Source organism: Paenibacillus oryzae (assembly GCF_001675045.1).
GTDB lineage: Bacteria > Bacillota > Bacilli > Paenibacillales > Paenibacillaceae > Pristimantibacillus > Pristimantibacillus oryzae.
The window spans coordinates 15,709-67,124 of sequence record NZ_LYPA01000072.1 but is presented as its reverse complement, the minus strand read 5'-3'; the positions used below and the strand labels follow the sequence as shown (position 1 = coordinate 67,124).

Here is a 51,416-nt window from a genome sequence, read left to right as displayed (position 1 = left end):
CACGTTTTTCGAAGCAATTCGCAAGCCGCGTCAACTAAGGGTTTCTTCATGTACTGTCTACTTTCTTGACATAAGTCCATTGCTCGTACAAAACGCTTCGACCAGAGCGCCGCTGCTGTTATTTTGTACGATTGTTCGTACAAAACGCTGATATAGAGGGCAGGAGATTCTGCGTTGGCGATATGATAGGTGACTTGTTTCGGATTTTTAGGTTATCCAGTGGTTGTATGTACTGGGTAGCCTTTTTCTGTAGCAATTGTTAAACTTCGTTTAACCTATTCTTTTAACCTATTCGTTTAACCTAATAGACAGTTTTCAATAACGTTAGGGAATGTATTTACATCAAATACATCAGTTGAGCGGTAATAAGGAGGCTGTTATGAAGGTTAGATTAAGTGAATACAGCGAGGCTTGGGCCAGACTTTTTCTCGAGGAAGCTAATTTCCTGAAGACCATTTATGGCTATGAGATCGTACGATTTGAGCATTTTGGAAGCACATCGGTTCCTGGCATGAAAGCTAAGCCTGTTATTGATATGATGTGTATAGTAACTAACATCACGACAATTGACGGCTTTAATGACCAAATGCGTTCTCTTGGGTACGATGTTGCAGGAGAATGGGGTATTCCCGGAAGAAGGTTATTACGCAAAGGCGGAGAAAACAGAACTCATCACATTCACTTCTACGAAATGAATAACCCCCAAATCGAACGGCATCTCATATTCAGAGACTATTTAAAAGCGCATCCCGAAGAGGTTTTAAGATACAGTCGCTTTAAGGAGGAATTAACCCGACAGTTTGAACATACATCGCAATATAGCCCAGCCAAAAAGACGTTTGTGACGGAAATGGAGCAGCTTGCTCTTGCCTGGTTTGCAAAGGAATGATGAATTTTGTGATATGCCCCCCCTTTAGCCAGAAGTCATAGCTCCAGATGGGCAGTGCGAATAGTAGCAACGAAATACCAGGCTCAAGTAGAAGAAAAGTCTAAGAATGTTGATATCCAAGCATTCTTAGGCTTTTTCTTTGCGTGTAGCGTATTCGGGGACCAGATTTGCTGGACAGCCCTTCCAATAGGTATAGACCTTCGGCGTGGGTTAACACAGCCCAAATTTGAGAGATGTGAAAAGGCCATTGACAAATTCAACTTTTGATAATAACATAATGATATTAACAAATTGATAATATTAATCATCATCCACTTTTGAAAGAGAGGTCATGTCTATGTTCGGCCTGCGATTTGTAAAGTTTCAGCCAAGCCAATATGTAATGAAGGTGAAAGGCGGCAAAGTTGTGCAGGAAGGGATCGGCTTGTCATTCCTCTATTACGCGCCCGTTACCTCGGTCATGGTGCTCCCTGTTTCCTCCATTGACGCACCGTTTATGTTTGATGAGATGACAGCCGATTACCAGACGGTTACCCTTCAGGGGCAATTGACATACCGGATTGCGGATTATCACAAAACGTCGCAGCATCTGGATTACACCTATCATTTGAACAAAAAAACCTATCTTTCGGATGATCCCGCCAAGCTGTCGCTGCGGGTTATGAATGCCGCCAAGGTGCTGGTCAAAAAACAATTGTCGCAGCTTCAGTTAAGAGAGGCGCTGCAAGCGGGGGAACCGCTGGCGGCAGCAATCAAGCAAGGGCTTCAAAACAATGAAGAGCTTGCCCGTCTTGGCATTGAGGTGCTTGGCGTTTCCATTCTCGCTCTTTTGCCAACCAAGGAGACGCTGCGAGCGCTGGAAGCGGAAGCGCGGGAGGCGATTCTCCGGAACGCCGACGATGCGTTATATGAGCGCCGCAATTCCTCCATTCAGCAGGAGCGGAAAATTAAGGAAAATGAGCTTAGCACGGAAATTGCCATCGAATTAAAAAGAAAGCAAATTCGCGAAACCCAGCTGGATGCCGAACGGCTGGTTATGAAAAAACGAAATGAAATGCAGGAGGAGCAGCTTCAATTTGATACGCTGCTGGAGAAGGAAAAAGGCGCATTAATTGAGCTTTCCGTTGCCAACAAGCAAGCCGAAGCGGATGCCAAGGCGTATGAAATGTCGGCTATCGTCAAAGCGATGCAAGGCATGGAGCCGCATATGCTTCAATCGCTTGCCAACATCGGCATGGAGCCCGGCAAGCTAATCGCCATTGCATTCCAGGAGCTGGCGGAGAAAGCGGACAAAATCGGGCAGCTTACCATTACACCGGATTTGTTGCAGGGATTAATGAACGAAACCGGGGGCAAAATTGCGCATAGATAAGAAGGTTTGTGTATGAACAGAGCGATAAGGGCGGCTGAGAGAGGAAGAACGCTGCAGCAGAGAGCAGCCATGATTCGGAAAAGGTCAGGCAAGCTGCTTGTGAGGAGGGTTGGATATGAACGGAGCATTTTGGGGAAGCGCCTCTGGTGCCAGAGTAGAACAGCAGCGCCAACAAAGTGGTCAACAAAGCCGTCAAGCGATCCGTCAACTTGGCCATCAATTTGACAGCCAGCATGGCCCGCATACAACACCGAGGCATGACGAGCACCGCGAGGAGGCCGATCAGAGGGACAGCAAGCTGGTGCTGATCAAACGCCGCACCCGGCTTGAGGAGCTTGTGGTGCGCTACAATACGGTTTCCCAGGCGCAATTTTACATTACGCAGATGGGTGCGGATTTTAACGATTATTTAAATGAGCACAACACGTACCAGCTTGCGCTTCGGGAAACCATTGCTATTTTGGAGAGACAAGGGAGACTGCAAATCGTGAACAGGGAACACGTGCCCAATTATCTGTTCGGGAAGCGGGATACGGTTATCGCGTTAGGGCAGGACGGCCTGGTAGCGAATACGCTCAAATATTTGCAAGGTCAACGCCTCATTGGAGTCAATCCCGATCCGAGCCGCTGGGACGGGGTGCTGCTTCCGTTTGAGGTGCGGGATCTGCATAAAATAGTGCCGGATACGCTGTGCGGAAAACGAGGCGTCAAGGAGATATCGCTAGCCAAGGCAACGCTGAATGACGGACAAACGCTGTATGCGGTCAATGATTTGTTCATCGGCCGAAAAACGCATGTATCCGCGAGATACCGGATTTATTCGGGCGATCGGGCAGAGCAGCAATCCTCTAGCGGTATTATCGTATCCACGGGAATGGGAGCTACAGGCTGGCTAAAAAGCGTTTTAGCCGGAGCGGAAGGAATAAGCCGTTATGCCTGTGGACACTATGTCTCTGACCTCGATACCTTCCTTAACTCCGCCTCCGGTCAGCATCGGCAGGAGGCGGTGGGGGAGCAGGAGGGTAAGACGGAAGGGGTGGTCATCCCTGCAGAAAATGTGTTGGACAATTTTGGCTGGGATGCAAGCCATCTTTACTTTTCCGTGCGGGAGCCGTTCCCCAGCCGCTCCAGCGGGGCATCGCTTGTATTTGGCGCTATAAATGACCGCAGCCCGCTGCAGGTAGAGTCGCAGATGCCGGAGGACGGCGTTATTTTCAGCGATGGGGTGGAAAGCGATTATTTAGCGTTTAATTCCGGCTTGAAGGCGACGATTGGCCTGGCTGAGAAACATGGAGTGTTGGTGGTTTGACAAGACATGCTACAATAATGGGGATATTTCCAATGCAGGAGAGGAGCAATAGAGCATGTCTGTGGACTCGTCAAAATATCCATCGTTATCCGCCCCGATTTGGTGGGAGCCCGTTGAGTCGGTTTTTTCGCCGGGGATGTGCGGAGATGAACGTCTCGTAAGCAACATAAGCCTGATTCCAACCGTTGGCGAACGCTACGTCATGATGCAATTGGAGGATGGCAAGTGGGAGCTGATCGGTGGCACGCTGGAGCCTGGAGAAGCCTATATGAACGGACTGAAAAGAGAGCTGATGGAGGAAATCGGAGCCGAGCTTGCGGACTTTGAGATTGTTGGCCATTTTAGCTGCCATTCCCGAGCGGAGCAGCCTTATCGGTCCCATATTCCGCATCCCCGCTTTTTCCGGCTAATCGGAACAGGAGAGGTCAAGCTGGTCGCCGCCCCTCTCAATCCGCCCGACGGCGAAAAGGTCGCCCGGGTTGAACTGATGGATATTGACGAAGCGACGGCTCTGTTCCGGTCGCAAGGGCGGCATGATATTGCCGAGCTTTATCAATTTGCCCATGACTGGCGCGTTGTCCAAAATAGATAGCTGATCTAATAGCCATGCTTCCGGCATACATATGCCTAAAAGGGAGCGTGATGAGAAATGGATCAGCACATCAGGCAATATTACCGGCTCAAGCAGAAGCAGAAGGAGCTGGAGGAGCAGCTTGCCGAGCTGCGCGGCCTTATTTTGGAGGAAATGCGGCAGCAGGATGTTCTGGAAATGGAGGAAGGCGGCTACCGGGCCAAAATCGTCGTTCAGGAGCGAAAGGAATACGATAGCGAAAAGCTGTTTGCCGCCTTGCCCGATCTGGAGCTGTGGAGGCTTCTGTCAAAGCCGGATGCCGGCAAAATCGCCGGGCTGCTCAAGTTAAACGTCATTGCAAGCCAGCAGCTGGAAGGCACCTACGAGGCCAAAGAAGTGCGGCTGCTTCAGGTGGAAAGGCAATAAGGCAGACCGGAACGCCGTGTCCTGATATGAAGCCTGCTTCAGACAGAGCAGTAAAAAGCCGTTGCGGCTGCATATAGAGAGGAATGAAAGCAAGCAAGGATGGAACGAAACAACGAATGGATTAGCGAGGACAATCATGCCTGGGATGAGTTAAAGGAGCTGCTGGATGGAGGCAGCAATGCTTGCGTCTGTCTTCCGGCACAGCGTAATGAAGCAGATTTCACTTTGCGCCGTCTTGGTGTAAGCACGGCTTCGTATTTGGGGGCCATAGCTTATGAAACGGGCGGCATTCTTGTGGACTCCGGCTGGGTTTGCCTGCTGGGGGCGGGCGGCGAAGGCATTCAAGGCGGCTTGTTATCCTGGAACGGTCTGAATAACGAGGACGCTGCTGAGCCTGTCCCCGGCATGCTTGTTGTGGCTTATGACGCAGCAGGCGGTTTTTTTGCCATGGATACAGGGAGGTTTGGCGGAAGCGGTCAGATTTACTATTTTGCACCCGATACGATGGAATGGGAAAATACCGAGCTAGCTTATTCAGGCTTTGTCAATTGGCTGGCAAACGGCGACCTCGCCCGATTCTATGAAACCTTCCGCTGGGAAGGCTGGCAGGAGGAAATGACAAAGCTTCAGAGCGGACAAGTTTTCTCTTATTTTCCTCCGCTTTGGTCAAAGGAAGGGGGAGGCGAAAGCAGCAGCAAATCGCCTGTTTCCGTTTTCGATGCCTGGGGCATAGTCTTGAAAGCCTAATACAATACCGGCCCGACAATTAGCAATTAGTTCAACTGAAAGGCTCCCTCAGGGGGCCTTTTTTGCGTTCGCCCAATACAGTGCTATGACAGCACAATAGCGTTCATTACGGCTGGACCGGGTGTTTGCTACACTTAGTTTGCTATAAGGGCGCATGTGCAAGCCTGCTTGACAGCTTGACAGCTTGTGTACATCATTCACTACCTTTTCGCCCTAGAGAAATAAGGAGGAGATAGATAGTATGAGCCGATTAAAAAAAGGGTTTTCGGGCAATAACCCCATCGGTTATTTGTTTGTTGCTCCCAGCATGATCGGGATTGGCCTGTTTTACCTGGTGCCCGCAGTGATGTCCTTTGTCATGATGTTTACCGATTATTCGTTTATGGACAAGGGCGGCCTTCACTTTACGGGTCTCGACAATTTCAACAGATTGATGGAGGATGCTTCGTTTCATAACGCGGTTGGCAAAACGTTTATTTTTTTGATGACCGTTCCAGTGTCCATTTTATTGTCTTTTCCTATCGCTTATGCGCTGAATCAAAGCGTGTATTGGAGCAAGCTGCTTCGGACCTTGTACTTTTTGCCGTATATTATGAACGGCGTTGCTATCGCATTTGTCTGGATGCTGCTGTTTCATCCCGGTCAAGGGCCGATTAACGCGACGCTGCGGCTTATCGGCATAAGCAATCCTCCGGGCTGGATGGCTCAGACGGATACCGCCATTTTTGCCGTCGCCATCATCCATATCTGGATTATGGTGGGGTACAACATGATTATTTATTTGGCGGGGCTGCAGGATGTGCCCAAGGAGCTGGTGGAGGCTTCGCGCATGGATGGAGCAAGGTTCTGGCATACCATCCGGTATGTAACCGTACCGCTGGTTTCGCCGACAACCTTTCTGCTGCTGATTACCGGCTTTATATCCGCGATCAAAACCTTCGGCATCATCCAGGCGACAACAGGCGGAGGACCGGGGGAAAGCACGTCTGTATTGTCTATCTACATTTACAAAACGGCGTTCCGCTATTATGAGATGGGCTACGCCTCGGCGATATCATGGGTGCTGTTTGCTATCGTTATGCTGGTTATGCTGCTGAACTGGATCGGTCAAAAGCGCTGGGTTCATTATTAAACCGGCGGAAACTATAACATTTCTTCAGGAGGTCGCGATGAACACAATAACTGCTGCCGGCGGGACCGGAAGAAGGGAAAAACGGGGCCCTGTTTTGAGAAAATGGGTGCTTACTTTAGTCATGACGGCTTTTGGGCTCATTATGCTGCTCCCGTTCGCCTGGATGATTTCGACATCCTTCAAAACGCCGCTTGAGGTGTTCCGTTTTCCCATTCAATGGATTCCTGACGAAATCGTCTGGAAGCATCATGAGAAGGTGTGGACGGGTCCGGGCAATTTTGTTTCCTATTATGTTAACTCGTTAAAGGTATCCGTTATTTCCACCGTTGGCGCCGTTGCATTTGCCGCGCTGGCGGCTTACGGCTTTTCCCGGGTCAAATTTCGCGGACGCGACGCCATGTTTTTTATTTACCTGTCCATGATGATGGTGCCGCCGCAAATTTTGTTTGTTCCCAAGTTTGTGCTGTTTGACTGGATGGGGATTTACAACAGTCATCTGGCGCTTATTCTTCCCGGCATGTTTACTATTTTTGGCGTGTTCCTGCTAAGACAGTTTTTTATAACCGTTCCGCATGAAATTAGCGAAGCGGCATTTATTGACGGGGCCGGTCATCCCAAAATTTTCTGGCACATTATTTTGCCGTTAGCCAAAGGACCGCTTGCTACGCTCACTATTCTGGATTTCTCCTGGCATTGGAATGACTATGAAAATGCGCTTATTTTTCTAATCGACAAAAATCTCTATACCGTGCCGCTTGGCCTGCAAAACTTCGTGCTGGAAAACTCCGTTGATTACAATGGCATGATGGCAGCCGCCACGGCTGCGATGATTCCGATGATCCTTGTTTTTCTGCTTGGCCAGCGCTTTATTATTGAAGGCATTGCAAACGGTGCGGTCAAAGGATAAAAGCTGACCGGATTAGGGGCTGTCCGAAAAGTCGCATGAAACGAATAGCTATTCAGCAGAGATGACCGGAGGGGAAGGGGTGTCTTGAGGGCGAGTTTTTTTGTCGGCTTTCCCTTGCCGTTTTTCCGGGAGACGTTTTTTAGACTCTTTTCGACAAGAGCCGCGTTTGATATACTGGGCAAAATTGCAGGTGCGGGCAGAGGGGACTGACAGTATACATGTGGAAAAAATGGTGGCCTGGCAGCTTGAAAAACCGGATGGTTGCCGCCTATGTGCTGCTGGTGCTGATTCCGTTTTCAGGCCTTTGCCTGATCGGGTTTAACCAGATCGAGCAGGTGCTTAAGCAAAACCAGATTGCGCAAAACTCGCGGGAGGTTGAAGGCTTTCGCAGCGACTTGCTGGATTTGACGGGTTTGATGACCCGCTCCCTTATTTTGATTAATCAGAATCCCGCATTCGAGCAATATTTGAGCGGCAAGGGCAATGAATCCTACCATGCCGCGCGTAAAGAAATTATCCGCAATCTGGACTCGCTTGCCAATTCGTTTTTTCTGTCTACCCCTTCCGTTTATTTTACGGTAACCGATAAGTCCGGCAATGCCTATTTCAACTATACGCCCCGCCAGGCGATGGATGGCGGTAAGCTGTACCGGGAGATCCTGGAGCTAACCGGCGGCGGAGCGGGAGCCACCTATCGTTGGCAGGAAGCTCCCACTTATGTAGCCAAGGATATTGTTCCCGGCGATACGATGCTGACGATTGATTCCTTGCTTCTTAATGAGCAGAGGGAGCCGTTTGGTTCTGTGCGTATCAGCATGGATCATCAGCGCTGGCTGGCGGCATGGGCGCGCGGAGGAAGCAGGCAGGGCAGCTATCTGGTCGCAAGGACGGACGGGGGTATTGTGTTTCGCAGCGCCGAAGGAACGAATATGCCGGAGCCATTGATCCAGCAGCTGGCAGCGGAATTGAAAGCGCATCCCGACAAAACGGTTCATTATATAAGCGATCAGGAGCAGGTTCTGTATATGGCGAGTTATTTGTCCTCCATGGATTGGATGCTGGTCAAAAAAATATCGCTCCAGCAGGTGTTTGCCGACACGAACAAAATAAAACGAAATGTATTTTTGGGCGTGCTGCTGCTGACCGCCGTTTTTATCGCCGCCACTTTGCTGATCGCCTCCGCCATAACGAAACCGCTGCACAAGCTGCGCAACGTGATGTCCAAGGCGGCGGATAACGAGCTTAAAGTAACGCTTCCCACCGATTCCTACAGCGGTGAGATTTTGCACCTGGTGGATAGCTTTAATGTGATGATCGCAGATATCCAAAGCCTCATTTACCGGCTGAAGGTAGAGGAACGGCAGAAGGAGTCCAGCCGGTTTCAAATTCTCGTTTCCCAGATGGACCCTCATTTTCTGCTGAATACGCTAAATATGATCAAAAGCCAGGCGCTGCGGAACAAGGATGAGGTGACGTTTGAAATTTGCGTCTCGCTGGGGCTGCTGCTGGAGACCAGCCTTAATACGGAGGTGGACCTGGTGCCGCTGGGGCAGGAGCTCAGCTTTACGGAAGCCTACATGCATATTCAGAATACCCGCTTCAGCAACCGCTTCAAGCTGGATATCCGCTATGACGAATCGCTATATTATACGCTGGTGCCCAAGTTCACACTTCAGCCGCTCGTCGAAAATGCGATTATTCACGGCTTCGCCAAGCCCAAGCCGAACGAAACGATAACCATTGCCATCCAGCGCAATGAAAGTCAGCTTTTACTGTCCGTTGCCGATAATGGGCAGGGCGTAGAGGGAGCCCGAAAGGAGTCGCCCTCTATCGCAAGGAAACGCAAAGGCATCGGGCTTGCCAATATCCGGGAGCGGCTGGAGCTGCTGTACAGGGGAGGCGCGTCTCTGGAGCTGCTCGAGCCGCAGGATCATACCGGAACGGTAGTGAAAATAGCTCTGCCCCTTCTCATTTCGGAACCATACCAAAAGGAGGAAAACACTCATGTATAGCGTCTATTTGGTAGAGGATGAGCCGTTTTCGCTGGATATGCTAAAGCATATGGTGCTATGGGAAAAATACGGCTTTGCGCTAAAGGGAGAGTTTGCAAGCGGCGATGAAGCGTACGAAGCGATGGAGCAGGAGCAGGCGGATCTGGTCATTACGGATATTGTGATGCCCGGAATGGACGGCGTGGAGCTGCTGCGCAGAAGCCGGGAGGCCGGCTGGAGCTGCCCGTTTATTATGCTGACCTGCATGTCGGAGTTCCATTACGCCCAGCAGGCGCTGGAGCTAGGTGCGATTGGTTATGTGCTGAAGCTGTCGCTCCGGCCCGAACGTCTGGCTTCCCTGCTGGACAAGGCAAGGGGAGAGTTGGAGCAGCGCGACAAGTGGCGAAGGCTTAACGGCATTGGAGGGGGGGAGGCGCTTGGCGCACCCTCCGCAGCGGAGCGGCTGACAGATCATCCCCAGGTGGACCGGCTTGTGGCCTACATTTCGCAGCATTACGGCGAGGAGCTGTCGCTTGGAAGCCTGGCTAAGCTCGTCAATATGGAGCAGACCTATGTGAGCAATATTTTCAAGAAAAAAACGGGACATACCATTACTAACTTTACGCAAAAGGTGAGGGTGGAGGCGGCGGTGCGGGAGCTGCTTGGAACAACGCTCCCGATTTCGGCTATTTCCCAGCGCTGCGGCTTTGCCAACGATAACTATTTCATTAAAGTATTCAAGCGGTGGACGGGCAAAACGCCAAGCGATTTCCGGAAGTCATAGGCCGGCTTTTCCGAAGATCATAGGCCGGTTTCCGAAAACCATAAGCCAGTTTCCGGAAGTCATAGGCCTTGAATCAAGCAAGCTTAATCCCCAGGCCTAATCCCCAAAAAATGTCCCATTACAACACAAAAGCGTTCATGGGACGATGAATGGCCTGATGGTACGATAGTTACAGGCCGAAGAGAGAAGCGCCTGGCTGGCGAGGCTTGAAGGCTGAAACTGCTAAGAGATGAAGGGGAGGTTTGTCATAATGAAAGCGAAATTAAAATGGGCTCTGCCTGGATTGCTTGCATTAATGGTTTTTGCAAGCGGTTGCGGAAATAGCGGCGGCGGTGCGGAAAGCGGCAATGGCAACGGTAATAGCAACGGAGGGGCAACTGCAACTGCTACAGATGGCGGCGGAGAGGCCGCGGGCAAAACGATTACGCTGAAGTTTTGGGGCGGCGTTCCGGAAGAAGCGGGGCCGCTGGACATGGTCAAGGCATGGAATGATGCCAACGACGATGTAAAGGTGGAATATGTCCGTTTCGTCAATGACGACAGCGGCAATCTGAAGCTGGATACGGCGCTGGTGGCCGGTGAAAATATCGACCTGTACGTTAGCTATGCGAAGTTTATGGTAGAAAAAAGAGTACAGGCGGGCAGCGCTTTAAACCTGAGTCAGCTGGAAGGTTATGACATCGAAGGCAAATTGGGCGAAGCCGTTAAAGCCTGGAAATTCGAGGACGGCTATTACGGCTTGCCGACGGTATCCTCGCAAAGCTTTATTTGGCTGAACAAGGATGCATTGGATGCAGCGGGTCTGCCGCTGCCGGCGCTGGACTGGACGCAAAGCGATCTGGCGGCATACGCCAAACGGCTTAGCCGGGACACAACCTATGGTTACGTGCAGGGGACTAACATGTTCTCCTTCAATATGGACGGCGAGCTGCAAAATGACTTTGTTAAGGACGGCAAGTCCAATCTGGATACGCCGGTAACGCGCGCTTCGCTTGAGGCTTGGCACAAGATGATGCACGAGGACAAAAGCATGCCGACCTACGGCGAGCAGGTTGCGACCAAAATGCCGGTCGACGCCTCCTTCCTGAAGGGCGAAGCGGCGATGTTTGGCGCCGGAAACTGGATTTTCCGCAACGCCAACAATTTGACCGATTATCCGCGTGAATTCAAAATTGCGTTTGCAACCGTTCCGCGTCCGGACGGCGCTCGCAGCGATTTCCGCATGGAAGGCGGCCTCAGCGATGTTGTTTCCATCAATCCCAAATCCGCTTATAAGGACGAGGCATGGAAGTTTCTGCAATGGTATGCCGACGAAGGCGTCACATACCTTAGCAAAGGCGGCAGAATTCCTGCATCCGGCCAGGTGGACAATAGCGTAACAATGGTGAAGCTGGTGGAAGGCAATGAACAATTGTATGATCTGGATTCCCTCAAAAACGTCCTGTTCGGAAATCAGGAAACCTACATTAACACCGTTCCGGTTCAATTAAACGATCTGCGCGCGGAGGAAATGGAAAACTACTTCCTTAACTCCCGCAGTCTGGATCAAACGATGGAAAACATCGTTAAGCGCCATAATGATCTGATCAAGCGGAACGGCTAAACGATAGGATTACGGAGACATAGGGTTCAACAGAAATAAGTCAAACCGACCGCCTCAAGGGTGTTAGAAACAAATCAAATCGGGATTAATTAAACCGCAAGCGCATCGGCGCTTGCGGTTTTTTTCGTTAACGCTTTGTGCGGCTGTGACAAATCATGAAAGCATTATGACTTTAATAATTTGGATTATTTACTTTTGGGTGTGCGGAATATCACTTAAAAAGACTCGCCAGATTTCTATAATGAAAACATCGAAAGGAGATGTTGAGATGGAAGCAGTTGATCTGGCCAGGCTGCAATTCGGCGTTACGACCATTTATCACTTTTTGTTCGTGCCGCTCTCGATTGGACTGGCGTATTTAATCGCGTTTATGCAAACGATGTATGTCATCCGGGACGACGAGAAGTACAAGCAAATGGCGAAGTTCTGGGGCAAAATCTTTTTGCTCAATTTTGCCGTAGGGGTTGTAACCGGTATTATGCAGGAGTTCCAGTTCGGCATGAACTGGGCGGATTATTCCCGCTTTGTAGGCGCTGTGTTCGGAGGGCCGCTTGCGGTCGAAGCGCTTGTATCCTTTTTTCTGGAGTCCACCTTCCTCGGCATCTGGATTTTTGGCTGGGACCGCTTGTCCAAGAAGGTGCATTTGGCGTGCATCTGGCTTGTCGCCATTGCGGCTACGCTGTCCGCGCTCTGGATTTTGAGCGCCAACGCCTTTATGCAGGAGCCTGTGGGCTTTGAAATTGTTAACGGCCGGGCCGAAATGACCGACTTTTTTGCGCTGTTGGGCAACAAGCAGCTATGGGTGGAGTTCCCGCATGTCATTTTCGGGGCGCTTGCGACCGGAGCTTTTTTTATGACAGGCATCAGCGCGTACAAAATCGTGCGCAAGCAGCAGCTGAACATTTTTCGCCCTTCCTTTAACATCGCTATTGCGGTGGCATTGGTATCCAGCTTGCTCACAGCCTTTGCAGGTCATGATCAGGCGCAGCATCTGATGACCTCGCAGCCCATGAAAATGGCCGCATCCGAAGGCTTGTGGCATACAAGCGGGGAAAGCGCCCCATGGACGGTTATTGCTTCAATTGACCCCGAAAAGCAGGAAAACTCCTTCCAGCTTGAAGTGCCTTACCTGCTCAGCGTATTGTCCTACAACAAGCTGACCGGAAGCGTACCGGGCATGCTGGAGCTGCAGGACCAATATGTTCAGCAATACGGAGAAGGAAACTACATTCCGCCCGTTCGCACGACCTTCTGGAGCTTCAGAATTATGGTTGGAGCGGGAATGCTGATGATTTTGCTTGGCATCCTGGGCGTCTATAAGGCGATTCGGGGCCGGGTGGAAGGCTCAACCCGTTATCTGAGGTGGATGCTGCCTGCTATTGCGCTGCCGTTTATCGCCAACACGTCGGGCTGGATTATGACCGAGGTTGGACGTCAGCCATGGATTGTATTTGGTCTTCAGCATACGGAAGAAGGCGTTTCGCCGCTTGTGTCCAGCGGGATGGTAGCTACAACGCTGATTGGCTTTACCGTCGTTTACGGCCTGGTTGCCGCCGCCTTTATTTATCTGGTCGTGCGGACGGTCCGCGAAGGCGCCGATGTCGATGCGAAGCATCATGTCGGGGGCAAGGCAGCGAACAATGCCCCGCCTGCCGCTCTGCTGTAGGGCTGCAAGCTTGGCTTGCAATGAATTATTTAAGAAAGCGAGGCGGATGAAGGGATGCTGGAAACCGTTTGGTTTATTTTGATTACCGTATTGTTTATCGGATTTTTTTTCCTGGAGGGCTTTGACTTCGGGGTTGGCATGCTGACGCCCATTCTGGGCAAAAGCGACACCGAACGCCGGGTGCTGATTAACACGATTGGCCCTTTCTGGGACGGCAACGAGGTATGGCTGATTACGGCGGGAGGAGCTATGTTTGCGGCTTTTCCAAACTGGTACGCCACCTTGTTCAGCGGCTTCTACATGGCGCTTTTTCTAATGCTGCTGGCGCTGATCGGGCGCGGAGTCGCCTTTGAATTCCGCAGCAAGCTGGAAAATCCGAAGTGGCGCTCCATGTGGGACTGGATTATTAGCATCGGAAGCTTTCTCCCCGCGCTGCTGTGGGGCGTGGCGCTAGCCAATCTGATGCGGGGCGTGCCCATTGATGAAAACATGAACTATGTCGGCTCGTTCTGGGATTTGCTGTCGCCGTATTCTGTTGTGGGGGGAGCCAGCATGGTTATGCTGTTCCTGCTGCATGGCGCATTGTTCCTGTCGCTCAAGACGGAGGGCGACCTGCGTCTGAAGGCGCGCGGCGTTGCGCAAAAAATCGGCGCCTGGACGAGCGCTGTTTTGCTGCTGTTTGTTGTGCTCAGTTATTTTGAAACGGATATGTTTGCGTCCAGAGGCATTAGTCCCGGCATGGTTCCGATATTGGCGGGAATGGCTTTGCTGTCCGTTCATTTCTTTATTAAGGCCAATCGCGACGGCTGGGCGTTTATTATGACGGGAGCTACCATAGTTCTGTCCACCATTACCGTGTTTTCGCTCATGTTCCCGAATGTGATGATTTCCACGCTTAACCCTGACTGGTCGCTAACCATCTACAATGCGGCATCCAACACGTATACGCTGAAGGTGATGACGATTGTGGCCGTTTCGACGATTCCGCTGGTGCTGGCGTATCAGATTTGGACCTACTGGGTTTTCCGCAAACGAGTAAGCGCAAGCGATCATCTGGATTATTAAGGTCCGTATAAGGCGTTTTGATTACGTATATTAAGGGGTTGGGCACATGTTCAAGGGATTGTTCAAGCGGATACAAGGCGCGCGCAAGCTGTTTGCGGCTAGCGTGCTGCTGGGCTCGGCGGGCGGCTTGCTGCTGATTGCGCAAGCCATCTATATGGCCCGGGCCGTTGACGGGGCCTTTCTTGGCGGGCTTGATCTGGCGGCGCTGCTGCCGGTCCTTTATGTGCTGCTGGGCGTCATTGCGCTGCGCTCGCTCCTGCATTCCGCGGCAGATTACACCTCTGCCCGGATGGCTCAACGGATCAAAGGAGAGCTCAGGCTGCGCTTGATCGCCAAGCTTGCGGAGCTTGGGCCGGAATACGCCAAAGGCGAACGAAGCGGCGAATTGATCGGCACCGCCTACGAAGGCGTGGAGCATCTGGAGAACTATCTGGCCAAATATTTGCCCCAGGTGGCGATTTCCGCCTTTATTCCCGCTGCCGTGCTGGTTGTGACGGCGGGCACGGACTTGTTGTCCGCGGCCGTATTTGCAGCGACGATGCCGCTGCTTGTTCTGTTCATGATTTTGATCGGCAAAGCCGCCAAGTCCAAAACCGACAAGCAATTCCAGCTGCTGGGCAGGCTTGGCGGCCATTTTCACGAAATATTGCGCGGTTTGCCTACGCTGGCAATCTTTAACCGCAGCAAGGCGCAAATCGGCATTATTGCGCGCATCGGCGAGGAGCACCGCCGTTCCACGATGGCAACGCTGCGGCTGGCCTTTATGTCGGCGTTTGTTATGGAGCTGTTTGCTTCGCTCAGCACGGCGGTGGTTGCCGTTTTCCTGGGCTTGCGGCTCGTTGATGGCGAAATCGGCTTTCAGCATGCCTTTTTGGTGCTGCTGCTGGCGCCTGAGTTTTATACGCCGATCCGAACGTTGGGCACCCAGTTTCATTCCGGTCAAAATGGAATGAGCGCTATCTCCCGCATTTTCGATATTCTGGAGGCTGAGCCGCCGGGGTGGGCCGAGCGGGAGGGGGCGTTGAAGCCGCAGGCTTCCGTAAACGGATTTCACATTGTTTTTGAGAATGTGACGGTGCAACGGCAAGGAGAGGAGCATCCTGCGCTTGACGGCATTTCGTTTGAGCTGGAGCCCGGCAAAAGGGTGGCGCTGGCAGGGCCTAGCGGAGCGGGCAAAAGCACGATCCTTCAATTGCTGCAAGGCTTTCTCAAGCCAACCTCGGGCCGGATTTTAATTGATGGCATTGATATGGCGGAGCTGTCCATGGAGAGCTGGCGAAGCCGGCTTTCCGTCCTGCCCCAAAAGCCGCATCTGTTTCACGGCACAGTGGGAGACAATATCCGGCTTGGCCAACCCGGCGCCCGAGATGAGGAGGTCCGCGCAGCGGCAAAAGCGGCGCAGGCGGACGGATTTATCGGGGCATTGCCGCAGGGGTACGATACCGTGCTGGGTGAAAGCGCCCCTCTGTCCGGCGGGCAGGTCCAGCGGCTCGCGCTGGCTCGCGCGCTCCTGCGGGAAATGCCGCTTGTGCTGCTTGACGAGCCGACGGCTGCCATTGACATAGGCAATGAAGCCGCGTTAATGAAGGGTTTGAAGGGCGCGCTGCAGGGACGCATGTCCATAACGGCCGCTCATCGCCTTCATACGATTCACGACGCCGACCGGATTATAGTTGTTGCGGGCGGCCAGGTGGTTGAGGATGGCTCTCCAGAGGCTCTGATGGAGGCGGGAGGCTTGTACGCCAGCATGTATAAGGCATCCGGAAGTATGGGTCATGCTCTGGAGACGGGGGCAGGCAGTCAGGCCGACGCGGAGCAGGACAGTCATGCTCAGCCAGAGCGGTATAAAGACGCGCTGATCCAGCAGCAAAGGCTTGTTGAGCAGGGCGTAACTGAGGCGCAGCAGCTATATGAGCGGGGCGTTTCTGATATTGCCGTCGAACGAGGTATCGCAGCAGAAGCCCTCTCTGCACACAAGGGTGGAGGCTCCAGCCATAAAGCAACGGGACAAACAGAGCGCCACGGCGGCCGCTTTGCCGTCCTGCTCAGGCTGCTCCGGTTTGTCGCTCCATACAAATGGAGGATGCTGATTGCCGTATTGATCGGGTTTGCAACAGTTGCGGCAAATGCCGGCTTAATGGGCGTTTCGGGTTATTTGATTGCAAAAGCAGCCCTCCGGCCGGAAAATATATTGCTTCTGTACGTGCCGATCGTTGGCGTTCGTTTCTTCGGCATTGCCCGCGGCGTTTTTCGCTATTCGGAGCGGCTTGTTGCCCATGATCTCACGTTTCGGATATTGAAGGAATTGCGGACCTGGCTTTACAAAAGGCTGGAGCCGCAAGGGGTAAGACTGCTGGAGCGCAAACGCAGCGGCGATCTGTTAAGCTCTGTGATCAGCGACGTGGAGCAAATGCAAAACCTGTATTTACGCGTCATTGCGCCTCCTGTCGTGGCAGTGCTTGCGACTGTGCTTGGCTATTTCATTATGGTGCGAGAGCATGCTTCCCTTGCTTTTGCGCTGGTGGGTATGCTGCTTCTGTCGGGGCTGGCTGTGCCGTGGCTAGGCCATATCCTTGGCAAGAGGGGGGCGAGCAGCTTTGTAAAAGACCGCTCTGCACTATATGACGAAACCTCCGATATGCTGGGCGGGCTGGAGGCCTTGTCCTTGTTTGGCAGAACGGCCGACAGCCAGGAGCGTATCAGCCATATTCAAGGAAAGCTGGATCGTTATCAAAAGACACAACATATGATTACGGCTTTGACAGGCGGCGTTATGTCCGGCCTTGCCAATCTGACGATGTGGCTGCTGCTTCTGATGCTTATTCCTCTGACGGCCTCCGGCCAAATTCAGGGTTATATGATTCCTGCGCTGATGCTGGCGGGTTTCGCCTGCTTCGAGTCGCTCCTGCCGCTGCCGCAAGCTTTCCAGCATTATTCGCAAACGATGGCTGCGGGCGGCAGGTTGCTGAAGCTGGCAGATGAGTCGGGCCAGCGGGAACAGGAAGAGAAGGAGATGGCGCGAGGGGAAATGGAGGCTGGGAAGGAGACGAAAAAGGCAGATATGCAGCAGCAGGAGCATTCATCCCACATGACGGAGATGCACTGGAAGCTGGAAATCAGCCGGCTTTCTTTCCGTTACAGCGCTGCCGGGTCCGATGCGCTTCATGAACTATCCTTGACGCTGGAAAAAGGAAAACGGCTCGCCATCGTGGGCGAAAGCGGCGCGGGGAAAAGCACGTTGCTGCAGCTTTTGCTCAAGCTAAGACCGCTTGAGCAGGGCAGCGTCAATATAAATGGAAAATCGCTTCAAGCGATGACCGAAGCCGAGGCTCGCTCACAATTTGCGGTCGTATCGCAAAACGTGCAATTGTTTAATGCTTCGGTCGCTGATAATTTGCGGCTGGGGCGGTCTGGCGCTACGGATGCGGAGCTGATGGAAGCGGCGCGCAGCGCGTTAATCGACGAAACGATACAGAAGCTGCCGCAGGGCTATAACACGGTAATCGGAGAGTGGGGAGCCAAGCTTTCCGGCGGCGAGCGCCAGCGGCTTGCTTTGGCCCGCGCGCTTGTCTGCAATGCGCCGGCGCTGCTGTTTGACGAGCCGGGAACGGGTCTGGACGCATTAACGGAGCAGGCGTTTGCAAGCCAGATGAGCAGCCTGTATGCCGACAAGGCTATTTTATGGATTACGCATAAGCTGGCAGGTCTTGAGTCTATGGATGAAATCCTGGTACTGCATGAAGGAATCATTTGCGAGCGGGGAACCCATGATCAGCTGCTCGCCCAAAAGGGCAGATATTGGCGGATGTGGGTTTTGCAGCAGCAGGAGGCCTGGGACCGATATTTGGCATAGCGGCGAAATGAGGCGGCCTTGCAAGAGGGAGCAGGATATCCTTTGTTGCAAATACGGAGCAAGGAAGCTACAATGAGAATGCAACAAAAATGATTAAACATGAAACCCAGTAAAAGTGAAAGGTGGTATCCCAATCGACATGGAGCATTTGCTTGCAATCCAATCCCTATAATAATAGGAATAAGGAATGCAGACGCTGCCTCGCGGGCAGCGGCAACGGGAGGAGTCTGTCCGCCTGGTTGTATAGCAAGCTCATGTTGGAAAGCTTGACGGGATATCGCCATTAGTGCGTCTATATCCGTTTTTTCCGCTGCGAGTGCGTCTGCATTCGCAGCTTTTTTGTGTATAAGCGAAAGTTGAAAATGCCTTTTATAGGGATGCCGCACTGTCGTTTCGATAAACGAAGGAGGTAATCTCATGACTATGATATCTTTTCAGCAAATGACAAAAATGTATGGTGACCATATAATCTTGAAGCAAGCGTCCTTTGAGCTGGCAAAAGGCAAAAGAGCTGCTCTTGTCGGCGCTAACGGCTCGGGGAAATCGACGATTTTGAAGCTTATTATGGGTCTTGAAGAAGCGGATCACGGAGATATTGAGCTCGCTAGCGGCATAAGGGTTGGGTATTTACCGCAAACCTTGTCCATTGAAGGAACGGTGACGATAGCCCGTTACATTGGGGATGCGCAGCGTAAACTGGTGGAGCTGCAGCATCGTTTGGAGGAGTTGACGGCTGGGCTAGCAAAGGCGGAAGGACGTGAATTGGATGCGCTCATGGCTGAATATGGCATAGCGGAGAGCCGGTTTCAGCAGCGCGGGGGCTATGATCTGGACTATAGGACCCGGCTTGTCATGGAGGGGCTGGGCCTCGGCCATCTGGATGAGAACCGCCCTCTGGCTACGTTATCCGGAGGACAGCAAACCCGGGTTGGGCTCGCGGCGCTGCTGATCGAAACGCCGGACTTGCTGCTTCTGGACGAGCCAACCAATCATTTGGACGAAGGCGCGTTGACCTGGCTGGAGTCTTATTTGTTGGACTACCCCGGCACTGTGCTGATGTCTTCCCATGACCGGCAATTTATGAACCGCTGTGTTAACGTCATTATTGAGGTGGATGAGTATAGGGCAGCTTGCCGAACGTACCCCGGAGATTATGATCATTACAAGCGCTGCAAGGCCAAGGAGCTCCTTCAATGGGAGGAGAGCTATCGTCAGCAGCAGGAGGAGATTGCAAGGCTGAAGGAACGGATGAACGAATCGGGGCGACAGGTTGGTCATAACCGGCCGGCCAGAGACAGGGATAAGTTTATTCCCCATTTTTTCAAGGGACGCGTACAAAACGCAATTTCCAGAAATGTGCGGAATGCCGAGGTCAAGCTGGAGCAGCTTATGGCCCGGGAGGTTGAGAAGCCGCCGCAGCCGCTGGTTTTTCAGCTCGATTTTGAACCTGACGATCAGGACGGGGAGATCGCGCTGTCGGTTGTGGGGGCAGGCAAAGGTTATTCTGAACAGCCGGATTTGCTTCAGGAGATAGAGCTGACGGTAAAAGCGGGCTCAAGATTGCTTATTACAGGCCCCAACGGCTCCGGCAAATCGACGCTGCTTGATCTTCTGGCTGGTGTTACGAAGCCGGATACCGGAGTTGTATCGGTTGGCGAGGGCGTCTCCATCGGTTATTTGGAGCAGGGAGCAAGGGCTATTTCGTTACCGGGAATAGCTGGAGCTGATTTTGCCAAAAAGCTGACACTGCTTGACGCCTACCGGCTGGACCGCATCGGCTACGAGGAGGACTTCCGCTCGGAGCTGCTTGCAACAAGACTGTTTCAGGCCCAAGAGCTGGAGAAAAAGCTTGCCATTCTAAGTCCGGGCCAGCTCCGAAAGCTGCAGCTGGCCCGTTTAATTGTCTCGCGAGCCAATCTTCTGCTGCTTGACGAGCCAACTAATCATTTAAGTCCTGATCTGATGGAGCAGCTGGAGAGGGCGTTAGAGCTTTTTCCCGGAACCGTCATCGCCGTGTCGCATGACCGCAGGTTCCAGGAGGCGTTTAAGGGCGAGACATTTCGTCTGCATCGAGGGAGGCTGATCAAGTCCGTTTAGCGGTTATTTTGAAAATCATTAAGCGAAATAGAAAAATAAGACTTTTTTCCTAAAACTCTCTTTATGCGTCAATACAAGCAAAAGACCGGGAAAATGACTGTAAGATCGGGCCTCCCGGTGTTTTGGGAATAATTATAAATGAACTTTTTTATAATGCTTTATTCCCATGATTTAAGGGAATATATGGGATGTAAATCATGGATTTAGGCCATGTGATGCTGGAGCAATGCGGAAAATTATGCTATATTCTTCGTTGTTGCTTGAAAATAAAGAGGAGTGTGGAAAAATTGATCATCAAAAAGATGAAGCAATCAGGGGCAGCTACTATGCTGCTGCTTGCCTTGACGATTGTATTGGCGGCATGCGGCGGAGGAACAAAGGAAGCGGCGCCTAGCGCTTCACCAACTGAAGAGGTTTCCGGAGGCGCGGCAAGCCCAAGCCCTGAGAGCGAGCCGGCAACAAACGAAGAGACGCAAGAGAAAGAGGAAGGCAGCGTTTCGGAAGCCGACAAGGAGCTGTTTAAAAAGATTCTCAGCAGCGCCTCCAGCCTGGACAGCTTTGCCGCAACCATCGTTGCGGATCAAAAAATGGATATGGCCGGACAAGCCGTCAATACCGTAACGTCGATGACTATGGAAGCGGTAATGAAGCCGGAATTGTCCTTCTATCAGACTACAGAGGTTGAAATGGGCGGCCAAAAGCAAAGCTTTGAATCTTATATGACGCCTGAAGGTTTTTATATGCAAGACCCGACAACTGGCGGCTGGTTTAAATTCCCGCAGGAATTGGCCGGCGAAATGATGAAAGGCGCAACTAGCGAATCCATGGACCCTTCCCATCAATTGGAGCAGCTTGCTGACTATCTCGACAAGCTGAAGATTGAAGAAAAGGATGACAAATATGTCATTCAATTGAAAGCAAGCGGCGAAGGCTTTAACGACTTGATCTCGGGCAATCTGGAGGCTGCTGGAATGTCTGGCGCCGACATTCAAATCAAGGATATGGAGTATTATTTTGAAATTGATAAAGCCAATTATTATCCGACAATAGTAAAGGTATATACGGATATGGTCATTGGCGCTGGAGACCAGAAGACGGCAATGATTCAAAATTTGACGACTACTTATTCAAAGCATAATGAAATTAAAGGAATCAAGGTTCCGGAAGAAGCGCTTAACGCGTCTTCCATGGACGGTCTATAAGACCTGCCCTGATCTGCTCGGCAATGCAATCGCCCTCGTCTGTTGCAAGACGTTGGCGATTGTTTTTTGTATTTATCAGAAGAAAAAGCATTCCGTTCTTCAGCAGAATGGATTATCATAATACAAGAGCAGTGAAAATAAAAATGTAATCGGTTTCATCGATTATGTTCAAGTCCGATGGATGAAGGGATGACAGAGATGACGGAATGGAAGCAGGAGGCATGGGACGCCGTTGTGCGCAAGGTGTCTCGCATCAGCAAAGAAATTGGTAACCGCTTTCCTCACGCTAGCTTAAATGGCACATATACACTTGAAGCTCCACATTGGTGGACTGCCGGCTTCTGGCCGGGGCTGTTATGGCTGGTTTACCGGGATACATGCGACGAGTCGTTAAAGCATATAGCCGAAAGCTGCGAAAGCCAGCTCGATGAGGTGTTGACCGGATTTGACCGGCTGGACCATGATCTGGGCTTTATGTGGCAGTTGACCAGCGTTGCGCGGTTCAAGCTGACTGGAGAATCAGCCTCAAGGAGGCGCGCTTTACTGGCTGCAAGCGTCCTTGCGGGCCGATTTAACGTCCAGGGGCGCTACATCAGAGCCTGGAACCCATGGAAGCCGGGAGAAAACAATGCGGGCTGGGCGATTATCGACTGCATGATGAATCTTCCATTGCTTTATTGGGCGTCCAGAGAAACGGGCGACCCCCGATTCCGGCATGTTGCCGCACAGCATGCGGATACCGTGCTGAAGCATTTCATTGACCCGGACGGCTCGGTTCGTCATATCGTTATTTTTGATCCCGAAAGCGGGGAGAAAATTGGCGTCAACGGCGGACAGGGCTATTCGGAGACTTCCGCCTGGTCCAGAGGCGCAGCCTGGGGCATTTATGGCATGTCGCTGAGCTATCAGTATACAGGTGATAAACGCTTCCTCTATGCAGCGCAGCAAATTGCTAACTATTTTATCGCTAATTTGCCTGCTGACAAGGTACCGGTCTGGGATTTCCGCTTACCGGCCGGCGTGCCGCGCCATCTCGATTCATCGGCAGGAGCTTGCGCCGCTTGCGGGCTGCTGCTGCTGGCAGACCTGGTGGCGGAGGAGCAAGGCGTTCTTTACCGCGATGCGGCAGAAGGCATATTGTATGGTCTGTATACTACCTGCGGAGCTTGGGATAACGAAAACGAGCAAGGGTTGATTTTGCACGGGACAAGCCATTATCCCGAGGGCAGAAATATCGATGTGCCGCTTATTTATGGCGATTACTTTTTTGCGGAGGGCATTTCGCGGCTGCAGGGCCATAACGAATTGTTCTGGTAGGGAGGAAACGATATGGAAACGGCATTCAAGCGACAACCCATTTCTTATAATCCGCTGGAAACAAAACAGGATCTGCAGCTTGCGCTGGAGCAGCTGTGCCAGCCGCTTGCGGAATTTTATAGCGAGGGCAAAGCAAGGCTTCAGCTTGGCGTGACCGGTACGGGGTATTCGGAAGCCAAAGCAGGCGTGGAGGGCTTCTCCCGCGTGTTGTGGGGCTTGATTCCTCTTGCAGCGGGCGGCGGCGACAGCCCGCATTGGGACATTGTACGTGAGGGCGTCATTAACGGAACAAACCCGGATCACCCGGAATATTGGGGAGAGGTCGGCAACTATGACCAGCTGCTGGTGGAAATGGCGGCTTTTGGCCTGGGACTGGCACTTGTGCCGGAGAAGCTGTGGGAGCCGTTAAACGAAGCAGAGCGGGAAAGGCTCTACAACTGGCTTAATCAGATAAGCAGCAGGGAGCTGTACGACTGCAACTGGCTGTTCTTTCATGTGCTGGTATGCCTCGGTTTCCGTCGAATAGGCAAGCCTTATGACAAAGAGCGGATGGAAAAGCAGCTGACCCGGATTGAGGAATTTTATTTGGGCGAAGGCTGGTACGCAGACGGCGTCGGGGCCCATTGCGACTATTACGGCCCTTTTGCTATTCATTACTATAGTTTGCTTTATGCGAAGCTGATGGAGGATGAGGATCCCCGGCGCGCTGCTTTGTTCAAGGAGCGTGCATCGCTGTTCGCCAAATCCTTTATTTATTGGTTTGCGGAGGATGGCGACGCCTTGCCTTATGGCCGAAGCCTTGCCTACCGCTTTTCCCAAGCGGCGTTTTGGGGGGCTCTTGCCTACTCCGGGGTAGAGACATTTTCGCCTGGCGTCCTTAAAGGCATCATGCTTCGCCATTTGCGCTGGTGGTTCAAGCAGCCGATCTTTTTGTCCGACGGCACGTTAAGCATCGGTTATGCCTATCCCAATCTGATTATGAGCGAAAACTACAATTCGCCGGGTTCGCCTTATTGGGCGCTTAAAGCCTTCCTGCCGCTTGCCTTTGGGGAGGATCATCCTTTCTGGAGCGCGGAGGAACTTCCGCTGCCTCCGCTGGAGCGGCATTTTGTTCAGGCAGAACCAAGAATAGTGATAACGAGACAGCCGGAGCGCAGTCATCTTTTGGCCTTTAACGCCGGGTGTACAGCAACAAATTTCCATACGCATACGTCGGCCAAATATGAAAAGTTCGTTTATTCCAACCGCTTTGGCTTTAGCGTGCCGCGCGCGGAATGGGGACTTGGACAATCCGCCCCTGACTCTATGCTGGCGCTGAGCGAAGGGGACAATCTGTACCGTGTAAAACGGACTATCGAGGAATACAGCATAAACGGTACTATCATTTTTATGAAATGGAAGCTTTGGCAGGATGTCGAGGTGTCCACCTGGCTGCTGGCAGGAGCGCCTTGGCATGTCCGCGTGCATCGCATTGAATCGGCTCGAAGGCTGGATGCCGCGGATGGCGGATTTGCACTTGGCATCGGGGATGCGTCATTGCAGGAGAAACGCGGGGACAAGGAGGTTTTTGCCGGCTCGGAGCATGGGGTAGTTGGCGCAAAGGCATTGCTTGGATGGGGAGCGGGCGAAATCAATTATGTAAGCGCCAATACAAATGTGCTGCATCCTCGCACCGTTATTCCATTTTTGACGGCCAGCCTTGAGCCGGGCGTAAGCTGGCTGGTCTCGGCTTTCTATGGGCAACCATCTATAGCAACGAAGCAGATAGCGCTTGAGCAGGGCGCTGGAGCTTTTGGGGGAAACATCTCCGAGTTATGGGATAAGGCGCCTGACGCAACCGTGGATAGTGGAACCATAACGATTTTGGTGCCAGGCGAATCTGAAAATCAAGGATTTGAGATTAAAATGTAGGGTTTCTTAAGTGCACTGCGAACGATAAAAAGCAAAGATGCTGCTGGAAGGAGACATTACCGTGTCCGCACCAGCAGCATCTTTGCATTCTATTCCAAAACAACAACCTCGCCGGGCTTCAGCCCTTCCAAAACCTCGGTTTTATCGTCTACCTCAAGCCCGGTTTTAATGTCCTGACGGATGGTCTCGCCATTGCCTTTATCCAGCGTTACATAGGCGTTGCTGCCGTCGCGCAAAATGGCGAGCGTAGGAACGACGGTTGCATTTTCTTTGCGCTGAGTTTCGATCTGGCCCTCCAGCGTTAACCCGCCAATCAGCAGCTTGTCGGCTTGCAGGCTGACAACAATATCGAATTGGGAAGGCTGCGAGGCATCGCTGCTGGAGGTCGCGCTTGGAAAACGGGAAACGATTGTAATTTTCCCTGTGAACTTCTGCTCCTTATTACTCTGCAATTGAACCTGGACAGGCATGCCCGGTTTGATTTGATTAATAAATTGCTCGGAGACGACGCTTTTGAATTGAATCAGCTCGGTGTTGATAATTTTGCCGATCAGCTGCCCCTCTGACAGCATTTGAGATTTGGTCTCCTGATCCCCGTAGACGAATACTCCTGAAACTGGAGCTTTAACGGCTGCTGCTGCAAGAGCTGATTTTTTTTGAGCCAGCTCGGATTCCTTGATGGATAACGATTCCTTGCCCAGTTCATAGGCCAGCCGTTTGTTTTCCCGATCCAGAGCTGCCGTTTTCCGCGCATCCTCCGTATCCCCGATCGATTCACTATTTGGCAGCTGCCGGGCCAATTCCTGCTGCTTAATTTCCAGCCTTGACTTTCGAATATCGGACTCCATACTTTTGATTTCTGATTGCAGCGTTTTGGTTTCCAGAGACAGCAGCAGCTCTCCCTTTTTGACGGCGTCGCCGTTTTTTTTGCTCCAGTTGGAAACTTTGCCTCCTATAGGGGCATAAACCTCCGTTTGCTCAGTATAAGCCGATTTTCCTTTTACCTGGATGGTTTGGCTTATTGTTTCCTGTGTCACCTCAAAGGTGATGGGAGGCTGGGGCTCCACAACCGGAGCGGGCTCGGGCTTGAGCTTGGCGTAGGCCCAATAGCCGCCACCCGCCAGCAGAAGTAGTGCAATTATTATTTTTATCCATTTTGCCATATGTAGTTGCCCCTTTATTTTTCTGTTGCTAGGGCGTTTTCAGACACGCCCTAATGAACTAGCCATTTTTAATTACCTCAAGCGCATTTGTCCGGGAAGCGCTGATTGCAGGGTAAATACCTGATACAACACCTGTAATTAAGGCAAAAATAACTCCGGCAAGAAGCGCCAGCGGCGGTATTTCAATGCTCTGCGGCCCAATAGTAAGCAGTCCCTTTGCTATCGCATTGTTGGCGCCCCACAGTATGAGCGTAGAAACAAGCAGCCCGGTTGCGCCACCCATTAAGCCGAGTACTGCGGCTTCCGTCATAAACAGCTGTCGGATTTGCCATAGATTGGCCCCCAATATTTTCATAACGCCGATTTGTCTGCGCCGTTGATGGGTAGACATGGTCATGGCGACAAAAATGGAGAGTGACGCCAGCATGAGAATAAAGGTGCCGATGCCAAGCGCTATTTTTCGGTATTGGTCAAATTTCTGCTTAATCATTTCCTCCTGATACAAATTGCTTTGCGTTGTCAAAAACAGCTTTTTTACCTGTTCCTCGACCTGCGGCACATATTTCTTGTCATCGACGCGCACCGTGACGGAGTCGAATTTGACAAGAGAGCCGGATTGGCCAAGTCCAAGCTGGCTTTGCAGCATGCGCGCGGTGTCCATGGAAACGTATATTGTTTTTTCGTAGATGGCATATTCCTCGCTGGAGCCGCTTTTGACCTTCAACTGGCCGCTGATGCGCAGCGGCGTACTCACCTTGTAGGTTGATGGGCTTGTCCCTGTAGCCGCATTGCCCGTACGAAAGTTTACTTGCTTCTGAAACAAGTCGGCAGGCTCCTTGTTTAACTGATCGTATTCCAGAAAGAGTTCGTCGTTATAGGGCTCCTTCTCCAGCTTTTCAAATAAATTCTTCATAACCTGGGCGTCTATCATGCCGAAGGTGGCGCCGTAGTTGGCAACAACTGCCCCCAGCACCGTGGACGCGCCCCCCTGAGCGAATCGAAAACCAAACTCTGGCAGCGCGGAGAGGTCAGTGCCGATTACTTCGACATTGGATATTCTTCCGTCTGTTCCAATCATCTCTACATTACCAAGACGCAGGGTTGGAAACACGGCTTTAACATGGGCTAGGCGTTTGATCACATCGAGCTTTTGCATCGTAAGGGCTCCGCGATCAAAGCCCTTGCCGTTTTGCGATGCTTGTTGACCGCTGCCCCCAATGCTATTGGGTTGAATGGTGATTTCATCCATTTTGTATTCGTTGTTTAATTGCTGCTGGCTGTAATCTTGCGCCGAGGTTGAAATGCTGATTGCCATAATAATGGCGGCACAGCCGACCGACAGGCCGATCATACATAGCAGCGTTACTATTTTTCTCCTGATGATTTGGCCCCAGGACATCTTTAACAAATCAAATATTCTCAAGCTGAAGCCCTCCTCGATCTTTCCACCCAACTCTGTTTTCTCTGTATCAAATTAAAACCCCGTCCTTCAGCGTAATAATTCGTCCCATTTGTTCGGCCACCTCGGCTTCATGCGTGACTATAACGAAGGTTGTATCCAGCTCGGCGTTTAAGCGCTGAAGGATAGACAGGATTTCCTCCTCTGTCCGGGTATCCAGATTCCCCGTAGGCTCGTCGGCAAAAATAACGTATGGCTCCGATATGAGCGAGCGGGCGATGCTGACCCGCTGCTGCTGACCGCCGGAAAGCTGAGATGGAAACAAATCGGTTTTGTCGGATAAACCAACCTGTTCCAGCAAGGACAGCGCCTTTTTTTTGCGCTTTGAAGGAGACAGAGTATGAAAGACGAGCGGAAGCTCTACATTTTCCACAACCGTCAAGCTTGGTATAAGCTCGTAGGATTGAAAAATAAAGCCGATATGCTTGCGGCGGTATTCGGCAAGCCTGTTTTCATTAAGCAACACGATATCCTTGTCTCCGATAAAGATGCGCCCCGAGCTAGGCTTCATAAAACCGGCCATCAAATTAAGCAGCGTTGATTTGCCGGAGCCCGAGCTTCCTAGCAGTGCTACCATTTCGCCTTTTTCGATAAATAGATTAATATCATGCAGCACCTTGACGCTTTCGCTGGCATTGTGAAACGAATGGGATAATTGTTCGACCCGAAGCATAGATGGTTTTCCCCTTTCCTGTTGGATCAACTACCGCTATTGTACGGAAAACTTGTATACATGCTAATCACACTTGTATCCAATTTGTAACAAGTTGAAAAAAGAGGGCTGTAAGCTTCCTCGGAGAGGATATTTTTTTGCGCTATATACATTTCATATGCTTGTTTGTCGATATTTTATATGTTACTAAAAGTTCAGGCATAGGCTGAGGAGATGGATTATGAAAAGTGTGTGGGCGAAAACAGTTGGAAAAATGAAGTTGTCGATTCGCAGTAAATTATTGATTGGATTTTTAGCGGTTGTGGCGTTGCTGGCGATCGTCAGCCTTTATGCACTAAACCAGATTCAAGGCATGTCCTCAAAATCGAAAGAAATTGATTCGGCATGGATGCCTTCAGTTACGCTGCTTGGAATTATGAATGGGGATGTATCGGACGTTGAACGTCTTGCTTTAACCATTATCGTAGAGGAAAATGCTCAAGAACTGGAAAAGATGAAGGGTGCTTTGGATCAGTTGCTTGCCAAGATCGAAACAGAGCGAGAGCAATTGATAAAGCTTGTTCAAGATAATAATGAGGAAGGAAGTGAAATTTCCTTATTACTTGAGGAATTCAATGACAACTACGATAAATATCTGGACAAAATACCAAACTTCATCCAGGAGGGGTTGAATAATAATTATGCCGAAGCGAGCAGGCTGCATGCCGAGGCTTACCCGCTGTGGTACACAGCAAATGATAATATTACCAAAATGATTATGATTTCCAATGAAGGTGCCGGAATGGCAAGCAGCAGCTCACTTGATCTGGCTCAGCAATCATATACCATCATTTTGACGCTAACGATTATTGCGGCTGTCATTGCGCTCCTGATTGCCATCGGCATATCCATTATGATTTCCAGACCGGTTCAAAAAGTCAATCAGGCAGCGATTCGCATTGCCGAAGGCGATCTGACCGGGGAACCGATCGTATTGTTAAACAAGGATGAATTGGGATCGCTGGCGGCCTCCTTCAATACGATGGCTGCAAATCTTCGCGGAATGATTGAATCGGTTGGAGCGACCTCCGAGCTGGTGGCAGCTTCTTCTGAGGAGCTGCAGGCAAGCGCGGAACAAAATACAAAGGCGGCCGAGCAAATATCCGTGACGGTGGATGAACTGGAGACAGGGACCACTGAACAGTTGAATATAGTGAAGCGCTCTTCCCAGGCGATGGGCGAGATGGCTATTGGCACGGAGCAGATCGCGGAGCTGGCACAGAGTGTATCGGTAACCGCTATTGATGCAGCGAATCAATCCGCGGAAGGAAACAAAATCATTCAGGGAGCGGTAGAGCAAATGGGCTCTGTTCGCCAGTCCATGATATCGTTGTCGGAATTGATGACTGCTTTGGGGGAACGTTCCTCCGAGATCGGCGCCTTCACGGCGGTCATTAACAACATCGCCGGGCAAACTAATCTGCTGGCTTTGAATGCGGCGATTGAAGCAGCCAGGGCGGGGGAGCATGGCAGAGGATTTTCCGTCGTTGCCGGAGAAGTCCGGAAGCTGGCAGAGGAATCGTCGGCTTCAGCGCAGCAAATTGCAAGCCTGGTGCAGCTGATCCAGCAGGATACCCGGCATGCGGTTAAAGCGGTTCAAGTCAATAGTGAAGAAACGCAAAGCGGCATGGAAATTGTGACAGAAGCCGGCCGGGCATTTGAAAAAATCTCGAATGCGATTAACAAGGTGGCTGGAGAGATTCAGGAAGTATCTGCGGGCGCGGAGCAGATGGCGGCAAGCAGCGATGAGGTTGTTAAATTTATGAAGGAAGTTTCGGATATAGCTGAAAAAGCTTCCGGCGGCGCGCAAAACGTATCGGCTGCAACCGAGCAGCAGCTTGCCTCGATGGAAGAAATTGCTGCATCCGCCGCTTCTCTCTCCCAGATGGCCGAGCAGCTGCAGGGGCAGGTCAATAAGTTTAAAATCTAGGTTCATGATATAGAATAATGCTGTTTCCATCCGCTAGAAGTTCTTGTTATGAAATTGCCGCACAGCAAAAAGACCGCCTTACAGGCGGTCTTTTTGCTGTCTGGAAGCTGCCGAATGAAAGTAAACATTTAACGGATTAAGAAGCAGCTCTCATTACCAGGCATTCAGCGTAAACCGATACAATTCACTTTTTTCCATGTCCCCACCGGTCAGGAACAAATCGTTGCCAAGCCATTTCATTAGCTGCAAGTTATCAATGTTGCGGTAAATGACGGTATCTGAGAGCAGCTTTCCGTTTTCTAATAGAGCAACATGAAGCTCGTTGTTTTGGTTATCCTGAACGGAGAAGTAGGCGAGACGCGTCAAATCATCATCCAATACCATATTCCAGATGGGACCTTCAGCTAGCAAGGTAAAGCTTTTTGCTGGTGAATCGTACATGTAAATGCCGGCTTTTCCATCCACTGTTCCCTGAATGATAAACTTTCCATTGCTTATCTCTACAAATTGCTGAATATCCTCAGCGGTGACTATCTCAACAATATCCTCCCGCTTTTGTAGCCCAAAGCGGTAAAGACCGTACCCCTCTTTAATTTGAGCTAGAAAATAGATGCTCTGCTTATCTGAGCTGAGCTGATAAAAGCTGAAAAAAATAACGTCGCTGGTTTGCTCGGCCCCGCTTGCTTTAGCAATCAGCTCCGTCATTTCGTCGTAGCTGTACAGAGTTTGTTGACTGCCATCATGGGATACGATCAGATTCAAATGCTCGCTGTCCAATCCGACGAAGGAGTGATCATCGATAAAGGATACCAAGATGAGGGTGCTTCCATTGAAAGGGGCTTCTTCCCCTGTATCCAGCTGGTAGGCGTGCATTGTCATCTCATTCCAGCTGCTTCCGAATTTCCCGTAAATCAATTGCTGCTTGTCCGGGGAAAGGGTAATACCGTATTCCACATTGGATGCAATGTCTTGCAGCTCTTTTTCATCAATAGAGAGCAGTGACAGCTTGAGGCCGCTAAACGAAGCATCGGGGCGATTGATTAAAAGCTTGTTGCGGTCAACGGCCAAAAGGTTATAGATAGGATACTCAAAGGACTGACGGAAAACGGACTCGATCTTGAAGGTCGTTCCGGGTATTTCCGCAAGGGAATTAGGTGTTTGTCCGGTCGGAAGCGTTACCGTACGGTAATCGGAGGACCTGCCCAGCTCATATAATGCGCTGATGCCATAAATACCGGCGATAAACAGCAGAAGCAAACCCGCAAGCAGCAGATGGCTCCTCCAGGCGGCTCCGTTATTGCCTTTACTTGGATTATTCATATAGTTCTCTCCGCCTCCGGCAGGTAAATCGTCACTTCAGTACCTTCGTGCAGCTTGCTGCTCATATCAATACTGCCCCCATGGTCCTGCAGAATCGTTCTGACAATGGATAATCCCAAGCCAGCGCTGCCCCTCTCGCGGCTCACCGGCCCGCCAGCGCGGTAAAAAGGCTCGAACACCTGCCGCAAAGCCTCCTCCGACAAGCCGTCTCCACGGTCTCTGACCGACATTTGGATCATAGCTTGCCGGCGTTTAGCGCCCACGCTGATTATGGAATTCACATGGCCGTATTTGATCGAGTTGTCAATGACGTTCAGGAAGACCTCCTTCAGCTTTTCGCGATCGCCGTGAGCAAGCAGATGCTCTTCCAGCTCGCTATGAATGGTAATATTGTATTTTTCGGCTTTAATTCTCATATCCTCGCATGACTCCCGAATAAGGGTGGTGATATCGACTGTGGCAAACCTGTAGGCATAATTGGATGCCGATACGACGGAATAATCCAGTATATCAACAACCATCCGGTTGAGCCGCCCGCTTTCATTAATAATATAGTCCAGTCCCTTGTCAAAATAAGCCTTGTCTGTAAAGCCGTTATCCTTCAAAATTTGTGCATAGCCAACTATGGTGGTCAACGGCGTTTTAAGCTCATGCGTAACATTGTCAAAAAAGGTTTTGCTCCTCGCCTGAACCTGCTTAACCTCGTCCCGCTCCTGCTGGATCACGTCGATTTGCTCCTTTATCCGGTTAACCATAACGCTAAAGCTGGCAGCCAGCTCGCCAATTTCATCCCTTGTAGCAATTTCAATGCGAGCGTCCAGCTTGCCTTGCGCAACCTCGGCCGACCGGCGGGTCAGCTGCCGAACGGGATTGGTTATTTTATTGGAGATTAGCACCGATGCGATAAAAATAAAAATAAAAATGATGATAGCAAAAAGCTTCAGCGTCTCCTGAAGCTGCAGGTTGCGCTGGTAAAGCTCGCTGTAGTCCCGCTGATAACGCAAAATACCAATGGTTACTTCGTTCGACATGATCGGAAATGCTAAGCTGGCGGTCGCCGTTTTGTTGTTCAGCTTGGTGGTGTAGGCAATTTCCTGCCGGGCTGCCGCTAATAAATCCGGCGCGCCGCCGGCCTGCTGCATATCGTCCCCAACGGAAAAAGGCTTGGCATCCGGCCTGAAGATCATAACGCTGCCGCCGATGGAGGAGCCGATTTCCTTCGCTAGGCCAAGACGTTCCGAAGCAAGCGAAGCGCTGTTGATCCGTTTTTGCCGCAACAGAAAATATTGGTTGACTGCAATATCCAGGTTGGATTTGACGTCTACCATATCGTCATGAATAATCCGATACATATTTTGCTCCGTTACACGATAGGAAATAATCAGCATGGCCGAAAAGCCGATAAACGAAATAAGGGCAAATAACGCTACCATTTTTAGCTGGATCGTCCATCTCATGGCGACACCTGGGCATCCAGTTTGTAGCCGACGCCAAATACGGTTTCGATAACGGAAGCGCCTTGCGCGTTATCCAGCTTTTTGCGAATACGCTGTACATGGATATCGACGGTACGGGTATCGCCGGCAAAATCAAAGCCCCATACTTTGTCCAGAAGCTCTGTTCGCGTAAAAACGCGGCGGTGATGGCTGGCAAGAAACAGCAGCAAATCGTATTCCTTGTTGGTCAGGCCGGTACGCTGGCCGTTATTTAATACCTCGCGCTCCGACTTGCGGATTTCAATGCGGCTGTCGAGCGTAATTACGTCAAAGGATTGATTTTCCAGACTTTCGCTAATTTGTTCGATTCGGCGGAAAATCGCCCGGACGCGGGCAACGACCTCCCGTATATCAAACGGCTTCGTAATATAATCGTCGGCTCCAAGCTCCATGCCCAGCACCTTGTCCATCATATCCGATTTTGCTGTAATCATAATAACGGGTATTTTGAGATTTGCCGACAGCTTGCGGCATAGATCGAAGCCGCTCATATCGGGAAGCATCAAATCAAGCAGTACTAACTCAGGCTTGCTTCGGTTCAGTTCGGCCAAACCGTCTTGTCCCGTCGTCGCCTCCACAACGGCAAAACCTTCCTTGCGCAGAGCATAGGATAAAATATCGCGTATGGCCCCTTCGTCTTCGACTATCAAAATTTTCTTCTGCTTCATTCCTATTAATTCTCCTCGCGATGTGTCGGCTTTATCTAGCAGATGTTACAAATCGGATACAAACTTGGCGCGATTTGAAACATAAATGATTTAAACTGGCTCTGATAGAAAGGAGCCTGTATGTAAAATGATGAACGAATGCCAATTTCAACAAGCCTATCTTAACTATAAAGCAGATATTACGAGATATCTAGAGCGATTGATGGGTAATCGTGAGGATGCCGAGGATTTGACACAGGAATGCTTTATCAGGCTCATAAATGTGCAGTCCGAGGTTTCAATGGACAAGCTGGGCAGCTATTTGCGCAAGACGGCCCGCAACCTAGCCATTGATATCTTTCGCAAACGGGGCCGGTCTAGCAAGCAGATTTGGCGGGCGGAATTAGCCAGCAATCATTATGATACATCGGAGATGGAAATACAGGAGAGTATTGAGGAGATCGTATCGCCGGTCAAAAACGGCGAGCATCGCAAAATATTAGAGCTTCGCCTGCTGCACGGCTATACCACAAGAGAAACAGCGGAGCTTGTGAATAAAAGTGAAGGTATGATTAGAAGCTCACTGTTTCATGCCGTAAAAAGAATCCGCCAAACGCGGGTCATCTCTTGACATATAAAAAAGCCGATCACCCCAGCAAAGCAAGGGTAATCAGCCAAGGCGCAAGGCAGAGCGTAATAAACGCTGTCAGCAGCATCGCAATGCCGGATACAGTTCCCGAAATTTGACCAAACTCAAAGGCTTTGGCGGTGCCGGCCGCATGCGCGCCTGTTCCGAACAAGACGCCCCGGGCAATCTCGGTTTCAATTCGGAACCATTTGATAACGATTGGGCCCAGCAGCATGCCAAGCAACCCTGTAATAAGAACGAATACGGCCGTTAAATTGGGAATTCCGCCGATAAAGCCGGAGATCGCCACCGCAATCGGCGTTGTAGTGGAGCGCGGCAGCAGGCTTTCCGTTACGGCCGGGCTCAGATGCGCTATTTTGGCTAACAGGGCGGAGGAAATAACGGCAATCGCTGCACCGGCTGCTGTGCTGGTTACAATGATAGCGGCATTACGTTTGAGCATCTCCCAATGCCTGTAGAGCGGCACCGCTAGCGCAACGGTGGCGGGGCCGATCATAGCGCTTAGCCACCCCGCCCCTGCGTTGTAATCCTCATATGGCACGCGAAGGAGCAGCAGCACAAGAATGAGAAAAATCGGCGCTACCAGCAAAGGGGCGGTGTAAATAGCCGGCTTCCGGCGATGAAGCCATTTGGATGCCAGATAAACGGTCAGTGTGCCGCAGAAGCACAAAAATGGAATCACAAGCTGGCACTCTCCTTGCTTCGCGCCATGCGTTCGGCGATTCTGCCCGCCACCGCCATAACCAGCACTGTGCTGCATATAATAACAAGCAGAATGCGTAAGCCCTCATGAGCCATTAATGGTCCGTAAGACAAAACGCCAACGGCGGAAGGCACAAAAAACAACAGCATCTCCGCGATTAGCCAGGAAGCTCCGGCATCCAGCCATTTCAGCTTGACGATGCCCGTCTTCAGCAATATAAACAATACGGCTATACCTAGAATCCCGCCGGGAATCGGCAGTGAAAGCCAGGCAACAAGCGCGTTCATGGCAGTTGATATAAGGGTGAACAGCAAAACCTGCAAAATGATTTTAACCCAAACGGGCATGACGCACACACTCCTTCTTCTGGGCTCAAGTTTACATCAGTCTTTTTCATAGGTAAAATGAATTGTATGCATCAAAATCATGCCATTTGTCTATGAGAGAGGGCTAAAGGAAGACATGGATATCCGACAGCTTCAATATTTGCTGCAAATCGTACGCTCCCAGAGCTTTACTAAAGCTGCGGAGCGTCTTCACATTACCCAGCCAACGATCAGCAAAGCGGTAAAAAATTTAGAGGATGAGCTAGGCGTGCAGCTGTTTATCCGGTCGGGCCGGGACATTACGCTTACCGATGCAGGGAAAGTAATCGCGCAAGGCGCGGGCAAAATCGTGGACCAGATGGAGGAAATCCAAAACGGGCTGGCGGAGCTAACCAGCTTGCAGAAGGGAAGCATTAGTCTTGGCTTGCCGCCTATGGTTGGGTCTTCCTTTTTTCCGTCGGTTATTCGGCGTTTCCGCGAGCTTCATCCCGGCATTTCGATCAGCATACTGGAGGATGGCAGCAAAAAAATACAAGCTGCCGTTGCGGCAGGGGAGCTGGATATGGGTGTCGTGCTGCTCTCCTCTCCGGAGGATACGTTTGCTTCTTTTCCCGTTGTGGAGGAAAGGCTGCAGGTTGTATTGCCGGCAGGGCATGCTCTGGCGGAAAGTGACGGAGTCAGCCTTTCCGAGCTGGCGGCGGAATCCTTTATTATGTTTCGACAGGATTTCACTCTGCATGATGTCATGCTGGAGGCGTGCAGGGAAGCGGGTTTTCGGCCGGATATCGTTTGCGAAAGCTCGCAGTGGGATTTTATCGGCGGTATGGTAGCGGCCGGCTTGGGCATTGCCATGCTGCCGGAGACGATTTGCAAGCAGCTTGCTCCGGGCGCGGTCAGCATCGTGAAGCTGGTGGAGCCCCTGATTCCATGGCGGCTGGTCATGATATGGCACAAGGAAGGGTATCTTTCCTTTGCCGCTCGAAAATGGCTGTCCTTTGCAAACGAACAGCTATCAAATCCTATAAAATAGATATGAATTAATGGAATTTAGTGAATAGCTCTTGACAAGAGATCTTGATCCACTTATGATATGAAAATAACATTGCTACTTACTTTTTTAATGTGTGTGACAATCATCATAGTTTTGAAGCGTGACGAAGCATATAGTTGTCTTAAGTCATAAAAATAATTATTGTAAGCATACTGATCTTCGGGGCAGGTGAAATTCCTGACCGGCGGTAAAGCTGCGAAGCGAAGCCCGCGACTCCCTTAGCCAACAATGGCAGAGGGACTGACTTGGTGAGAATCCAAGGCCGACGGTAAAGTCCGGATGGGAGAAGATCGCCATTTTGAATATGCCTTTGGCATGTTTATTTGGCTAGCCCCGTTTCGCATATTTCATGCGATACGGGGCTTTTCTTGTATGATGAAAACCCCAGAAGGCAGAATGCGCGAAAGGGAGCATTCAACCATGAGCAACATGATGTCTTTACCCATTTTTAAAAACCAGGCCGTTAAACCCGCCTTTTGGTTTGTTGTATTAGGCTCTGCGCTATGGGGCGTCGATCCGTTATTCCGCATCCTTTTGCTGGAGCACCTTACTTCAACTCAAATTGCCCTTCTGGAGCATGTTATTCTGTTTTTGTTCATGGCTCCTGTTTTGTGGAAGCATCGGCAGCAATTAAGCAAGCTAAAGCTGCGTCATGTCGGCGCGCTGCTGTTTATTTCGTGGGGCGGCTCCGCATTGGCAACGGTAATGTTTACAAAAGGGCTGGAAACGGGGGATTTGAACTCTGTCCTGCTTCTGCAGAAGCTTCAGCCGCTATTCGCCATTCTGATGGCCAGATGGCTGCTTAAAGAAAAGCTGCCCAAATCGTTTGGCATGTTGTTTATCCTTGCTATCGCTGGCACCTACCTGCTGACCTTTGGCTTTAAGCTGCCTTTTACCAATATTAGCGAAATGCTTCAGGCTGGAAGCCTGATGTCGATCGGCGCTGCAGTACTTTGGGGCGGCTCGACCGTTATGGGACGATACATGCTTGGCGTCCTCAATTACGAAGCGGTGACTTCGCTACGATTCATTCTTGCGCTGCCCTTGCTGCTGGCTCTTGTTTTGGGAGAGCGCCAGATATGGTCGCTGCCGGGCGAAGCCGGAGCAATGGGACTGATTGGCCTTAACCTGCTGCTTCAGGCGCTTCTTCCGGGCTTGCTCAGCCTGCTGCTTTATTACAAAGGCTTAAGCGCCATCAAAGCTTCTTATGCAACGCTCGCTGAATTAAGCTTTCCGATGGTTGGCGTATTGATCAATTTTGCCGTGTTCCAGCAGGTGATTACGGTAACGCAAATTGTTGGTTTTGTTCTGATCTGGACAACGCTGCTTATTATTTCCAGACAGAAGGAACGGATTGTCCAGCCGGAGCGGGATATTCAACCGGAACGAAGCGCAGCCGCCGCAGCGGTTTAAGGGGCCACTCCTTGGCTGGCAGCAGCGTGTAAGCTGAATAAGGGGCCATTGCTTGGCTGGTAGCAGCGTGTAAGCTGAATAAGGGGCCATTGCTTGGCTGGCAGCAGTGTGTAAGCTGAATAAGCTTTTATCCCGTATGCCGGTCATTAATGTCCGTTAGCATCAGAAATAGCGGGATTAGCCATCAGCAACGGACGTCCGTGTCCTTTAGCGCTTCAAATTGACTCATTTGGGCGACAAAATGGGGTTTAACAGACACAAATGTCCTTTACAGAACCGCAATTCGTAAAAATCAGCTTCTAAAGGTCATAAATGTCCGCAGGATGAGTGCAGATCCGATTCTGCTTTCCAACGCTGAAGATGACCGTGCTAAACTGGTTGATCTTGCTGGCTGCTCTAATGCTGCTAATCAGATCGTTCCGGCTAGCTGTGCTAATGTAGCTAATCTTGCTATTCCGTCAACCTTGCTATTCCAGTTAACCTTGCTAATTTCACTAACCTCGCTAATCAGGCTGAAGCTAAGTTAAGAGCGCATGCCGCTCTGACCAAGCTTCAGCCTGTTTTTTTGGCCAAACCGACCACAAGCTCCTTTAATTCCGCTATTTCCGCTCTCAACGCAGCCAGTTCGGTCTGGTCGCCGGAGGTCTCGCTTAACTCGCTTATTTTGTAATGGGCTTCATTGGTAGGGGCTTCATTGGAAATGACCGGCTCCTTAGCGGTATTAGCACCGGCATTAGCATTAACCTGCTCATCCGCCGCATTGGCTTTGTCCAGATTGGTTACAATAACGCCTACAATTAAATTCATAACGATAAACGTACCGAACAAAACAAAGGATACAAAATAAAGCCAGGCCCAAGGGTATATGTCCATAAGCGGCCTCATCATGCCGCTTGACCAGGAATCCAGCGTTATGATCTGAAACAGCGTCAGCAGCGAGGCGTGAAGGGAGCCAAACAGTTCCGGCATAGCCTGTCCAAACAGCATGGTGCCGGCTACGGCAAAGATGTATAGAAGGATGGATAGCAGCAAGGAAATATTCCACAGCGATGGCAAAGTCATCAGCAGCGCGTTAACCAATCTCCGCAGGGACGGCATCACGGAAATGCTTCTAAGCAGACGCAGCACCCTCAAAATCCTCAGAACCGTTACAAACGAACCTCCGGTAAACAGATGCCCGCTTAACACGATAGCAAAATCGAACACATTCCAGCCGTCCTTGAAATAGGAGGCTTTGTTCGCGGCAATTCTTAACACGATTTCTACCGTAAACAGCCATAGCAGCAAACGATCTACCCAATTAATCCATGGAAGATAGGCATCGTATACGGCGGGGTAAGTTTCAAGGCCAACCAATAAGGCATTAATCAAAATAAGAAGCAATACGCCATTTCTAAACGGGGCAGATTGAATCAATTTGCCGAGGCTCAAATAAAACCCTCCGTTTCGGGAATAGTTGACTATCCAAAATAACGGACAGACGGAAATGCACTATTTTACTCTACCAGATCAAAAAGAAGCTTTCCACCCGCCAACGGGAAAAGCCCCATCCATTTACACTGGAACTAGTGAAATGAATGGAGCCTTATTTTGGCGTCTTTTGCGTTAGCATTAACCGTTGACTTGCTTGGCTTCGTCATACAATCCCGCCATTCCGCCGTATAGCGCAACCTTTCTTAAAGCTTGCCGATGTTGACGCGAAACCATTCGGGTCCTTGCTCGATGTACTCCCATGTAAACTTCTCAGGATGCATGGATTGGAACTGAAAGCGAAGCGGCACAGGATCATGGTCATTGATCAGAAGCATGGCTTCACCCGGCTCCAGGTTGTTGAAGGTTTCGAAAATCACTTTATGCTTGAGCTGTGGCGGATATTCAGTCGCATTGACGGTAGCTGCAAATTGGCTCATTGTTAATTCCTCCCGGTGTTAGGTTTGTTTTGCCCCCTCATTATAAGACAGGAGCAGGGAGGTCCTTATGAGCCGTGTCACATATTTTCCAACTTGCCAGGACGCTTTTTTCGCAGGTTAATCGGAGGCGGGTCAAGGGAATATCCCTGGTATTAGCCGGAACTAATCTGGGACTTTAATCCGCGAAGGTCAAAAATAATGATTTGATTGCGGCTCACCTCCAGCAGCTCCTCCTTATTTAACTGGCTTAGCAGGCGGTTTACCGTTTCACGGGTTGTACCGACGGAAATGGCGAACTCCTGATGGGTCATGGGCAAATCAATGACACATATGTTGTCCTTGAACTTGCCTAGCTGATCCGCAAGCTGAAGCAGCAGCGTAATGACGCGGTGTTTGACATCCTGTCCGGTCAATCCCTGGATTTTTTCCTGAAGCTCCCGGATTTTATCGCCAAGAACAGTCATCATTTTAATGCCGATGGACGGGTAGTTTAGCATTAGCGTCTCGAACTGGGATACCGGTATGGCGAGCAGTCGTGAATCTACAATAGCCTCCGCGGTTGCAGGATAAGGATGGGGGTGAAAAAAGCCGATATGCGGAAACATGTCGCCGGTGGACAAAAAGGAGACAATTTGATCATGGCCGTTTTCGTCAGTCTTGAAGGTTTTGATTAGCCCTTTTTGTATAAAATAAACACATTCCTTCTCGCTGCCTTCTGTAAATAGGATGGAACGCCGCGATATGCGGCGAGAGATGGCTATTTCCGCTACCCGCTTCAGCTCTTGCTCGCTGAGATCGTGAAACAGGTTAGTTTTGCGAAGAAATGGAATAATGATTTCAAGATTCATTTGAATGCTCCTTTCCAGACTGGCTTGTTTATGTACCGCTATTATACTGGAAAAAAGAAAGCATTACGGTTGCAGTTGCAACGTGAAAGGCAAAACGCTGCTGATTTGCAGTCCTATTTTGCATTCTTGCCTTTTCATTCTCTGCTTCTATGCGGGCAGGACGCTTGGCGTATAATGATAGAGATAAAAGGAGGAATGAAGCATGCTGCAAGATAAAGTGTTTCGTTATGGAGCGAAGGAAATCCAGCATTTAAAAGCTAATGACCCCATGCTTGGAGCTGCTATCGAGCAGCTTGGCAGCATTCAGCGAGTCATTATGCCGGATGCATTTCAAGCGCTGGTCTATGCCATTGTGGGCCAGCTCATATCCGTAAAGGCGGCGGATGCCATCTGGAGCCGAATGGTGCAGCATTTAGGCGATATCACATCGGCCAATTTGGCCGGCTATGACGTGGAAACCATTAAAAGCTGCGGGCTGACAATGAAAAAAGCACAAACGATTCATCACCTATCAACCCGGATTGAAGAAGGCAGCTTTTCGATGGAGGAGCTGAAGCAATTGCCGGACCAGGAAGTGATGGCTCTATTGAAGGGGATAAAAGGGGTAGGACGATGGACGGCGGAAATGGTGCTGATTCACGGGTTGGAGCGCCAGGATATCGTCAGCTTTGGCGATGCCGCCATACGGCGAGGAATGATGCGTTTGTACGGCTTGTCCGAGCTTGATGAAACAACCTTCCAGAGATATCGGGCAAACTATTCGCCGTATGGCACTGTCGCTTCTCTCTATCTGTGGGCGCTGTCGACCTGACAACACCGCTAAAGGGCTGCTTAAGTTGCTCTCTGTTCAAGCTCCAGCAGCTTCGTTTTCATATCTATTCCGCCGCGATAACCGCTTAACGCCCCGTTTTTTCCGATGACGCGATGACATGGGACAATGATCAGCAGCGGATTGGCGCCAATTGCCGATCCGACGGCGCGCACCGCCTTGGGCTTGCCGATGCTCACCGCAATTTCGGAATAGGAGCGGGTTTGGCCGTAAGGGATGTCGCAAAGCGCTTGCCAGACAGACTCCTGAAATGGTGTTCCTTGCAGATGCAGCTTGAAATCAAATGGTGCGCTGCCGCCGCTCAAATAAGGAATGAGCGCATTGGCATACGGCTGCAGCATGTTGTCGCTTCTCTCCAGCTCCCATTGGGGATAACGCGAGGACAGCCACTGCTCGAGCTCCTCCAGGGGAGCGTTTTGCGAACCGATGAAGCATAATCCTCCCTCATGAACGGCAAGATGGAGATTCCATTCCCCATGCTGCAGCAGCGACCAATAAATCGTTTTTGTTTCGGGTTTAGAACGGTTCATGTTTGTGCTCCTCGTTTCTTTTATGTTTGCTGCGGTAGGCCTCCGGCGTCAGACCCGTCAGCCTTTTGAATACGGTTATAAAATAAGGCGCATTGGGCCAGCCGACCTCCTGGCCGATTCGCGCCGCCGAATCTGATGTTGAAGCAAGCAGATGCTTAGCGCGGGAAATCCGAAGGTCTTGCATATAAGCCAAAGGCGTTACTCCTTTAATTTTTTTGAATGTGCGGTGAAAATGGTAGGGTGTCCCGTGACAAGCGTCCGCCAGCTCCTGCAGCGTCAACGGCTCCTTATAATGGCGTTTTACATAATCCGCCGCTATGGAGATCCATTCTTCATCCGGCATTGCCATGCCTGTCGGCTTGCACCGCTTGCAGGGCCGAAACCCGGCGGCAGCGGCTTGCGACGCATCGTTAAACGCCATAACATTTTCGCGCCTGGGCACCTTTGATTTGCAGGAAGGCCGGCAAAAGATACCGGTCGTTTTAACAGCGTATATGAAAACTCCGTCATAGCTTTTATCGTTGTCCGAAACAGCATGCCATTGCTCGTCCGAAAGTTGCTTTCCAAAGTGTTTTCCAAAGTGTTTTGCAAAGCTTTCTCCAACGTATTTATTGTTTTCTTCCATAGTGCCGCCTCCTTGCAAACAGTATAACCTCCCGAATGCCATCTGTGTTTATTTTCAAATGGAAAAGCAAGATCGCAAAATAGGGGCTATAGCAGAAGCGGCATAAGAGCTTGGGCCAACGCCAAGGCGCCAGCTTCAATCTGCTCCTCCGGAATGCCTCCAAAGCCAATAAGCAGCTCCCGCTTCAAGCCGTTTGTCCCGCGGCCGATAGTGTAAGGATATGCCGGAGCAATTCGAACACCGGCCTGCTTGGCCGCTTCTGTCAATATATCTTCACAATTGCTGGACGTAACGCTCATCACAAGATGAAGACCGGTTACGGCAGGTTCCACGGAGCATTTTTCGCCAAAGGAGAGCTTAAGGGAATCCTTTAGCACATTCATTTTGCGCCGGTAAACATTTCTCATCCGCCGGATATGCCGTTCAAAATGGCCTTCGCGAATAAAATGCTCCAACGTTCGCTGATAGATCCGCGGGGAAGAGGGCTCAAACATCAATTGCTGGCCCAGCTTGCGGAAGGCGGGCAGCATGCCTTTTGGAAGCACCATATAATGAATGCACAGCTCTGGCGCGAGCACTTGAGGCATGCCGCCCAGATAAATGACATTGGCATCCGGCGCCATTCCCTGCAAGGCAGGTATGGGCTGGCCCCTATACCTCAATTCGCCGCCGTAATCATCTTCGATAATGCAGCCGCCCGTGGAAGCCGACCATTCCAGCAGCCGCAGCTTTTCGGCGGCGCTCATCGCCCGGCCGCTCGGGAACTGATGGGACGGGGCAATCGAAAGGATGTCGGCCGAAAGTTTCAGCGGACTAGCCTCGGCTATGCCGAAGCTGGCGTCAGCTTGCCCCGCACCGTTTGGAATTACGTCCCGCGGGCTTTCGTCAATTGCCCTTGCACCGTTTGGAGTTACGCCTCCCGGGCTCGCGCAAGTTGGCTTGACGTTGAATGGAGTTGCGTCACTGGGGCTAGCGCTAGCTGGACTTGCGTCACATGGAATTACTTCAGTTGGTCCTTCATCGCTTGACGCTGCAACACTTCTATTTGCAATGCCGACTCCCGGAATATCCAGCGGCACAACAGTATAACCTGCCGAGCGAAACGCTTGCGGGATGAGCGGGTAACAGGGATTTTCGGCAGCCAATATACGGCTGCCATTGTTCAGCATCAGCGTTAAATAATGCAGAAGCAAATGCTGCTCTGCCCCAATGACCACCTGCTCCGGTTCACAGATAACTCCGCGGGAGCGAAAGAGATAGGAGCTTATCTCCGAACGAAGCCCCCATTCCCCTTGCCTATCGCCGTAAAATAACAAAGAATCCCCATCATCTCTCATCACGGCATTCAGCATGCGTCTCCACACCGAAAACGGGAAAAAGGAGAAGTCATTTTTGGCAATATGGAAATCATAGAGATAGACTGAGGTTCGCGTAAAATCGTCTGGACGCTGTTTATGCGGTCCCGCCGCTTTGCCGGAGACAAATTGCTGCTGCGACTGCCTCTCCGTTGCTTTGCCAAGGGGGGATTGTTGCGATAGCCCCTCCGTCGCTTTGCCCAAGTGGGCATGTTGCGACTGCTTCTCCGTCGCATTGTGCAGGTCAACAAGCTGCATCTGCATGTCCGGCATATCCGCAACAATGTATCCGCTTTTGGCCTTGGCGATCAGATAACCTTCCGCGCAGAGCTGCTGATAGGCGCTTTCAACAGGCGTAATGCTGAGATCGAGATGACGGGCCATGGCTCTTATGGACGGCATACGCTCTCCCTTGCGCAGCTTCCCTTTTTTCATATCAGCTGCTATGGCTTGATAAAGTGCAAGATACAGGGGCCCGGAAGTGCTCTCCCTATTTAAATAAGGCTCATAATTCATGGCAGGTCGCTCCTGTATGATAATCTGTCGTCTTTATTTTTAATAAACTGTATATTTATCAATAGACAGTTTGATGATAGCATGAAGTACAAGCTCAATAAAGCCGTTTCCCCTCAGGTAAGGGACAGATAAGGCAGGGTTGCACAAAACGAAACAAGAAGGTAGGGAACGTTATGAAAAAGCCTGTACGTTTTTTGGAAGGAGCATCTGTATATTTGCGCCCCTTTGAGGCGGAGGATCTTGACTGGTATTTCGATTCGCTGCATGATTGCGAAACGCGAAGGCTAACCGGAACGCAAAAACATTTTACAAGAGAGCAAATTGATTCTTATATGGAAGGAAAGAGGGAGGACTCCTCTTCGGTGCTGCTCCTTATCGCGAAAAGTGAGGATGATGCGCTTATCGGAGATATTGCGCTTCAGGATATTGATCCCTTAAACCGCAATGGCAATATTCGAATTGCATTATTTAATAGCCAAAATCAGGGAAAAGGGTATGGAACGGAGGCGTTGGAGCTGCTCCTGGAATATGGCTTTGGCATCTTAAACCTGCATCGGATCGAATTGAATGTATATGACTTCAACAAACGGGCGGCTCATGTATATGGAAAGCTTGGTTTTAAGGAAGAAGGCATTCAGCGCGAAGCTCTGTATTACAATCATGCCTACCACGATTCCATTCTTATGAGCATTCTGGAGGAGGAATACAGGGAGATTAGAGGAATAGGCCGGAAAGCCTAGTTTTTTGATCAACGGCAATTTGATCAACGGCAAGAAGCGGGCGGACGAGGAGCCGTTATGTCTAGTGGGGTTTTGTGGAACTTTGCGGGCGAGCGGACAGCTCAAGTATACCTGGGGGAGAAAGTCCGGGAGGAAGTCCTGCAAGCTGAAAAATAAGTCTGTGACCGGATTGTCATTTGAGGCGCTTTCTGATTCCCTATAAGGAGGGGACAGAAAGCGTCATTTGGCATTTAAAGGCTATAAGGAAGCCATTTGACTCTGTCTCGGCTCAGATGATAGGGTAGATTATGGAAGTATATTTTTTCGGGAGGGAAAGTCATGACGGAATTAAAGCTAACGGTAGATTATGATGAATATGAAAATGGAAAACGGATGGAGAACGAGATCGAAAAGCTGGCGAATTCGCCGGAAAGCGCCCAACTGTCCAGTCTTATTATCGGGGAGTGGGGCCAATCCTACGAAAACAGCTCAAAGGAAACCGTAGAAGCGCTGGTTAAGCACAGCGCACGTTTCCCATCGCTTCGCAAGCTGTTCATCGGAGATATGAGCTCCGAGGAATGTGAGATCTCCTGGATCATTCAATCCGATTTGTCTCCGCTGCTCTCCGCTTTTCCCGAGCTGCAATCCCTAACGATACAAGGCGGCAACGAGTTGGAATTAAGCCGTCTTGAACACGATAAATTAGAGGAGCTTATTATTATAACGGGCGGCTTGCCCCAAAGCGTGCTTAAGAGCATAGCCGGCGCGAATTTGCCCAACCTGCGCAAGCTGGAGCTGTTTCTTGGCGTTGAAGATTACGGCTTTGACGGAGGCTTGGAGGATGTCATGGGCGTTATCCCGCCGGGCAAATTCCCCAAGCTGACCTATTTGGGCTTGAAAAACAGCGAGCTGCAGGATGAAATTGCGATTGCATTGTGCGATCATGATATTTTGGAGCAGTTGGAGACGCTGGATCTGTCGCTTGGCACGCTTAGCGACAAAGGCGGCGAGGCGCTGCTGGCCTGTCCTCGCATCAAGAGCTTGAAAAAGCTTGATTTGAACTATCATTTTATGTCGGATGAGATGGTTAGCCGGTTTGAGTCAAGCGGACTTCCGGTTGATGTCAGCGATCAACAGGATCTGGACGAAGAGGAGGACTGGCGGTATCCATCCATCACGGAATAACGGAAACGCCGGGGCCGTCGCTGCTTCCGGGGTTCGGAGCGCCCTAGGTGAAGGGCGGGCACAGCTATCTCAACCTCTTATTGTAATCGGTCAGCCGGGGGATAAACGCACGGAGGGGATACAATCGGCGCTGGCAAAGCTGGCCCTGCCGCCCGCCGTTGTGGTTTCATATGCCGATGTGCTGCAGGGAGAGGGCGCGTTGACTAGAGCGGCGCAGGCCTTGGAGTCGCCGCCGCTATTGCGATTGGAATCGCCCGGCGGCAGCTTCCAAACGGAAAAGGCGCTAATAGCGCTGGGTGCGCCGGACGCGGCGGGGGAGGGAGACGATACGCTGCATCCTCTTCCCGATCATCCCGGCTCCTGTCCGTTAAGCGCGTCATCCGCGCTCCGGCTGCCCGAGTTGCCAGGCGTGCTGCATCACCCCGGGCAATGGTTCCGGGGGTATTGCAGACTGCTGGCAAAGCTGCGGCGAGAAGCGGAGACGGCGCTGCCGGGAGCCACATGGCTAAACGATCCCAAGGAAATCGCCCTGATGACGGACAAACGCCGTACGCAGGAGGCGTTAACCCTGGCGGGCGTTGCGGTACCGCGAATAATCGGCGGAGCAGCGGCGCCCCCGACGGATTACGAAACCTTGCGCGAGGCGATGGCGGCGGAAGGGATTTATCGTGTATTTGTGAAGCTGGCCTCCGGCTCTGCGGCCTCCGGCGTCATTGCCTATCAGGTTAATCCTGTGACCGGCGCGGAAATTGCCATGACAACCATCGGCGTGGAGCGTTATGTGACGCGCCCTCCCGTTTATTACAACAGCGGCAAGCTGAAGCGTTATACGGAAAGCGGCGAAATCGCCGCTATTGTGAATTGGCTGTACAAGCATGGCGCTCATGCGGAGCAATGGATTGCCAAACGCCGCGCAGGGGGCTTGGCCTCCGATATTCGCCAACTGGTAGCAGGAGGAAAAGCCGGCCACGCCGTTGTACGAGCCAGCAAAACGCCGGTTACGAATCTTCATCTGCGAAGCCAGCGGATGGACGCCGACGAAGCGGGCTTGTCGACTGAGGTTCAGGAGCAGGTGCAGCGTATCGCCTTGCAAACATCGGCGGTTTTTCCGTACTCTTTTTCCATGGGAATCGACGTGCTTGTATCGGAGGGCGCGCAGCGCTGTTACGTGACGGATGTGAATCCGTTTGGCGATTTGCTCTATGGCGTCCGGCATGAAGGGTTAACGCCTTACGAATGGGAAATGGCTTTGTTGTTCGGGCGAAGCGGCGGAGCTTGAAGCCGCCGCTTTTTTCGCTTTTTTTCCTGACAATTTGAATACCCTCCAGAGGTGGATAAATACGATGACGGATATGAATGCCGTTGTAGGCACGCATGACATTTTGATGATTACACTGGATACGCTGCGCTACGATGCCGCCGTGCTGGAGGAGGCCAATTGCCCCCATTTGTGCGGCAGCGGCCCATGGGAAAAGCGTCATACGCCGGGCAGCTTTACCTATGCGGCGCATCATGCTTTTTTCGGCGGTTTTTTGCCTACGCCCGCCACAACGGACAAGTCGCAGCATATCCGGCTGTTCCATTCCAGCCGAACAGGGCTGAAGACGCATCCCCATACCTGGCTGTTCGATACACCCGACGTTGTTTCGGGTTTGGCTGCGGAGGGGTATAAGACGGTGTGTATCGGCGGCGTTATTTTTTTCAGTAAAAAAGTGCCGCTGGCACGGGTGCTGCCGGGTTATTTTCAGCATAGCTATTGGCGTATGAACTTTGGCGTAACGAATGCGCGTTCCACAGAGAACCAGGTCAATCACGGCATTAAGCTGCTGAATGATACCCCGCTTGACCAGCGGCTTTTTATGTTTATAAATGTATCCGCCATTCATGGCCCAAGCCATATCTATGTGGAAGGAGCGCGCAAGGATTCCGTAGAAACCCAGCGGGTGGCGCTGCGTTACGTGGACGGGGAGCTGGGACGCCTGTTCCAGGCCTTCCGCGAGCGGGGCAATCCGGTGTTTTGCCTTGCTTTCTCAGACCATGGAGAGGCCTTCGGCGAGGATGGCTACCACGGCCATCGGCTGGCGCATGAGACGGTATGGGACGTACCCTACCGGGAGTTTTTTCTTTAAAAGCAGAGGCCGCGTTCTGATGCGATATCATGCGAAAATATGTAATTTAATATGAAATCATGCGAATTAGTGCGAATTAGTGCCAATTGATGCGATATAAACCTGCCGCTAATCGAGGGTGATCCTTCCGGAGAGGCTTTCCAAGAAGCCTTTCGTGAGACTTCGATAGAGGCTTTCACATACAACAAACAAAGATATATCCATTTTGGAGGGGAAAAAGGCCATGATGACCAACACACATACTGAACTAAGGGACTATATCGCGGCTAATCCGTACCGCTCCTATCTATATTCCTACCCCCATAAAACCTCCTATCAGGCCATAGAGCCGCCGCTTACCCTTCATGAGCTGTGGAGAGACGAGCCGGCAGAATCCTTGTTTCTGTATATGCATATTCCTTTTTGCGGAGCGCGCTGCGGCTTCTGCAATCTGTTTACGCTGCCCGACAAGCGCGATGATGTCCATGTTCGCTACGTGGATGCGCTGGAGCGCCAGGCGGAGCAATGGGCCAGCCTGATTACCGGCAAGCCTTATGCCCGTTTTGCCATTGGCGGCGGTACGCCGACGCTGCTCTCCGCGGAGCTGCTGGAGCGGCTGTTCCGCATTACGGTGGACAGAATGGGCGTTGATCTGCAGACGGTATCCATCTCCGTCGAGGTATCCCCTGAAACGATTGACGAGGAAAAGCTGGACGTGCTGGAGAAAAACGGAACGGACCGGGTCAGCATGGGCATTCAAAGCTTTGTTGCTGCGGAATCCGAAGCGATATACCGGCCTCAGAAGCCGGAAATTGTCTATAAGGCGCTGGAGCTGCTCAAAAGATATCGTTTTCCGATACTGAATCTGGATTTAATCTATGGACTTCCGGGGCAAAGCCTGGAGAGCTGGCTTTATTCGCTCGGCGAAGCGCTTCGGTATGAGCCGGAGGAGATTTTTTTATACCCGCTCTATACGCGAGAGCATACCATCGTGAAGCCGGGTGAAATCGCAAAGCAGTCCGATATCCGGCTGGCATGTTATACGGCGGCAAGGGAGCTTTTGCTCAGAAGCGGCTACCGCCAATATTCCATGCGCCGTTTTGCCAAAATAGCCGCTCCGGGCAGCGGAAAGCAGCTGCTGGACTATAGCTGCCAGGAGGAGGGAATGGTCGGCCTCGGCTGCGGGGCCCGCTCCTATACCCGAGGCGTGCATTATTCCTCCCGTTATGGAGTCAGCCGCAAAGCGACGGAAAGCATCATAGCCGACTATGTGGCGGCGAAGTCCTACGAGCATGCCGATTACGGAATTAGGCTTGGGCTTGAGGAGCAGAAGCGGCGTTTTATTTTGAAGGCCATTTTGCATGTGGAGGGTCTTGCGTTAAGCCATTACAGGGACCGGTTTGACTCTTCGCCGATGGACGATTTTCCAGAGCTGCGGCTTCTTGTGGAATCAGGTTTGGCTGGTTTGGCTGGATCGGAGGGCGACACGCTGCTGCTGACGGCTGAAGGGCTGAGCTATTCGGACTCTATCGGCGACTGGTTTATTTCCGGGGAAATTAGAAAACGAATGGAGGCGTTTGTGCTGCCATGAATGCGGTAGTGTATTATCGCGGCTCACTCTCCTCCTGTAACTATGATTGCCCCTATTGTCCCTTCGGCAAAACGAGAGACAGCGCGGAGACGCTGGCAAAGGATAAAAAGCAGCTTGAGACATTTGTAGATTGGGCAGGAGAGCAGGGCGGCAAGGGACATAGACTCTCCATTTTTTTTAACCCGTACGGAGAAGGACTCATTCATCGCTGGTACCGCGAGGCTATGATTGAGCTATCCCATATGGAGCATGTAGATAAGGTTGCGATTCAAACGAATTTATCCTGCAATCTGGACTTTGTGAAGGAGCTAAATGTCGGAAAAGCGGCATTATGGGCAACATATCACCCCGGACAGGTGAGCGAGGAGCGATTTTTGGCCCAATGCCTTAAAGCGTATGGACTTGGGATGCCCTTTAGTGTAGGTAGCGTCGGGCTTAACAGCGCCTATCCCGCTATTGCTTCCCTTCGCCAAAAGCTGCCCGAGGATGTTTATCTCTGGGTTAATGCGTACAAGGACAAACGCAATTATTACAACGAAGAGGATCTGGCCGCTTTTCGTTCCATCGATCCTTTATTCAGCTTGAACGTTGCGGATTATGAAAGCTACGGCAGGTCATGCCATGCGGGCCGGAGCGTTTTTTATGTACAAGGGGCGGGTCAGGTCAAGCGCTGCTACAAGGATAGACGGGTCATCGGCAACTTGTACCGGGACGGACTGGAGGGTTTGTCTGCCGACAGGCCCTGCGGGATGAAAGCCTGCGATTGTTACATCGGCTATATTCATATGCCGGAGCTTGAGCTTGAGGGAGTATACGGAGCGGGCTTGCTGGAGCGAAATCCCGTTGGTTTTAGCCATGCTAAAGCGGCGATAGGGCGGCCCTTTTCCAAGGATGCTTGATTCCCGATTAACAATTGATCAGAAACCGATGGAACAAAAATTGATGGAACAGCACTCGATTGAACTTGGATTGATGGAACAGCACTCGATTGAGCTTGGTCGAACTCGGTTGAGCTGTACTCGATTAAACAAAACTTGATTGACAGCATTCGGTTGAACAGAACTCCATTTGATTAGACTAAGATTCAAAGAAGCGGTTTTAAGCTAATCGAATCACTTATATGGTTGTAGTGATAGAGATAGATGCAAATGCAGATACAGAGATCGTGATCATAATCGTGATTGAGTAGATAGCTTTACAGGTTTAGTGAGCAAACTTCTGAAAAAAAGTGTGCGCGCTGCTGGTTATGTGTGATGAATCATTCAATGTTATGTAGAAGAGGCTACAAGCTGGTAATTTTGTACGATGAAACGTACAAAGCACAGAAAAAGAGACGGCTCGCTCGCGATTTTGTACGATGAATCGTACAAAGCACAGAAAAAGAGACGGCTCGCTCGTGATTTTGTACGATGAAACGTACAAAGTATAGAAAAAGAGGCGTATCGCTCGCGATATTGTACGATGAAACGTACAAAGTATAGAAAAAGAG

43 protein-coding genes and 1 riboswitch are annotated in these 51,416 nt (G+C 51.0%); of the genes, 29 read left to right on the top strand and 14 right to left on the bottom strand.

Annotated features, from left to right (window positions below; genetic code table 11):
- The first annotated feature begins 379 nt into the window (after positions 1-379).
- From A7K91_RS20840 to A7K91_RS20755, 18 genes are all read left to right on the top strand, one after another.
- Positions 380-889, top strand: a complete 510-nt coding sequence (locus A7K91_RS20840; protein ID WP_068686345.1) for a GrpB family protein — start codon at positions 380-382, stop codon at positions 887-889.
- A 337-nt stretch (positions 890-1,226) separates the two neighbouring features.
- The gene (locus A7K91_RS20835) at positions 1,227-2,261 is read left to right on the top strand and encodes an SPFH domain-containing protein (RefSeq protein WP_068686343.1); all 1,035 of its coding nucleotides are present in this window, start codon (positions 1,227-1,229) and stop codon (positions 2,259-2,261) included.
- Between the two features lie 115 nt (positions 2,262-2,376).
- Entirely contained in the window at positions 2,377-3,570 is a 1,194-nt protein-coding gene (locus tag A7K91_RS20830; RefSeq protein ID WP_245697728.1) for a diacylglycerol kinase catalytic domain-containing protein, read from the top strand.
- 55 nt (positions 3,571-3,625) lie between these two features.
- Positions 3,626-4,162, top strand: a complete 537-nt coding sequence (locus A7K91_RS20825; RefSeq protein WP_068686342.1) for an NUDIX hydrolase — start codon at positions 3,626-3,628, stop codon at positions 4,160-4,162.
- A 57-nt stretch (positions 4,163-4,219) separates the two neighbouring features.
- Positions 4,220-4,567 (top strand): hypothetical protein, encoded by a 348-nt coding sequence (locus A7K91_RS20820; protein ID WP_068686340.1) that lies wholly within the window; start codon positions 4,220-4,222, stop codon positions 4,565-4,567.
- Between the two features lie 99 nt (positions 4,568-4,666).
- A complete protein-coding gene (locus A7K91_RS20815; RefSeq protein ID WP_068686338.1) occupies positions 4,667-5,314 on the top strand; it encodes a DUF2625 family protein in 648 nt (215 codons plus the stop codon).
- A gap of 241 nt (positions 5,315-5,555) precedes the next feature.
- Positions 5,556-6,446: a carbohydrate ABC transporter permease gene (locus A7K91_RS20810; RefSeq protein WP_068686337.1), complete on the top strand. Its 891-nt coding sequence runs from the start codon at positions 5,556-5,558 to the stop codon at positions 6,444-6,446.
- A 37-nt stretch (positions 6,447-6,483) separates the two neighbouring features.
- Complete coding sequence (locus tag A7K91_RS20805) at positions 6,484-7,353, top strand: carbohydrate ABC transporter permease (protein WP_082967639.1); 870 nt, start codon at positions 6,484-6,486, stop codon at positions 7,351-7,353.
- A 218-nt stretch (positions 7,354-7,571) separates the two neighbouring features.
- On the top strand, positions 7,572-9,365 hold the full coding sequence (locus A7K91_RS20800) for a sensor histidine kinase (protein ID WP_068686335.1): 1,794 nt from the start codon (positions 7,572-7,574) through the stop codon (positions 9,363-9,365).
- Positions 9,358-10,128: a response regulator gene (locus A7K91_RS20795; RefSeq protein WP_068686333.1), complete on the top strand. Its 771-nt coding sequence runs from the start codon at positions 9,358-9,360 to the stop codon at positions 10,126-10,128. The genes A7K91_RS20800 and A7K91_RS20795 overlap by 8 nt, the downstream gene beginning before the upstream one ends.
- 250 nt (positions 10,129-10,378) lie before the next feature.
- Positions 10,379-11,731 (top strand): ABC transporter substrate-binding protein, encoded by a 1,353-nt coding sequence (locus tag A7K91_RS20790; RefSeq protein ID WP_068686331.1) that lies wholly within the window; start codon positions 10,379-10,381, stop codon positions 11,729-11,731.
- A 268-nt stretch (positions 11,732-11,999) separates the two neighbouring features.
- The gene (locus A7K91_RS20785; protein WP_068686329.1) at positions 12,000-13,397 is read left to right on the top strand and encodes a cytochrome ubiquinol oxidase subunit I; all 1,398 of its coding nucleotides are present in this window, start codon (positions 12,000-12,002) and stop codon (positions 13,395-13,397) included.
- Positions 13,398-13,451: 54 nt separating this feature from the next.
- Positions 13,452-14,462, top strand: coding sequence for a cytochrome d ubiquinol oxidase subunit II (gene cydB, locus A7K91_RS20780; protein ID WP_068686326.1), 1,011 nt, complete (start codon positions 13,452-13,454; stop codon positions 14,460-14,462).
- 46 nt (positions 14,463-14,508) lie between these two features.
- The gene (gene cydD / locus A7K91_RS20775) at positions 14,509-18,315 is read left to right on the top strand and encodes a thiol reductant ABC exporter subunit CydD (protein ID WP_068686324.1); all 3,807 of its coding nucleotides are present in this window, start codon (positions 14,509-14,511) and stop codon (positions 18,313-18,315) included.
- A 417-nt stretch (positions 18,316-18,732) separates the two neighbouring features.
- Positions 18,733-20,412: a ribosomal protection-like ABC-F family protein gene (abc-f, locus tag A7K91_RS20770; protein ID WP_068686322.1), complete on the top strand. Its 1,680-nt coding sequence runs from the start codon at positions 18,733-18,735 to the stop codon at positions 20,410-20,412.
- A gap of 287 nt (positions 20,413-20,699) precedes the next feature.
- Positions 20,700-21,614: a DUF6612 family protein gene (locus tag A7K91_RS20765; protein WP_156739728.1), complete on the top strand. Its 915-nt coding sequence runs from the start codon at positions 20,700-20,702 to the stop codon at positions 21,612-21,614.
- A 189-nt stretch (positions 21,615-21,803) separates the two neighbouring features.
- Positions 21,804-22,931, top strand: a complete 1,128-nt coding sequence (locus A7K91_RS20760; protein ID WP_068686318.1) for a glycoside hydrolase family 88 protein — start codon at positions 21,804-21,806, stop codon at positions 22,929-22,931.
- 12 nt (positions 22,932-22,943) lie between these two features.
- Positions 22,944-24,842 carry a DUF2264 domain-containing protein gene (locus A7K91_RS20755; protein ID WP_068686316.1) on the top strand — a complete coding sequence of 633 codons (1,899 nt, stop codon included), beginning with the start codon at positions 22,944-22,946 and terminating at the stop codon, positions 24,840-24,842.
- A gap of 89 nt (positions 24,843-24,931) precedes the next feature.
- Here A7K91_RS20755 and A7K91_RS20750 read toward each other — a convergent pair whose 3' ends face one another.
- The 3 genes from A7K91_RS20750 to A7K91_RS20740 are packed head-to-tail and all read right to left on the bottom strand — an operon-like array spanning position 24,932 to position 28,137.
- Positions 24,932-26,005: an efflux RND transporter periplasmic adaptor subunit gene (locus A7K91_RS20750; protein WP_068686314.1), complete on the bottom strand. Its 1,074-nt coding sequence runs from the start codon at positions 26,003-26,005 to the stop codon at positions 24,932-24,934.
- A 58-nt stretch (positions 26,006-26,063) separates the two neighbouring features.
- Positions 26,064-27,428, bottom strand: a complete 1,365-nt coding sequence (locus tag A7K91_RS20745; protein WP_082967637.1) for an ABC transporter permease — start codon at positions 27,426-27,428, stop codon at positions 26,064-26,066.
- A gap of 46 nt (positions 27,429-27,474) precedes the next feature.
- The gene (locus A7K91_RS20740; protein ID WP_068686312.1) at positions 27,475-28,137 is read right to left on the bottom strand and encodes an ABC transporter ATP-binding protein; all 663 of its coding nucleotides are present in this window, start codon (positions 28,135-28,137) and stop codon (positions 27,475-27,477) included.
- 253 nt (positions 28,138-28,390) lie between these two features.
- On the opposite strand from A7K91_RS20740, the gene A7K91_RS20735 reads away from it, so the two are divergent.
- The gene (locus A7K91_RS20735) at positions 28,391-30,106 is read left to right on the top strand and encodes a methyl-accepting chemotaxis protein (RefSeq protein ID WP_068686365.1); all 1,716 of its coding nucleotides are present in this window, start codon (positions 28,391-28,393) and stop codon (positions 30,104-30,106) included.
- Positions 30,107-30,259: 153 nt separating this feature from the next.
- Here the strand turns inward: A7K91_RS20735 and A7K91_RS20730 are convergent, their stop codons facing one another.
- Genes A7K91_RS20730 through A7K91_RS20720 form a run of 3 tightly spaced genes read right to left on the bottom strand, consistent with a single transcriptional unit; the run spans position 30,260 to position 33,590 of the window.
- A complete protein-coding gene (locus A7K91_RS20730) occupies positions 30,260-31,426 on the bottom strand; it encodes a hypothetical protein (protein ID WP_068686310.1) in 1,167 nt (388 codons plus the stop codon).
- Entirely contained in the window at positions 31,423-32,883 is a 1,461-nt protein-coding gene (locus tag A7K91_RS20725; RefSeq protein WP_068686308.1) for a sensor histidine kinase, read from the bottom strand. Before A7K91_RS20725 ends, A7K91_RS20730 begins: the two co-directional genes overlap by 4 nt.
- The gene (locus A7K91_RS20720; RefSeq protein ID WP_068686306.1) at positions 32,880-33,590 is read right to left on the bottom strand and encodes a response regulator transcription factor; all 711 of its coding nucleotides are present in this window, start codon (positions 33,588-33,590) and stop codon (positions 32,880-32,882) included. The genes A7K91_RS20725 and A7K91_RS20720 overlap by 4 nt, the downstream gene beginning before the upstream one ends.
- A gap of 127 nt (positions 33,591-33,717) precedes the next feature.
- On the opposite strand from A7K91_RS20720, the gene A7K91_RS20715 reads away from it, so the two are divergent.
- Positions 33,718-34,200, top strand: a complete 483-nt coding sequence (locus A7K91_RS20715; RefSeq protein WP_082967636.1) for an RNA polymerase sigma factor — start codon at positions 33,718-33,720, stop codon at positions 34,198-34,200.
- A 16-nt stretch (positions 34,201-34,216) separates the two neighbouring features.
- On the opposite strand, the gene A7K91_RS20710 is transcribed toward A7K91_RS20715, so the two are convergent.
- A complete protein-coding gene (locus A7K91_RS20710) occupies positions 34,217-34,900 on the bottom strand; it encodes an LrgB family protein (RefSeq protein WP_068686304.1) in 684 nt (227 codons plus the stop codon).
- The gene (locus A7K91_RS20705) at positions 34,897-35,268 is read right to left on the bottom strand and encodes a CidA/LrgA family protein (RefSeq protein WP_068686302.1); all 372 of its coding nucleotides are present in this window, start codon (positions 35,266-35,268) and stop codon (positions 34,897-34,899) included. The genes A7K91_RS20710 and A7K91_RS20705 overlap by 4 nt, the downstream gene beginning before the upstream one ends.
- 115 nt (positions 35,269-35,383) lie before the next feature.
- Here A7K91_RS20705 and A7K91_RS20700 point away from each other — a divergent pair, with 115 nt between their 5' ends.
- Positions 35,384-36,277, top strand: coding sequence for a LysR family transcriptional regulator (locus A7K91_RS20700; RefSeq protein ID WP_068686300.1), 894 nt, complete (start codon positions 35,384-35,386; stop codon positions 36,275-36,277).
- A 172-nt stretch (positions 36,278-36,449) separates the two neighbouring features.
- Positions 36,450-36,593, top strand: a riboswitch (FMN riboswitch).
- 125 nt (positions 36,594-36,718) lie between these two features.
- Positions 36,719-37,711, top strand: coding sequence for a DMT family transporter (locus tag A7K91_RS20695; RefSeq protein WP_068686361.1), 993 nt, complete (start codon positions 36,719-36,721; stop codon positions 37,709-37,711).
- Between the two features lie 552 nt (positions 37,712-38,263).
- On the opposite strand, the gene A7K91_RS20690 is transcribed toward A7K91_RS20695, so the two are convergent.
- From A7K91_RS20690 to A7K91_RS20680, 3 genes are all read right to left on the bottom strand, one after another.
- On the bottom strand, positions 38,264-39,142 hold the full coding sequence (locus tag A7K91_RS20690; protein WP_068686298.1) for an ion transporter: 879 nt from the start codon (positions 39,140-39,142) through the stop codon (positions 38,264-38,266).
- 245 nt (positions 39,143-39,387) lie between these two features.
- Complete coding sequence (locus A7K91_RS20685; protein WP_068686296.1) at positions 39,388-39,621, bottom strand: DUF2249 domain-containing protein; 234 nt, start codon at positions 39,619-39,621, stop codon at positions 39,388-39,390.
- Positions 39,622-39,773: 152 nt separating this feature from the next.
- Positions 39,774-40,469 carry a Crp/Fnr family transcriptional regulator gene (locus tag A7K91_RS20680; RefSeq protein WP_082967634.1) on the bottom strand — a complete coding sequence of 232 codons (696 nt, stop codon included), beginning with the start codon at positions 40,467-40,469 and terminating at the stop codon, positions 39,774-39,776.
- Positions 40,470-40,671: 202 nt separating this feature from the next.
- Here A7K91_RS20680 and A7K91_RS20675 point away from each other — a divergent pair, with 202 nt between their 5' ends.
- The gene (locus A7K91_RS20675) at positions 40,672-41,280 is read left to right on the top strand and encodes a DNA-3-methyladenine glycosylase family protein (RefSeq protein WP_068686294.1); all 609 of its coding nucleotides are present in this window, start codon (positions 40,672-40,674) and stop codon (positions 41,278-41,280) included.
- Between the two features lie 20 nt (positions 41,281-41,300).
- Here the strand turns inward: A7K91_RS20675 and A7K91_RS20670 are convergent, their stop codons facing one another.
- The 3 genes from A7K91_RS20670 to A7K91_RS20660 form a co-directional block, all read right to left on the bottom strand.
- Positions 41,301-41,828 carry a methylated-DNA--[protein]-cysteine S-methyltransferase gene (locus A7K91_RS20670; protein ID WP_068686292.1) on the bottom strand — a complete coding sequence of 176 codons (528 nt, stop codon included), beginning with the start codon at positions 41,826-41,828 and terminating at the stop codon, positions 41,301-41,303.
- Entirely contained in the window at positions 41,815-42,453 is a 639-nt protein-coding gene (locus A7K91_RS20665; RefSeq protein WP_068686290.1) for a bifunctional transcriptional activator/DNA repair enzyme AdaA, read from the bottom strand. The genes A7K91_RS20670 and A7K91_RS20665 overlap by 14 nt, the downstream gene beginning before the upstream one ends.
- Before the next feature lie 86 nt (positions 42,454-42,539).
- Positions 42,540-44,324, bottom strand: coding sequence for an aminotransferase-like domain-containing protein (locus A7K91_RS20660; protein WP_068686289.1), 1,785 nt, complete (start codon positions 44,322-44,324; stop codon positions 42,540-42,542).
- A gap of 173 nt (positions 44,325-44,497) precedes the next feature.
- Between A7K91_RS20660 and A7K91_RS20655 the strand changes: the two genes are divergently transcribed.
- The 6 genes from A7K91_RS20655 to A7K91_RS20630 all read left to right on the top strand — a co-directional run bounded on the left by A7K91_RS20655 (position 44,498) and on the right by A7K91_RS20630 (position 50,826).
- Positions 44,498-45,064, top strand: coding sequence for a GNAT family N-acetyltransferase (locus A7K91_RS20655; protein ID WP_068686287.1), 567 nt, complete (start codon positions 44,498-44,500; stop codon positions 45,062-45,064).
- Positions 45,065-45,382: 318 nt separating this feature from the next.
- Entirely contained in the window at positions 45,383-46,228 is an 846-nt protein-coding gene (locus A7K91_RS20650) for an STM4015 family protein (protein WP_068686284.1), read from the top strand.
- Positions 46,164-47,507, top strand: a complete 1,344-nt coding sequence (locus A7K91_RS20645; protein WP_169833436.1) for an STM4014 family protein — start codon at positions 46,164-46,166, stop codon at positions 47,505-47,507. Before A7K91_RS20650 ends, A7K91_RS20645 begins: the two co-directional genes overlap by 65 nt.
- A gap of 64 nt (positions 47,508-47,571) precedes the next feature.
- On the top strand, positions 47,572-48,357 hold the full coding sequence (locus tag A7K91_RS20640; RefSeq protein ID WP_068686282.1) for an STM4013/SEN3800 family hydrolase: 786 nt from the start codon (positions 47,572-47,574) through the stop codon (positions 48,355-48,357).
- A gap of 223 nt (positions 48,358-48,580) precedes the next feature.
- A complete protein-coding gene (locus A7K91_RS20635; protein ID WP_068686280.1) occupies positions 48,581-49,927 on the top strand; it encodes an STM4012 family radical SAM protein in 1,347 nt (448 codons plus the stop codon).
- Positions 49,924-50,826, top strand: a complete 903-nt coding sequence (locus A7K91_RS20630; protein WP_068686279.1) for an STM4011 family radical SAM protein — start codon at positions 49,924-49,926, stop codon at positions 50,824-50,826. The genes A7K91_RS20635 and A7K91_RS20630 overlap by 4 nt, the downstream gene beginning before the upstream one ends.
- Positions 50,827-51,416 lie beyond the last annotated feature (590 nt).

What these genes read in the sequence shown, in the direction of transcription:
- A7K91_RS20840 (WP_068686345.1), top strand. Translation starts at nt 380, where the DNA reads ATGAAGGTTAGATTAAGTGAATACAGCGAGGCTTGGGCCAGACTTTTT.
- A7K91_RS20835 (WP_068686343.1), top strand. Translation starts at nt 1,227, where the DNA reads ATGTTCGGCCTGCGATTTGTAAAGTTTCAGCCAAGCCAATATGTAATG.
- A7K91_RS20830 (WP_245697728.1), top strand. Translation starts at nt 2,377, where the DNA reads ATGAACGGAGCATTTTGGGGAAGCGCCTCTGGTGCCAGAGTAGAACAG.
- A7K91_RS20825 (WP_068686342.1), top strand. Translation starts at nt 3,626, where the DNA reads ATGTCTGTGGACTCGTCAAAATATCCATCGTTATCCGCCCCGATTTGG.
- A7K91_RS20820 (WP_068686340.1), top strand. Translation starts at nt 4,220, where the DNA reads ATGGATCAGCACATCAGGCAATATTACCGGCTCAAGCAGAAGCAGAAG.
- A7K91_RS20815 (WP_068686338.1), top strand. Translation starts at nt 4,667, where the DNA reads ATGGAACGAAACAACGAATGGATTAGCGAGGACAATCATGCCTGGGAT.
- A7K91_RS20810 (WP_068686337.1), top strand. Translation starts at nt 5,556, where the DNA reads ATGAGCCGATTAAAAAAAGGGTTTTCGGGCAATAACCCCATCGGTTAT.
- A7K91_RS20805 (WP_082967639.1), top strand. Translation starts at nt 6,484, where the DNA reads ATGAACACAATAACTGCTGCCGGCGGGACCGGAAGAAGGGAAAAACGG.
- A7K91_RS20800 (WP_068686335.1), top strand. Translation starts at nt 7,572, where the DNA reads ATGTGGAAAAAATGGTGGCCTGGCAGCTTGAAAAACCGGATGGTTGCC.
- A7K91_RS20795 (WP_068686333.1), top strand. Translation starts at nt 9,358, where the DNA reads ATGTATAGCGTCTATTTGGTAGAGGATGAGCCGTTTTCGCTGGATATG.
- A7K91_RS20790 (WP_068686331.1), top strand. Translation starts at nt 10,379, where the DNA reads ATGAAAGCGAAATTAAAATGGGCTCTGCCTGGATTGCTTGCATTAATG.
- A7K91_RS20785 (WP_068686329.1), top strand. Translation starts at nt 12,000, where the DNA reads ATGGAAGCAGTTGATCTGGCCAGGCTGCAATTCGGCGTTACGACCATT.
- cydB (WP_068686326.1), top strand. Translation starts at nt 13,452, where the DNA reads ATGCTGGAAACCGTTTGGTTTATTTTGATTACCGTATTGTTTATCGGA.
- cydD (WP_068686324.1), top strand. Translation starts at nt 14,509, where the DNA reads ATGTTCAAGGGATTGTTCAAGCGGATACAAGGCGCGCGCAAGCTGTTT.
- abc-f (WP_068686322.1), top strand. Translation starts at nt 18,733, where the DNA reads ATGACTATGATATCTTTTCAGCAAATGACAAAAATGTATGGTGACCAT.
- A7K91_RS20760 (WP_068686318.1), top strand. Translation starts at nt 21,804, where the DNA reads ATGACAGAGATGACGGAATGGAAGCAGGAGGCATGGGACGCCGTTGTG.
- A7K91_RS20755 (WP_068686316.1), top strand. Translation starts at nt 22,944, where the DNA reads ATGGAAACGGCATTCAAGCGACAACCCATTTCTTATAATCCGCTGGAA.
- A7K91_RS20750 (WP_068686314.1), bottom strand. Translation starts at nt 26,005, where the DNA reads ATGGCAAAATGGATAAAAATAATAATTGCACTACTTCTGCTGGCGGGT.
- A7K91_RS20740 (WP_068686312.1), bottom strand. Translation starts at nt 28,137, where the DNA reads ATGCTTCGGGTCGAACAATTATCCCATTCGTTTCACAATGCCAGCGAA.
- A7K91_RS20735 (WP_068686365.1), top strand. Translation starts at nt 28,391, where the DNA reads ATGAAGTTGTCGATTCGCAGTAAATTATTGATTGGATTTTTAGCGGTT.
- A7K91_RS20730 (WP_068686310.1), bottom strand. Translation starts at nt 31,426, where the DNA reads ATGAATAATCCAAGTAAAGGCAATAACGGAGCCGCCTGGAGGAGCCAT.
- A7K91_RS20725 (WP_068686308.1), bottom strand. Translation starts at nt 32,883, where the DNA reads ATGAGATGGACGATCCAGCTAAAAATGGTAGCGTTATTTGCCCTTATT.
- A7K91_RS20720 (WP_068686306.1), bottom strand. Translation starts at nt 33,590, where the DNA reads ATGAAGCAGAAGAAAATTTTGATAGTCGAAGACGAAGGGGCCATACGC.
- A7K91_RS20715 (WP_082967636.1), top strand. Translation starts at nt 33,718, where the DNA reads ATGATGAACGAATGCCAATTTCAACAAGCCTATCTTAACTATAAAGCA.
- A7K91_RS20705 (WP_068686302.1), bottom strand. Translation starts at nt 35,268, where the DNA reads ATGCCCGTTTGGGTTAAAATCATTTTGCAGGTTTTGCTGTTCACCCTT.
- A7K91_RS20700 (WP_068686300.1), top strand. Translation starts at nt 35,384, where the DNA reads ATGGATATCCGACAGCTTCAATATTTGCTGCAAATCGTACGCTCCCAG.
- A7K91_RS20695 (WP_068686361.1), top strand. Translation starts at nt 36,719, where the DNA reads ATGAGCAACATGATGTCTTTACCCATTTTTAAAAACCAGGCCGTTAAA.
- A7K91_RS20685 (WP_068686296.1), bottom strand. Translation starts at nt 39,621, where the DNA reads ATGAGCCAATTTGCAGCTACCGTCAATGCGACTGAATATCCGCCACAG.
- A7K91_RS20680 (WP_082967634.1), bottom strand. Translation starts at nt 40,469, where the DNA reads ATGAATCTTGAAATCATTATTCCATTTCTTCGCAAAACTAACCTGTTT.
- A7K91_RS20675 (WP_068686294.1), top strand. Translation starts at nt 40,672, where the DNA reads ATGCTGCAAGATAAAGTGTTTCGTTATGGAGCGAAGGAAATCCAGCAT.
- A7K91_RS20670 (WP_068686292.1), bottom strand. Translation starts at nt 41,828, where the DNA reads ATGAACCGTTCTAAACCCGAAACAAAAACGATTTATTGGTCGCTGCTG.
- A7K91_RS20665 (WP_068686290.1), bottom strand. Translation starts at nt 42,453, where the DNA reads ATGGAAGAAAACAATAAATACGTTGGAGAAAGCTTTGCAAAACACTTT.
- A7K91_RS20660 (WP_068686289.1), bottom strand. Translation starts at nt 44,324, where the DNA reads ATGAATTATGAGCCTTATTTAAATAGGGAGAGCACTTCCGGGCCCCTG.
- A7K91_RS20655 (WP_068686287.1), top strand. Translation starts at nt 44,498, where the DNA reads ATGAAAAAGCCTGTACGTTTTTTGGAAGGAGCATCTGTATATTTGCGC.
- A7K91_RS20650 (WP_068686284.1), top strand. Translation starts at nt 45,383, where the DNA reads ATGACGGAATTAAAGCTAACGGTAGATTATGATGAATATGAAAATGGA.
- A7K91_RS20645 (WP_169833436.1), top strand. Translation starts at nt 46,164, where the DNA reads ATGTCAGCGATCAACAGGATCTGGACGAAGAGGAGGACTGGCGGTATC.
- A7K91_RS20640 (WP_068686282.1), top strand. Translation starts at nt 47,572, where the DNA reads ATGACGGATATGAATGCCGTTGTAGGCACGCATGACATTTTGATGATT.
- A7K91_RS20635 (WP_068686280.1), top strand. Translation starts at nt 48,581, where the DNA reads ATGATGACCAACACACATACTGAACTAAGGGACTATATCGCGGCTAAT.
- A7K91_RS20630 (WP_068686279.1), top strand. Translation starts at nt 49,924, where the DNA reads ATGAATGCGGTAGTGTATTATCGCGGCTCACTCTCCTCCTGTAACTAT.